The organism is Chryseobacterium kimseyorum (genome assembly GCF_025971945.1).
GTDB classification, from domain to species: domain Bacteria; phylum Bacteroidota; class Bacteroidia; order Flavobacteriales; family Weeksellaceae; genus Chryseobacterium; species Chryseobacterium kimseyorum.
In genome coordinates, this window is the sequence record NZ_JAPDHW010000020.1 from 1 (window position 1) to 50,882 (window position 50,882).

Sequence of the window (50,882 nt, forward strand, 5' to 3'; positions counted from 1 at the left end):
GCATTAATTATATCTCCTTTTTTATTAGCAAAATATCTAATAGGAATATTTTCAATTATTAAAAGTTCCCTTATTTTTTTCAATAATATTTCATCATTACCTCTTTCAAAATAAAATAACGTAGTTAAAGTCTCTTTTAATACTTTATCTTTCAGAACTTTTTCTTTAAAGAATGTATTTACATTATCAAACAAAAATTCGGCTCTTTCAATATCGGTATTCTTTAAGGGCGTTATTCCGGTATTATATCTTTTAAAGATCTCTTTCTTTATATCATCTTCAATAATATCATTTATTCCTTGCCGAGTATTAAAGCTAAATTCAATTATTCTCAACCTAGTCTCGTAAAACAAATCCCTAAATTTTAAATCGAGATTCTCAAAATTTTTATTGATGAATTCTTTTGAGTCTAGTTTTTTCAATCCACTCTTTTTGAGTTTGAAATCATTCGATAAAAAACGTAATATTGTTTCATATCTTTGTCTACCATCGATTATTTCTACTTTTGATACATTTCTAAAATATATTAGAGGTGGAATTTCTGTTCCTAAAAGAATACTTTCTATAAAATAGGTTGCTTTTTCATCATCCCACACATAATTTCTTTGATATGAAGGTTTATAGTTAGTGTTTTTTAAACGGTCTTCATTATTAAAAAGACTTTCTATTGAAACTACTTTGGCATCAATTTTAATTTTATTTTCAAAGATTTCTTTAATATTTGTCATAGAGTCTTATATTGTTAATGATAATGCAATTTATAAAATAAAGTTAAATTCTTATTTATTTAAATAACAAAAAAGATAATTAGAAATAACATCTTGCAGATATCTTGCAATGGAATAAAAAAAGACACTCACGTCTTTGTAAGTGTCTGATTTTCAGTGGTCCCACCTGGGCTCGAACCAGGGACCACCTGATTATGAGTCAGGTGCTCTAACCAACTGAGCTATAGGACCTCAAAATTTGGTTAAATTTTGTGTTTGCAAAAATAGTAAAATTTCTATCATTACAAAATTTTTTATCGCTTTTCTTGGCAAAGTTCTACCAGTACGCCATTTGTAGATTTAGGATGAAGAAAGACAACTAATTTGTTATCAGCACCTTCTTTGGGTTCTTCGGAGATAAACTGAAAGCCCTCTTTTTTTAATCTTTCAACCTCCTCTATGATATCCTCCACCCCAAATGCCAGGTGATGAATTCCCTCTCCTTTTTTTTCAATGAATTTAGCGATCGGGCTCTCTGTGTTGCTCGCCTCCAATAATTCAATTTTGCTCTCGCCTGTTCCATAAAAAGATGTGGTAACACCTTCCCGCTCTACACTTTCCTGCTTATAAGATTCTTTTCCCAAAAGCTTCGCGAACAGATCATCAGAAATACCCAACGATTTTACAGCGATACCAATATGTTCTAATTTCATAAATAATTCAATATAATTAAACTGTAATTTAATTGTTATTCAATAATCAAATCCACAATTCAAACAAATGTAGTAAATTTGCACAAATTATGGAAAGTAACAGACAAAGAAAAGTAGCACAGATTATACAGGAAGATTTCGCAGAATTGTTCCGCAAACAGTCGGCAGAAAGCAAGCAGAGCTTTTTGGTATCGGTTTCTGATGTAAAGATTTCACCGGATTTAGGGGTTGCTAAAATTTATTTAAGCATCTTCCCGCAGGAATTCAGAACTTCAATTATGAAAGAAATCGAGACGAATAAAGCGCAGTACAGAAATTTCCTTGGTCAGAAAATGGCAAAGCAGGTACGCGTCATCCCTCAGCTTAGTTTTTACCTGGATACGGCACTGGATGATGTGGAGAAACTTGAAAAAGAACTGAGAGGCGAAGGCGACAATCCTGTATTGTAAACCATCTTGAAGAACATCGCATTTTATATAGCTTCACGCTACCTTTTGTCAAAAAAAGGGAGTACAGCTGTTACGTTTATTACGTGGCTGGCGGTGGGCGCTATGACCGTAGCTGTCGCTGCAATGTTTGTCATCATCTCTGTTTTTTCGGGCCTTGAGGTTTTTAATCAGAATCTTATCTCAAATCTGCATGCTGATTTAACGGTAAAAAGTAGTTCCGGAAAAACTATTACTGATCTGAAAAAGATCAGCAATATTCTGAAAACGAATAAAGAAATCCTTCACTTCTCCAGAGTTATCGAAGAGAAAGTCTATCTTAATTACAATGGAAAAGGCGATATTGCCTATCTTCGGGGTGTAGATTCCGCCTACACGAAGGTTAACCCGATCGATTCGACTGTTTTTTACGGAAAATACCCAACCTTCGAATACTCCAATGAGGTCATCATGGAGAATTCTTTGGATAACAGACTTTCTATTCCAGTAGATTCCGTGAAAGATTTCGCTACCGTTTTTATGCCTAAATCGGGAACAGGAATCATCAACAAGGAGGAAGATATTTACAATAAAAAAAATATTTTGGTCACCGGTGTTTTTCCAGGGAACGATCAGCTTAATAATTACATTTTTGCACCTATTGAGTTATCCGAAGAGTTGCTACAGCTTCCGAAGAACTCCGCCTATCAGATTGTTATTAAGCTTAAAAATCCTGAACACGCTGACAGAATCAAAAAAGATCTGCTTTCATCTATTGGTAAAAGTGTTGACATTAAAACAAAACAGGAGGAGAATGCCGCTTTCTGGAAAATGATTAATACAGAAAAGCTTTTTATCTATTTAATTTTTGCGCTCGTAATTTTCATTACCACTTTCAATCTGGCCGGAGCGATTATCATCCTTCAGCTCGATAAAAAACTACAGGCAAAATCATTAATTTCGCTCGGATTTCCACTAAGTCATCTGCGAAAAACCTACTTCTACACAGGAATTCTGATTGTCGTTTTAGGTGTAATTTCCGGTTTAATTCTGGGAAGTGTACTTTGTTTTTTCCAGTTGTACACTGAATTTTTCAAAGCGGTAGAGAATGTACCTTTCCCCGTAAAAATAGTTGCTAAAAATTATCTTATTGTTGCCGCCACCGCCTCTTTATTTGGCATTTCTATTTCGTGGTTCTTCTCAAAAATAAGCAAAGACTACATTACTAAAAGTTAACATATTCCGGTTAACATTTTACGTAAATTTGCCTTCAAATTATTAAATAATGAAGCGAATATTACATTCTCTAGTATTAAGTATTTTTTTCATCAATACTTTTGCGCAGATTCCCACCGGCTATTACAGCACAGCAACTGGAACGGGAGCAACTCTGAAAAGCCAGCTGAACCTGATCATTACAGCCGGCCATCAGGACATGAGTTACCAAGGACTTTGGACTGCATACCAAACTACAGATCGGGATTATTTCTACGAAAATGACGGTTCTATTCTGGATATCTATTCTGAAAGACCAAACGCTGGAGATCCTTATAACTTTACAATCACTACAAACCAATGCGGATCTAATGGCTATGCCAACGAAGGAGACTGCTACAACAGAGAACACATTGTGCCTCAAAGTTTGTTCAACGAGGCTTCGCCAATGAGAAATGACATCCATTTTATCAGAGCAACGGATGGCAAAGTAAACGGAGAAAGATCAAATTATCCTTTTGGGATGGTTGGTAATGCATCTTATACCTCATTAAACGGTTCCAAAGTAGGAGCTTCAGTTTCTCAGGGATATTCAGGTACTGTTTTCGAACCCATTGACGCTTTCAAGGGTGATGTTGCAAGAATGATCTTCTACTTCGTTACCAGATACGAAACTCAATTATCCGGCTTTTTGTCAGGAAATATACTTGGAGGATCTGCTTTCCCGGGACTGCAGACCTGGGAATTAAATCAATTATTGACATGGCACGCTGCTGATCCGGTATCTCCGGAAGAAATCGCGAGAAACAATGCATCATTTTCGTTTCAGCAAAACAGAAACCCTTTCATCGACAATCCTGCTTATGTAGGATTAATCTGGGGAACTCCTGTAATAGACAATCAGGCTCCAACGGCTCCAACGAATCTTGTAGCAAACAACCCGACCATCAATTCAATAGCCCTAGCCTGGACTGCAGCGACCGACAACACTGCTGTTGCTGTTTACGACATCTATGCCAACGGTCTTTTAAAAACATCTGTTACAGGAACTACAGCTACGGTTTCCGGTTTAACGCCAGCTACCACTTACTCTTTCTACATCATCGCTAAAGACGGCTCTGGAAATTCTTCTCCGCAAAGTAATACTGCCACACAAACTACCCTTTCTGCTCCTGTAGGCGGAAGTTGCGGAACAGAAGACTTTTCGGGTATTCCGGGATCAGGAACAAGTTATGGTTTAAGAACTTGGACAAACAACAATATCACCTGGACTGCCACCGATGCGAGAGTTGACGAAACAATTACAGGTAAAGCAATCACGATTAGAAATGGTAATCTCAGCAGTACTGCTATTTCAGGCGGAATCCAAAGTCTAACGGTTACTACGCAGCTGAAATATTCCGGAACTGCTAACAATCTTAATTTAGAAATTAACGGCGTTGTTGTTGGAACCGTACCGTACAGCTCTGCAGTAACGACTACAACTATTAATAATATTAATGTTTCCGGTAATTTCACAGTTAAACTGATCAATCCTGTTTCTTCGAACAGAGTTGCGATTGATGATCTTAGCTGGTCATGTTTTGGTACTTTGGCTGTGAATGATCTTTCTAAAGAGAAATCATTCAGTATTTACCCAAATCCGGTGAAAAATCATGAACTGTTTGTAAAGGGCGAAAACCTAAACAAGATTCTGAAAGCTGAAATCTACGATCTGTCAGGGAAGTTGATTCAGCCAATAGCCAATCCATTTAAAACTTCAAACAAAATCAATCTTCACAAAATCAGCAAGGGTGTTTATATTCTGAAAACAGATAACACTTCTTCCAAATTCATGATAGATTAATTAAACAAAATATAATTTAACTTAAAGACCGATTTTCTCGGTCTTTTTTTTATTTTTGATCTATGGATTTCAATAAAAAACTCGGTCTCATCGGGAGAAACATTTCGTATTCTTTTTCTAAAAAATTCTTTGAAGAAAAATTTCAAAAGCAGATGCTTGATCATTTTTCATATGAGATTTTTGATCTTCAGGAAATTGATGAGGTGGAAAATTTATTTAAAGATTCTGAACTCCTGGGTTTCAACGTCACCATCCCCTACAAAGAAAAAATTATTGATTATCTGGATGATGTAAGCGACGAAGCCAGAGCTATTGGTGCCGTTAACTGTGTTTTGATTCATGAAGGAAAAAAAACTGGATATAACACCGATGCTTTTGGTTTTGAGAAAACACTGAAAATTCACAGAAAGCCTCACCAGAATACTGCACTGATTTTAGGAAGTGGCGGTGCCGCAAAAGCCGTTCAGTATGTTTTAACCCAAAGTGGAATTTCCACAAAAACAGTTTCGAGAAAATCTGAACTTAATTTTGAAAATTTAGATAAAGAAACAGTAGATCAGCACAAAATCATTGTGCAGTGCACCCCAGTGGGAACGTTTCCAAATACTGATGAATGCCTCAATTTTCCATTTGACGGACTCTCAAAAGATCACCTAGTGATTGACTTAATTTATAATCCGAACTACTCAAAATTCATACTCAAATCTGCTGAAAATGAAGCTAAAACAGTTAATGGCTATTACATGCTGGAACAGCAGGCAGAAAAAGCCTGGGAAATTTGGAATTTTAAAAAAAAATAACATAAATTAGTACTTTATTTGGCTTTTTGCTATATTTAGAAACTAAACGCCACTCACATAAAAGATTTGCTATGACTACAGAAAACAACCTTTCTGAAAACGAAGAAAACAAAATTTCTACAGAGGAAACTCAACAGGAAACATCTGAAATTACAGTTTCTTCTGAAGATACTGCACATGAGGAAGACAGTGAACATACTGAAGAACATGTAGATACAGATATTTCTCTCGCAGATGCCCTGAAGGAAATGGAAACAATCATCAATTCTAGCAATGCAGGAGAGAATTTCAAAAGATTCACTCTGTTGAAAGAAAAGGCAAATCATGCTATTCATGATGAGATTGAAGACAAAAAACATGAATACACCGACGCGGGAAATGCAGCTGAAAATTTCAGTTATGAACATCCTGCACAGTCTAAACTTTCTGCACTGATTCATATCTACAAAGAAAAACACGACGCTTTCCAAAAAGGGCAGGAAGAAGAGCAGAAAAAAAATCTTGATCACCGTCAGGAACTGATTGACAGACTGAAAAATCTTTATACCAATTCTGAGCCTGGAACCAACCTTTTCAAATCGATCCGTGAAATCAAAGAAGAGTGGTCAAAAGCAGGACAGGTTGCAAAATCTGAATTTAAAATCCTCAATAATAATTATTTCCACCACCTGAATCAGTTTTATCAGATGCTGGATTTAAATAAAGAATTTCTTGAGCAGGAATACAGCCACAATCTGGAAAAGAGACAGCACATCATTGCCCGCGCAAAAGAACTTGAAAATGAACCTGTTGTTCAGAAAGCACTCAATGAACTGCAGTATCTTCACAAACTTTGGAAAGAGGAAGCTGAACCGGTAGCTGAAGAATTCCGTGAAAAAACCTGGGATGAGTTTAAAGAAATCTCCAACAAAATTCACGAGAGAAAATCTGAACTTTCGGCAGCCATTGAAACTGAGCAGAATGCCAATTTCGAGAAGAAAAACGAAATTATCGCTGAGATTAAAAAATTATCTGAGCCAAAAGATACTCCTAACCACAATTACTGGCAGAACTCTATCAAAAGAGTTGAAGATCTCCGTTCTGAATTCTTAAAAACAGGAAGTGTTCCGCGAAAATTATCCAATAATAACTGGAATGATTTTAAATCGACACTGAGAAGCTTTAATACTACAAAAAACAATTACTACAAATCATTAAAAGGTTCCCAACAGGAAAATTTAGATGAAAAATTAAAGCTGATCCAGACTGCAAAAGACAATATGCTTTCAGAAGATTGGGATATTGCTGTTGCACTTTTCAAAAAACTCCAGGAAGACTGGAAAAAAATCGGTCACGTTCCAAAAAGTATGACCAACAAAATCTGGGATGAATTCCGTGAAGCATGCAACACCTTTTTTAACAATTACAGAGAAAAAAGCAGCGCTTCTACAGATAACTGGAAGGAAAATTATAAGCAGAAAAAAGAAATTCTTGAAGAGCTTAAAACCATTTCTGATGAAGAGGGAAGCATCGAGAAAATTGAAAACATTAAAACTGCATGGAACAATATTGGAAAAGTACCAAGAGATAAAATCGGAATCAATTCTGAATTCAATAAGACTTTAAGAGAGAAATTAAAGCTGAATAAAATTAATGAGCTTGAATTGAAAGAAGAAGGTCTATCTGAAAACCAGTTAACAGACAAAGCAAGAAAAATCAAGAGCCAGATTTCTGATCTTGAAGGCGAAATCGTAAAACTGGAAAACAATCTTGCTTTCTTCAAGAACCCTTCGCGAGAGAATCCTATGCTTGCAGATACTTACAATACCATTGACAGTAAAAAAGGCCACTTGGAAACTCTGAAGCAGAATCTTCACAATATTATTTCAGGAGACTAAAATATTTAATACAATTATACCAGGCGAAGCAAAGAAATTTGTCTTCGCTTTTTTCATATTATGCAGGACGAATTTTATATAAAAAGATGCATTGAGCTGGCTAAAAAAGCTACGGGAGATACTTATCCCAATCCTTTGGTGGGAAGCGTGATTGTTCATAATGGGAAAATCATTGGTGAAGGCTACCATCATAAAGCAGGAGAAAACCATGCTGAAATCAATGCCATCAATTCAGCCGAAGACAAAAGTCTGTTTGCGGAATCTACCATCTACGTTTCACTTGAGCCTTGTGCCCACTTTGGAAAAACTCCGCCCTGCGCTTTAAAAATTGTAGAGTCAGGGTTTAAAAAAGTCGTCATCGGTGCTATGGATTCTCACGACAAAGTGAATGGAAAAGGAAAAAAAATCATTCAGGAGGCCGGAATAGAAGTAATTTCCGGTGTTTTAGAAAAAGAATGTATTGATTTAAATAAAAGATTCTTTACTTATCACGAAAAGAAACGGCCATTTATCGTTCTGAAATGGGCACAGTCGGGCAACGGATTTATAGACAGAGATTTTAAACCAACCCAAATAAGCAATTCATTAACGAAACAGTATGTACACGAATTAAGAAATAACGAACACGCTATTTTAATAGGAACAATGACTGCTTTGCGTGATAATCCGAGTCTGACTACCAGAGAAATGACCGGCAGAAATCCTGTGAGAATTTTGATTGATATCGATTTAAAAGTTCCGATGGATTATCACATTTACAACAACGAAGCAGAAACTCTGGTGTTCAACTCTTTAAAAGATTCGGATGAAGACAATATCAGATTCATCAAAACAGGAAGAGCCGGCTTTATTGAAAATTTGATTAAAAAACTGTATGAATTACAAATCCAGTCGGTAATTGTAGAAGGTGGAAATGTAGTTTTACAGCAGTTTATTGATTCCGATTTATGGGACGAGACCATTGTTATTAAAAATGAAAATCTCCGGATTGACAACGGAACGAGGGCACCAAAATTTCAACATAAACCTTTTGAAATTAAACAATTCAGAGACAATGTAATGGAGTTTCATAAAAATTCAAATCAGATTTTTAAGAAATGATACACGAATACAAAACCATCGAAAAACCAGTTGAAAACACGCTTCTGAAAGAAAAAGGCAGCAAGTTTATCGGCTTTGCGTTTCCGGTGAATAATGAAACTGAATTAAAAAACGCTTTAGACAAAGTAAGAGCAGAACATCCCAAAGCAACGCACCACTGCTACGCATTCCGAATGGGCTTACATGGAGAAAACTACCGCGCCAACGATGACGGAGAGCCATCAGGAAGCGCTGGTTTACCCATCTACAATCAACTTTTAGCTAATGAAATTACTAATGTTTTAGTCATCACCGTTCGTTATTATGGAGGAACAAAACTGGGTGTTTCCGGTTTGGTGAAAGCATATAAGGAATCTGCTAAAATCACTTTGGAAGAGGCTGAAATTATTACTATAGAGCTAGAAACTGAGATTGAAATCCGGTTCAGTTTTAATCAGCAGAATGTAATTTTCACGTTACTTTCAAAATTTGATGCAAAAGTTTTACATTTTGATGCCGATGAAAACTGCATCCTAACCGCTTCCCTGAAAACAGCACAAAAAGAAAGCATCTCAGAAAAACTTTCTGAGATGCAACATATTTCGTTTGATTTTAAAGACTGAATTCTAATCTCTTCTGCCTCCCATTAGTAAAGAAGCAAAATAAAGAAGCTGAGCTAATGACCCCAGAGCAGCCACCAGGTAGGTTCTAGCCGCCCAGGTCAGACTGTCTTTTACGCCAACAAATTCTTCAGCTGTTACCGTTCCAGTGTCTTTAAGCCATTTCATCGCCCGGTTACTTGCGTCGTACTCTACCGGTAGCGTTATAAAAGCAAAAAGTGTCGTTAAGGCAAACATAATTACTCCGATTAGAAGTATGAGTTTATTTCCGCTCATTGCCATCACTACAATTCCTCCTATTAATACAAACTGCATTAAATTGGAACTGATGCTTACAACCGGAACTAATTTTGATCTCAACTGCAACATTGAATAACCTACTGCATGCTGTACAGCATGTCCGCATTCGTGAGCTGCAACCGCCGCTGCTGCCGCATTTCGCTGCATATAGACACCTTCTGAAAGATTTACTGTTTTGTCCTGCGGATTATAGTGATCTGTTAACTGTCCCGGAACTGAAATTACCTGCACATCATTAATTCCATTATCTCTCAACATTTTTTCTGCTACTTCTTTTCCTGAAAGTCCGTTTCTAAGATGTACGTTTGAGTAATACTCGAATTTAGATTTCAATCTTGAGGAAACCAGCCAGCTGATAAGCATCGAGATTCCTATAATAAGATAATAACCTGTCATTTTTTCTGAAATTTAATATATAATAATTCTATTACAGGATGTAATAACTGTGCCAAAGTATTCATAATTATTAATTATATTTGTGGTTGAAATTACCCCAAAATACTATGTCAGAAGTTTCAATTCTTGAAGTAAAAACACCTAACGAATTAAAACAATTTGTAAAATTCCCGATGGATTTGTACAAGAACAATCCTTATTATGTTCCGTCTTTTATTAAAGATGAATTGAATGTGTGGAATTCTCAGGAAAACCCAGCGTTGCAGTATTCCGAGGCAAAACAGTTTCTGGCATTTAAAAACAGTAAAATAGTTGGTAGAATCGCAGTAATCATCAACCATAAAGAAGAAAAGGAACTCGGCATCAGAAAAGTTCGTTTTGGATGGATCGATTTTATTGACGATAAAGAAGTTTCGAAGGCGTTAATTGATACTGCTATCAATTATGCCAGAGCGCATCAGATCGACAACATTGAAGGACCAATGGGCTTTACCAATCTTGACAAGGCGGGAATGCTGACTTTCGGATTTGAAAAAATCGCTACGATGATCGGAATTTACAACTATGAATATTACCCTCAGCATATTGAAAATCTCGGACTAGTAAAAGAAAAGGAATGGGTAGAATTTGAGATGAACTTCCCGAAAATTCTTCCTCCGAAAGTAGAAAAATTCAGCAAGCTGATCGCTGAAAAATACAACCTGAGAGTCTTGGATTTCCAAAGTAAAGAAGAGATTTTACCGTATGTGAAACCAATGTTTAAATTGCTCGACGAGACATATAAACATCTTTCCACCTATACTCCTATTTCCGAAGAACAGATAAAAACATATAAAGAGAAATTCTTCCCGATGATTGCTAAAAACTATGTGATCTGCGTAGTTGACGAGCATGATGAATTGGTTTCTTTTGCAGTGACGATGCCTTCTTATTCAAAAGCATTACAGAAAGCAAAGGGCAAACTTTTCCCGTTTGGCTGGTGGCATTTCATGCAGGCTCAGAAGAAAAATGACAGAGCCAATTTTTATCTGATTGGAATTCATCCGGAATATCAGAGACGCGGGGTAACGGCTATTATTTTTAAAGAGATCTTTGTGCGTTTCAACAATATGGGAATCGACTTCGCAGAAACCAATCCCGAACTGGAAGAAAATAAAAGCGTACAGGTTCTCTGGCAGGACTACAATCCTGTGAATCATAAAAGAAGAAGAACTTATTCGTTAAAATTCTGATATGAAAATACACCTTATCATTTTCGCAATATTAATTGCCGGATTTATCTCTTACAATCTCTTTTTAGAGTCTGAAGACGGACGTCTTAATACCATCATTAATATCCTGTACGCAAGTATACTTTTTGGTTACATATCCTTCATGGCGTTCACTCTCCTCAAAAAACTGAAGAAATAGATACTATTTTTATTGATTCTAAATTATCGGTTTTTCCCATTTTCATCAGACTTTTAAGTTGATTAATTTCATGCTTTATTGTTTATTGCCTAAATTTGCAACTTGAGATAATAATGTAAAAATGAATTTACCTGAAAGTTATATTCCAATACTTATACAAGCCGGTGTAGCCATTGGTTTTGTTGCCATTTCTTTGCTTGGCGCTCATTTTTTGGGTCCACAGCAGAAAAAAGGGAATTCTGTAAAGAACTCAAGCTGGGAATGTGGTATTCCTGTTGAAGGAAATGCAAGAACTCCATTCTCTATTAAATATTTCCTGACAGCAGTACTTTTTGTACTGTTTGATATCGAAATCGTATTCTTTTATCCATATGCAGTTAACTTCAGAGAATTCGGATTAGAAGGATTCTTTGCAGTACTAATGTTCGTTGCCATTTTCTTCCTAGCATTCTTCTATGTCTGGAAACGTGGGGCACTGGACTGGGATAAATAGTCATCATCATTTTAAATAAGAGATTTAGATAAACACAATCAGATTAAAGTTAACATTAACGGCAATTTGGAATCTAAATTAGAATATTAAAAATCAACAAAATGTCAGATCAAAAACCAATTATAAGAACAGATGCACCAGCTCCCGAAGGATTTGAAGGAGAAGGTTTTTTCGCAACAAAACTGAGCAGTGTGATCGGTATGGCAAGAAAGTTTTCACTTTGGCCATTGCCTTTTGCAACTTCTTGTTGTGGTATCGAATTTATGGCGACGCTTAACCCAACGTATGACGCATCACGTTTTGGTATGGAAAGAAACTCTTTCTCACCAAGACAGGCAGATATGCTGATGGTTTGCGGAACGATATCTAAAAAATTAGGCCCTGTTTTAAAAGAAGTATACACACAAATGGCTGAACCGAAATGGGTTGTTGCTGTTGGTGCTTGCGCTTCCAGCGGTGGTATTTTCGACAGCTACTCTGTTTTACAGGGAATTGACAAAATTATTCCTGTGGACGTTTATGTTCCTGGATGCCCGCCAAGACCGGAGCAGATTATTGAAGGAGTTATGCAGGTTCAAGCTTTGGCAGAAAGCGAAAGCATCAGAAGAAGAGATACTCCTGAATATCAGCATTTATTAGACTCTTATAATATTAGCAACTAAGAGAATGACGAACGAATTTGTATTAGAAGCCATTACAAGAGAGTTTCCTGAAACGGTAATTACCAGCTCAGAGCCTTACGGAATGCTGACAATTGAAGTTAAGAAAGAAGATATCAAAAAAGTCATTCATTATCTGAAAGACTCATCATTGGAAATCAATTTCCTTACCGACGTTTGTGGAATCCATTACCCGGAATTCCCAGATAAGGAAATCGGTGTGGTTTATCACTTACAGAATATGATGACCAACTTCAGATTACGTCTGAAGATTTTCATGACAAGAGAAAATATCGAGGTAGACTCTCTGACTGAACTGTATGCAGGAGCCAACTGGATGGAAAGAGAAACTTTTGATTTCTACGGAATTAAATTTAAAGGTCACCCGGATCTCAGACCTATTTTAAATATGGAAGATCTTGGATACCACCCTATGTTGAAAGAATATCGACTTGAAGACGGTACCAGAACCGACAAGGACGATGCAATGTTCGGAAGATAATATAGCCAATGGCGGATGGCAGCTAGCCAATAGCCAGAAGCAAATAGCTAAAAGCAAATATTATGAAAGATAACTCATTATCTAATATACTTAACCAACACGAAAGTAAAGAACAGATTGACGGGCAGTTATACACCCTGAATCTTGGTCCTACTCACCCTGCAACACACGGAATTTTCCAGAACGTGTTGACGATGGATGGAGAAAGAATTCTTCATGCTGAGCAGACCGTTGGTTATATCCACAGAGCTTTTGAGAAAATTTCTGAAAGAAGAAACTATTCTCAGATTACTACTCTTACAGACCGTATGAACTACTGTTCGGCTCCTATTAATAACTTAGGATGGCACATGACGGTTGAAAAACTCATCGGTATCAAAGTTCCAAAGCGTGTAGATTATATGCGCGTTATTTTAATGGAACTGGCAAGAATCGGTGATCATCTGATCTGTAACGGGGTAACCGGAATGGACGCAGGTGCTATTACAGGATTGACGTATATGTTCATCGAAAGAGAGCGTATTTACGATATGTACGAGCAGATTTGTGGAGCGAGGATGACAACAAACATGGGAAGAATCGGAGGTTTTGAAAGAGATTTCACTCCAAAATTCCATGAGTTGCTTAAAGATTTCCTAAAAACTTTCCCGGCAAGATTTGCAGAATTCGGTCAGTTGCTGGAGAGAAACAGAATCTTCATGGACAGAACCATTGGTGCTGGAGCAATTTCTGCAGAGAGAGCTTTAAGCTACGGGTTTACAGGTCCCAATTTACGTGCATCAGGTGTTGATTATGATGTAAGAGTTGCGGAACCTTATTCTTCTTACGAAGATTTTGACTTCATCATTCCTGTAGGAACTGCAGGCGATACTTACGACAGATTTATGGTTCGCCAACAGGAGATCTGGGAATCATTAAAAATAATTAACCAGGCTTACGATAACCTTCCTGAAGGACCTTTCCACGCAGATGTTCCTGACTTCTATCTTCCAGAAAAGGCAGATGTTTACCAGAAAATGGAAGCGTTAATCTACCATTTCAAAATTGTAATGGGAGAAACTGATGTTCCTAAAGGAGAAGTTTACCACGCAGTAGAAGGAGGAAACGGAGAATTAGGATTCTATTTGGTAAGCGACGGTGGTAGAACACCATACAGACTGCACTTCAGAAGACCATGTTTCATTTATTACCAGGCTTATCCTGAAATGATTACAGGTTCTGTGATTTCAGACGCCATCGTTACGATGTGTAGTATGAATATTATTGCGGGAGAATTAGACGCGTAAAATTGTATAAAGTATAATGTACTGATGTACAATGTACTTTAAAATATAAACAGTAAATAATTACCCAGTACTCTGTACTTTGTATATTTTACAACTGAATAGTTCCTAAAAGAACTTTTTAATTAAAATAAATTTAGAATTGAGCTTTTGAATCTCAAATTTCAAACCTCAAATCTCAAATCAGATAAAGATGAGCGAAACAATAGCTTTTAAACCGGAAAGTTTACAGCAGGTCCATAAAATCATGGCAAGATACCCTGAGGGAAGACAAAAATCTGCTCTTCTTCCTGTGCTTCACATTGCGCAGAAAGAATTCGGAGGTTGGTTAGACGTTCCTGTGATGGATTATGTTGCTGAATTATTGAGCATTAAGCCAATTGAAGTATATGAAGTTGCTACTTTCTATACCATGTTCAATATGAAACCGGTTGGTAAATATGTTTTGGAAGTTTGCAGAACGGGACCTTGTATGGTTTGCGGAAGCGAAAAAATATTAGACCACATCAGAACAAAACTGAACATAAAAGACGGTGAAACTACTGCCGACGGAATGTTTACCCTAAAGCCAGCTGAATGCCTTGGTGCATGTGGATACGCTCCAATGTTACAGTTAGGAAAGTTCTATCACGAAAATTTAACGATAGAAAAAGTAGACGAAATCCTTGATCTTTGCAGAGAAGGACAGGTTGACTTGGGCTAAATAAATTTTAAACAAATTAAAAGAAGCATAAAACTGTCACACTGAGCTTGTCGAAGTGTAAAGGCCAAAAGCCAGCAGCCAAATGCTAAAAGCATAATTAAAAATGAGTAAAAAACTTTTACTTAAAGACGCACACATAGAAGGCATCCGCTATTTTGAAACTTACCGTAAACAGGGAGGTTACACTGCAGCAGAAAAAGCCTTGAAAATGACACCCGAAGAAATTCTTGAAGAAGTAAAAGTTTCAGGTCTTCGTGGTCGTGGTGGTGCAGGTTTCCCAACAGGAATGAAGTGGAGCTTTCTGGCAAAACCGGAAGGTGTTCCGAGACACTTGGTAGTGAATGCTGATGAATCTGAACCGGGAACTTTCAAAGACAGATATTTAATGGAATTCCTTCCTCATCTTTTGATTGAGGGAATGTTGATTTCATCTTATACTTTAGGTTCAAATGTTTCTTATATCTACATCCGTGGTGAGTATTCATGGATTCCGGATATTTTGGAAGAAGCGATTGAAGAAGCTAAAGCTGCAGGATTTTTAGGTAAAAACATCTTAGGAACCGGTTTCGATTGTGAAATTTATGTTCAGAGAGGTGGCGGAGCTTATATCTGTGGTGAAGAAACGGCTTTACTTGAATCTCTTGAAGGAAAAAGAGGAAACCCAAGATTGAAACCACCTTTCCCGGCTGTAAAAGGACTTTGGGAGAGACCAACGGTTGTTAACAATGTTGAATCGATCGCAGCTATTGTTCCGATTATCGATATTACCGGTGCAGAATATGCAAAAATCGGTGTTGGAAGATCTACAGGTACAAAATTAATTTCTGCCTGCGGAAATATCAATAAACCGGGAGTTTATGAAATCGACATGACCATTACGGTTGAAGAATTTATTTATTCTGATGAATATTGTGGCGGAATTCCAAACGGTAAAAAGCTGAAAGCGTGTATTCCCGGAGGAAGTTCAGTTCCGATCGTTCCGGCAAACTTATTACTGAAAACCGTAAATGGTGAACCAAGATATATGAACTATGAATCTCTTGCTGACGGTGGTTTCGCTACCGGAACGATGATGGGTTCAGGAGGTTTCATCGTTTTGGATGAAGACCAGTGCGTTGTAGAACATACCATGACTTTGGCGAGATTTTATCACCATGAAAGTTGCGGACAGTGTACTCCTTGCCGTGAAGGAACGGGATGGATGCACAAAATTTTAAAGAAGATAGAAAAAGGAGAAGGAAAAATGGAAGACATCGATTTGCTTTGGGATATCCAGAGAAAAATCGAAGGAAACACCATTTGCCCATTGGGTGATGCGGCAGCATGGCCTGTAGCAGCAGCGATTCGTCACTTCAGAGATGAATTTGAGTGGCACGTGAAAAATCCTGAATTAAGTCAAACTCAAAACTACGGATTGGCCAATTATGCAGACCCTATCCCAGTTGCAGCAAGTAATTAATAGAGTCTCAAAGAATTGAAAAATATAATCGTTCTTTTATTATTAATCGGATTCAGTTCAGTTAATGTAAAAGGACAACAACAGGAGGAAAACAGCAGAGTTTTCAAAAAAGGAAGCTTCTTGGTGTTTTGGGGATGGAACAATGCAAAATATTCAAAATCAGATATTCACTTTAAGGGTGACGGTTATGATTTTCAGTTGGATAATGTAGTTGCAAATGACAGACAGACCAAATTTGACTGGGGAACCTATTTTAATCCGGGAAGCATAACAATTCCTCAGGTTAATTACAGGATTACCTATTTTCCGAAAGATAATTTAGGAATAACTTTAGGAATGGATCACATGAAGTATGTGATGGATCAAAACCAAACTGTAAATTTAAAAGGATATATCAATGATCCTAAATATGCAGGAATGGTGAACAATGGAACAGTAGACCTGAACAGTGGAGAATTTTTGACATTTGAACACACCGACGGTCTTAACTATATCAACATTGGAGCACAGAAATATCATAACGTTTTAAATAAAAAACATATTGCTATTTTAGCGAGCTACGGAGGTGGATTAGGTGCTTTACTACCAAAGTCTAACGTTCAGCTGATGGGAAATGAGAGAAGTGACAGATTCCATTTAGCAGGATTTGGAGTGGATGCCAGAGCTGCGGTGAGTGTGGTAATCATTAAGCATATTGTTCTTCAGGCAGAAGGAAAGCTTGGATACATCAATATGCCGGATATTAAAACAACACTGAACAATAAGCCGGATAAAGCCAATCAGGATTTTGTATATGCACAATTTAATGTAGGAATTGGATATACTTTTAATACGACAAAAAGATCAAAGTAATTTGATTTTAATTAATAAATAGAACTATTGCTTAGCGCATTATAAAGCGAAAGAATATGAGCGAAGAGGTTAAGAAATTTAAAATAACGATAGACGGACAGACTGCTGAAGTTTTGCCTGGAACTTCTATTTTGGAAGCAGCAAGACAAATCGGCGGAAAATCTGTACCACCAGCAATGTGCTATTACAGCAAACTGGAAGCCAGTGGAGGAAGATGTAGAACATGTTTGGTAGAGGTTTCTAAAGGTTCGGAAGCAGATCCGCGCCCTATGCCGAAATTGGTAGCAAGCTGCAGAACGAATGTGATGGACGGAATGGAAGTGAAAAACCTTTCTTCTGATAAAGCACAGGAAGGCCGTAAAGCAGTTACCGAATTCTTATTGGTGAATCACCCGTTAGACTGCCCGGTTTGTGATCAGGCTGGAGAATGTCATCTTCAGGATCTGGGTTACGAACACGGAAATCTTGAAACCAGAACTGAATTTAAGAGAAATACCTATGATGCAGACGACTTAGGTCCACATATCAAGTTGAATATGAACCGTTGTATCCTGTGTGCAAGATGCGTTTTGGCGGCAAACCAATTGACAGGTGAGCGTGAGCACGGAATTTTGTTCAGAGGAGATCATGCTGAAATTTCTACTTATCTAAATAAAGCTTTGGACAATGATTTTATCGGAAACGTAATTGACGTTTGTCCGGTTGGAGCATTGACAGACAGAACTGCACGTTTTGCAAGCAGAGTTTGGTTTACAAAACCAATGAACGCTTCATGTAAATGTGATAAATGTTCAGGTAAAGCTACCGTTTATATGAAAGGTGATGAGATCGTAAGAGTTACTGCCAGAAAAGATCAGTGGGGAGAAGTTGAAGAATTTATCTGCGACACTTGCCGTTTCGAAAGAAAAAGTCTTAGTGACTGGAACATTGAGGGCCCTAGAAATATCGACAGACATTCAGTTATTTCATTGAACCACTACGAAAAGCCTAAAGACGAATTGAGAGTTTTAGACAATCCGATGGCGAAAGAAATCAGCGAAAAAGACGAAAAATAAAAATTTGAAAATTTATTAATTTGAAAATTTGAAAATGAGTACAAATCTCAAACGTCAAATCTCAAATTTCAAACTATAAAAAATGGATTTACTTACATTTAAATTAATACTTGTACTGGCGCTTTTCCTGTTATCATTAACGATAGCGGCCTACTCTACCTGGGCAGAAAGAAAAGTGGCGGCAATCATGCAGGACAGAATCGGGCCAAACAGATCCGGACCATTCGGTTTACTGCAGCCTCTTGCAGATGGTGGAAAATTTTTCTTTAAAGAAGATTTTACGCCTCAAAATGCAGAAAGATTCCTTTTTGTACTGGGACCTGCATTAGTGATGTTTATTTCACTGATTACCGGGGCAGTAATTCCTTGGGGTAAAACATTGAATATTGGTGGTGAGTCTTTCGATTTACAGGTGGCTAATATTGATGTAGGTGTACTGTTCATTATCGGTATGGCTTCTATCGGAGTTTACGGAATTATGATCGGAGGCTGGGCTTCTAACAACAAGTATTCATTATTGGGTGCCATCCGTGCTTCTTCGCAGATGATTTCTTACGAATTGGCGATGGGTCTTGCATTGCTTTCCATCATTATGATGACTGGAAGTTTAGATTTAAAAGTAATTACCGAAACTCAGACTTCAGGGAAAATATGGGGTCTTTTTGAGATAGACGGATTAAACTGGAATATACTTTACCAGCCTTTAGCATTTTTAATTTTCTTTGTATCGGCGTTGGCAGAAACCAACCGTCACCCTTTCGATTTACCTGAGTGTGAATCTGAACTGGTAACAGGATATTCTACCGAATATTCTTCAATGAAGTTAGGATTGTATATGTTTGGTGAATATGTGAACATGTTTATTTCAAATGCATTTATCGTAGTTCTTTTCTTCGGAGGTTACAACTATCCGGGAATTGAGTGGGTAACACAAAACTGGGGAGAAAATGCTGCCGGAATTTTAAGCATCGTCGCATTCTTAACGAAAACGATTGTCGGAATTTTGATCTTTATGTGGATCAGATGGACACTTCCAAGATTCAGATATGACCAATTGATGCACTTAGGATGGAAAACTTTAATTCCATTGGCACTGGTGAACTTGATGATTACAGGAGCGGTAATTTTAGCGTTCGGTAATTAATTTGAAAATGAAATAATTTGAGAATTTGAAAATGGGAATTTGACATCAAACATCCCACTTACAAATTCTAACAGAAATATAAATTTGAAAAATGAGCTGATGAGAAAGCGGCGATGAGATAAGTTCCATCACCCAGCTTCCATCTTCCAACATTTAAACAATAAAAAATGAAATTAACCAACAGATCAAAAGTTGTTTCGAATAAAGAAATGACCCTTGCTGAAAAAATCTACCTTCCGGCGATTTTCAAAGGTATGGGGATTACTTTTAAGCATGCTGTGAGAACCGTTGTAAAACGTGCTCCGAATGTTTATTCTTATCCGGAAGTACAAAAACCGAGAGCAGATATCTGGAGAGGTCAGCACGTTCTGAAAAGGGATGAAGAGGGCAGAGAAAGATGTACAGCTTGTGGTTTGTGCGCGGTGGCATGTCCTGCTGAAGCGATTACAATGACCGCTTCTGAAAGAACTAGAGAAGAAAAAGATCTTTACAGAGAAGAAAAATATGCATCAGTATATGAAATCAATATGTTGAGATGTATTTTCTGCGGTATGTGTGAAGAGGCTTGTCCGAAATCTGCAATTTATCTGACAGACCGTTTGGTAGATGTAGAAACAAACAGAGGTTCTTTCATTTATGGAAAAGATAAATTGGTTGAAAAAATTAATGAAAGGATTGACATCACTGAAAGACAGTCCGAGAAACAAAAAAATGCGGTAAAATAATGGATCAGTTTTTATTTTTCTTGGTGGCGTTTTTAGCAGTGTCAAGTGCGGTTTACTTCGTATTTGCGAGAAATCCTCTCTACGCTATTCTGTCATTAATTGTTACAATGTTTTCAATCGCCGGAATGTACATTCTTCTAAATGCTCAATTCCTGGCCATCATACAGATTATCGTTTACGCAGGTGCGATCATGGTTTTATTCCTTTATATCTTAATGATGCTTAACCTTAATAAAGAAGACGAAAGTAAGAAGAACAATACTTTAAAGTTTGTCGGAGTTTTTACAGCAGGTCTTTTATTAATTGGGGTTTTGGGTGTTTTCAGAGGAGTTCAAAACAAGCACGTTGTTATTGAAGGCGTAGACAAAGGCGTTGGTCTTACAAAGAACCTGGGAAGACTTTTATTCAACGAATATGTTTTGCCGTTTGAGCTTGCTTCCATCCTGATTTTAGCAGGGATTGTAGGTGCGGTATTAATCGGTAAAAAAGATTTATAAATTATGGGAGAAGTAAATACTTTTATGCAAAGCGTCCCTTTGGAATATTTCATTATCCTTTCGTCAGTACTGTTCTGTCTTGGGGTTTTGGGAGTATTGCTGAGAAAAAACGCGATTGTAATTTTGGGTTGTGTGGAGCTTATGCTTAATTCTGTAAACCTTTTGTTGGCTGCATTTTCAGCGTACAACGGGAACAGTGACGGACAACTTTTAGTTTTCTTCATTATGGTGGTTGCCGCTGCAGAAGTTGCTGTAGGTTTGGCAATTATTGCGATGCTATATAGAAATACCCGTTCTGTGGATGTAAGTATATTTAATAAATTAAGAGGATAAAGAATGGAGAATTTAGTCTATGCAATAATACTTTTACCACTTTTAGGTTTTCTCATTAACGGTTTATTCGGAAAAAATCTTCCAAAAATAGTTGTTGGAAGCCTGGCTACAATTGCTGTTTTCGGATCTTTCTGTATTGCGGTAAGCTTATTTCTGAATTTCGATTCTGAAAGCCAGCCCGTAATCGTAAAAGCTTTTGAATGGTTCAGAGTCAACGGAATTCAAATTAACTTCGGTTTCCAGATCGATCAGCTGTCATTAATGATGGTGATGATTATTACAGGAATCGGATCTTTGATTCACCTCTACTCTATCGGATATATGAGTCATGATAAAGGTTTCTATAAGTTTTTTACTTATTTAAATCTGTTTATCTTCTCGATGTTACTTTTGGTAATGGGAAGCAACTACCTAATCTTATTCATCGGATGGGAAGGTGTAGGTTTGTGTTCTTACTTATTGATCGGTTTCTGGTACACGAACGAAGAATATGGGAAAGCGGCAAGAAAAGCTTTCATCATGAACAGAATTGGTGACCTTGCTTTGTTGATCGGAATCTTTATGATTGCATCTCAGACAAATGCAGTTGATTATTTAACTGTTGCTCAAAACTCAGGGAAATTTGAACTGGATGGAACAATCATCATCTTTATTACAGCGAGTTTATTTATTGGTGCTACCGGAAAATCTGCTCAGGTTCCTTTATATACATGGTTACCCGATGCGATGGCTGGTCCGACTCCGGTTTCTGCATTGATTCACGCGGCGACGATGGTAACGGCAGGTATTTATTTAGTGGTAAGATCAAACTTCTTATTTACTTTAGCTCCAACCGTACAGGACGGAATTTTATTAATCGGATTTTTAACCGCAGCATTGGCAGGTTTCTATGCATTACGTCAGAACGACATCAAAAAAGTATTGGCATATTCTACAGTTTCACAGCTTGGTTTCATGTTCATCGCTTTAGGTTTGGGAGCTTACACAACTGCAATGTTCCACGTAATGACGCATGCTTTCTTTAAAGCTTTGTTATTCTTAGGTGCAGGTTCTGTCATTCACGCAATGAGCAACGAACAGGATATGCGTTTCATGGGAGGTTTGAAAAAATATATTCCAATCACACACGCAACTTTCCTGATCGGAACTTTAGCAATCTCAGGATTCCCTTTATTATCAGGGATGATTTCAAAAGACGAAATTTTAGTTGCAGCTTATGCTAAAAACCCTGTTTACTGGGTGATGCTATTCATCTTGGCGGCTGTTACTGCAACTTATATGTTCAGATTGTATTACCTGACTTTCCATGGAGATTTCAGAGGTACGGATGATCAAAAACATCATTTACACGAAAGTCCATTAAACATGACTTTACCGTTAATCGTTCTGGCTGTCCTTTCAGTTCTTGGAGGTTTCATTAACCTTCCTCACTTCATCGGTCACGGTCATTATGCTAAATTAATGGAATGGCTGAAACCGGTACTGACACAGGAAAGCTTTAAGCAAATGGAATCTACACTTACAGGCGTAGCAGAGAGCACAGAATTTATTCTTTTGGGAGCAACTGTTGCTATGTTCTTTGCAGTTTGGTTTATCGTAAAAAATACTTATGTAAATAAGAAAAAAAGAGCTATTGCTGAAGACGATTATACAGGATGGGAAAAACTTTCTGCTAAAAAACTGTACGTTGACGAACTTTACAATGCATTGATTGTAAAAACCGTTGAAGGACTGGGACGTGGCGGGAAAATGTTTGACAAAGGCGTACTGGATCGTTTTGTAGACTACATCGGGGAAGGCGCTGAAGACAGCGGAAGATCGATGAAGCGTATACAGAACGGAAATGTAGAAAACTACATTCTGATCATGTCTTTAGCTGTGGGAATTATACTGATTGTTAACTTTATATTACAATAATGTCTTATTTACTATTAACATTATTACTTTTACCTCTAGTAGGTTCGGGATTGGTCTTTGCATGGAGGAATACTTCCAGTAAATACCTGGCATTAGGAATTGCTTTGATTCAAATGCTGCTTACATTTTACGTTGTTTCGGATTTTGATTTTAATCCAACCGTAGACAGCGTATTGCAGTACGAGATCAACTATCCTTGGTCACAGTTTATAAAAAGTAACCTTCATTTCGGAATTGACGGAATGAGCTTGTTACTTTTATTGTTGACCAATATTTTGATGCCCATCATTATTTTATCATCTTTTAATGAAAATGTAAGCTATAAAAATTCTTTCTACGGTCTGATTTTGCTGATGCAGTTCGGATTGGTGGGTGTTTTCACTGCTTTAGACGGATTGTTGTTCTACATTTTCTGGGAAGTAACTTTGATTCCGATCTGGTTTATCGCCGCACTTTGGGGTCAGGAAAACAAAAGACTGGAGTTCACTACAAAATTCTTCGTGTATACTTTCGTAGGATCTTTGTTTATGTTGGCTGGTTTAATCTACGTTTACACGCATTCAGCATCATTTGCTTTAACAGATTTGTATAACGCAGACCTTGGTGAAACTCAACAGATTGTTGTTTTCTGGTTTATCTTCTTTGCATTTGCAGTAAAACTTCCGGTTTTCCCATTCCACACTTGGCAACCGGATACTTATACCTACTCTCCTACTCAGGGATCGATGTTGTTATCAGGGATTATGCTTAAAATGGCAATATATGGTGTACTTCGTTATTTGATTCCGATCACACCGACAGCAATCTTCGGGATTTCCGGACAGATTGTTATTATTCTGGCGATTGTAGGAATTGTCCACGGAGCGTTAATCGCAATCATACAGACCGATATGAAGAGAATCATTGCGTATTCATCTTTCTCTCACGTTGGATTGATGGTGGCAGGAATTTTCTCTTCTGCAGTTCTTACTTTAAGAGGTACATTTACCATTGAAGGAGCTGAAGGAGCTTTGGTACAGACATTTGCTCACGGTATTAACGTGGCAGGTTTATTCTTCTGTGCTGATATTTTATACAAAAGATTTAAATCTAGAGACATCAGACAGATGGGAGGTTTGGCGAAAGTTGCTCCGAAGTTTGCCGTTTTGTTTTTAATAATCATATTAGGTTCAATGGGCGTTCCGTTGACGAATGGTTTCATCGGAGAATTTATTTTGATCAAATCGATCTTCGACTTTAATGTACTGGCTTCAGTAATTGCAGGTCTTACCGTTATTCTTTGTGCAGTATATTTATTGAGATTCTACGGAAAAGCAATGTTCGGACCGGGAGATGATGCGGTTTTAAGTACAGCTAAAGATTTATCAGCAGTAGAATTCTCGGTATTGGCAAGTATTGCAGTATTTGTAATTGTTCTGGGAGTTTTTCCTCAGCCGGTCATTGATATGGTAAGTAGTTCACTGAAGTTTATTTATACTTCAATGATTAATTAACATTAAAAGATTTTAAATAGTAAAAGATTAAAGAATTAAGAGGTTAAAAGTAAAATAGCAAAGAAAAAGTTCAACTTCAAACACTGAACTGAAAACTTTAAACTAAAAACTTTAAACCTTCTCATCTCAAATATAAATTATGAGTGTTTTAATTATTGTTTTCCTAACTGCAGTTGCTGCGTTATTTTCGGGAGTTTTTGAGCAAGGAAAATTCGCAAGATACATTGGGATTTTTGGATTAATTGTTGCCTTGTATGTGAGTTTCTTACCGGAGGCTTCATTCTTCGCGCAGTACAGACACATGTATGACTACACCGCAAACACTGCGTTGTTTACAAAAATATCTTTGGTAACAACTTTACTGCTGTTCTTTTTAGGAGGTTTTGCATTCAGCAATCACAGAAGCCACCAGTCAGAATTGTATGCCTTGATGCTTTTCGCTTTGAGTGGCGGAATCATCCTTTTCGGTTTCCAAAACCTAGTGACTTTATTCTTAGGGATTGAGATTCTTTCTATTCCGTTATACGTAATGGCGGGAGCAAACAAAACAGATTTAAGATCAAACGAAGCTTCTATTAAGTATTTCCTGATGGGTGCATTTGCGACAGGTTTTCTGTTGTTTGGTATCGCATTTATCTACGGAAGTACAGGAACTTTCGATTTATACAGAATTCAGGAATTCACCATTACGAATCCTAACAATATCATGTTAATTTTAGGAGTGATTCTAATGCTTTGTGCAATGTCATTCAAAGTAGCTTTGGCACCTTTCCACATGTGGAGTCCGGATGTATATGCAGGTTCACCTTCACTGATTACGGCTTTCATGGCAAGTGTGGTGAAAATCTCAGGTTTCTTTGCTTTATTCAGATTAATGACCATAGGATTCTCCGGCGTAACTGCTGAATGGATTAACATTCTTGGAGTTTTCTTAATCATCACTTTGGTTCTTGCCAACGTTATGGGACTTGCACAGACCAATGCAAAAAGAATGTTGGCCTACTCTTCAGTATCTCACGCAGGATATATCGGTTTAGTGTTCTTCGGAATGAATGCGCTTTCTACCTATACATTAGCATTTTACTTATTCGCATATTCACTGTCTACAGTAGGAGTTTTTATGTGTTTAATCTGGGTAGAAAAAATCAAAAGAGAAACCTCCTTCGGAGCTTTCAAAGGATTGGCGAAAACAGAACCTTTATTGGCTGTTGTAGCAACGATCTCTTTATTATCAATGGCGGGAATTCCTTTGACGGCAGGATTTATGGGTAAATTCTCATTATTTGCTCAGGCCTTAACGAAGGATGACAATACTTTCTTAATAATCGTTGCGGTTTTAGGTTCGGCAATTTCTATTGCTTATTATTTAAGACTGATTATTGCCATGTTCTTCTTTAAGGAAACCACTTTCAAAACTTCAGAAAAAGTAACGGTAACCTACAATATTGTTGCGGTAGTAATTATTGCTTCATTAGTGGTACTGGGCGTTTTCCCTGATTTGTTTGCTAAGCAGTTCGGACTGTAAAAATTCAATTCAAAAAATATACTTAACCTTTCAATTTATTTTGGGAGGTTTTTTTGTGTTAAAATTTAAATTTTAACATCACTTGTCGTAGAACTACTACAAATTTTCTGCAAAATCTTTTTTAACTTTAATGTGATGAAAATAACAAACACCAATGATTCCGCAAAATTTTATCAGGCACAAAGTTCGTCCCGACGACACCCTGACTTCGCTCGCTCAAAGAATCAACATCTCTGAGAATGATCTGAAAGAATTCCACAATCAAAACTGTGGCAAGATGAATAAGCTTTGGGTAACCAACTTAAAGGGAATTGAATTTGTAATGATTCCTACTCATTTTATCACTGAAGAAGAGCAGGAAAATCAGAACCGTAAAATGCTGCCTTCTGAAAATTACTTTCAAAATTTTCACCCCAATCGATATTCTGTTGAAGAAAATTTTGAGCATCCCGGAAAACAGGAATCAAAATTTAACTACATCGTCAACCTCAACATTCAGCAAAAGCAAAGAAATTTCATAGCAGACATTGAGTTAAAAAACTATACAAAAAACGGCAACGTTCCGGATGATAAAATCTCTTCTCTATCTTTGGAGTGTATGAAAAGTATCTACCCTATTTCACTTGAACTTTCAGAAAACGGGACCATTCATTCGTGTTTTGCACATCAAAAAATAATAGAAAAATTTAAGTCAAAAAGAAATGACATTGAAGATTTTCATATTGGAGAAATTTCTAAAAATTATCTCGAAACTTTTGAACATAATATTTCTGATGAAAGTTATTTTCTAAGACAGATACAATCCAATATTCTGTATCAAATATTGTTTCCCAACCTGAACTGGTTCCATAAAAAAACTGTTTGGAAAGATAAATTTACAGTCTACCCCAATTCATTCCCTCTGGAATTTGAATGTAAAACAGAACATGAATTTAAAGATGAAAAATATATCCAGACAACTATTTCCGGAAGTCTCTCAGAAAACTGCAGTTTGAGAGAACTTCTTAAAGGAATGCGAATCGAAGACGAAAGTATAGAAGATCATGTCCAGGTAGAGATTGAGATAAATTACTCTTCTGATAAAATTTCAAAACAGTTGCTTAAAGTCAAATCCTCTGTTAAAATATGGTTTCAGGACGAATTATTTCAGGAACACCGTTTACAACTAACACAAAATTGAAATGAAAAGCTACACTACAAAACCTAATGACTCATTTGCGAACATTGCGGAAAAATTTAAGATTAAAAACGAAAATTACCTGAAGACATTTCATAATCTTCATTGCTTAATGGGAGAAACTATTCAGGACGAAATTCCAGCAGGCACGAAAATTTTAATTCCCGAAGATCCCCAGTATTTAGTGGAGGATACGCGGTCAGACTCAGATATGATCACCGCAAATGAAGTATATGCTCAGAATGACTATGATGATCACGAGAAACATTTATCCGAAGATGAAGATTCCGAAGATGAGAAAGAGGTTTTTAAGGAGACAAATGACAAAGATGAACAGAATGTAGACAACAGCATTATTGAGGAAGAAAGCAGTTCCAGCGATCACGATGGAAAATACTTTGTGATCCAAAAAGGGATGTGTCAATGCAATCAGGGTTTTAAATTTCCAAAATTCAAAGTAACCAGTCATCAAAAACATTATTGGAATGATGCGGACGGTCTAACAGATTATCTCGCCGTAACTGAAGATGATCTCACACTTGATCCAATTGCAATGCCCTTCGGAAACTGCAAACTCAAACCCAGCTCCAGTGGCTATCTCCCCTGCTCCTACGCACCAGCCGGAAAATGGATGAAAACCTATGACAAAGTTAAAGTTATGGGCAAATGCTGCGTCACGGAAATATCCGAATTAATGTGCAGCACTGGAGGAAAAATTACCATTTTTAAACATGGTCAACAGAGTGAGATAGGTAAAAGCAATCTCGACAAAGCTGATTCGCAAGAGCAGCATATGTATAATCCTTTGGTGGATTTTGAGGAGTTTAAGGAGGAGATAGATAATAATAACGAACCACATGCTTGGTAGAAATAAATTTAAAAGTCATGGCAAAAAAAGGAGTTTATAAAATATTGGGAAATACAAATCCGAAAGTTGGAGAAAAAGTATTCTATATTGTTGATCAATGGTATCCAGCTACACCACTATTAGATAGGAACCTCGCGAACGTTACTTGGGAATTGTTTATAAAAACAGATAATGGTTTTAGCTCTACAAACATAAAGAAGAAGGGCATCAATCATTTCACTTTTGGAAAAAATGCCTACAAATACATATTTAAAATCGAAGGTTATCTTCATATGCCCGAGGGACATTCTCCAATGTCTCTTATTGTACTACCACAAAAAAATGAAAAGAAAGTTGCAGTGGAAAAAGATATAAATAATGTTATACTTACTTATGAAGACGGTACCAAAATAAATAAAACATTAAGTTATCGAGATCGTTTGAAGGCCACAGCAATTTGTGAAGGACTAGAAGGTGAGAAGATACTTTTCAAATTATGGGAAGACGATGAAGCTAAAATTGGACACAATATTAAAAATCAATTCGTCACTAAGTCATCTCCCATTCAAGTTAATAAATTTGGAAAAGCTCAATGGAGTTTTTCCCTTAACCCAACATTTATCTCTTTAGCAAATAGGAAAGAAGATGACAAAAGCAAGCATGAATATTATGTGACAGCAGAATTTAATGGGAAGATTTTAGAAGACAGTCAAAATGTAAATGTAACGAACACTGAACTTAATATTGAAAAAACAAACCCTTTACTTCGGCATCCAAAACAACAGCAAAAAGCAGTTTCAATTCCAAAACCAAAAAAAGAAAGTCCAAAAGCGTCAACAAAACCTAGTTCAGCTAAAAACCAGCCTGATAAAAAAGGAAAAATCAAAAGCATAAAATTGGTCGATTTACATGGAAAATCTTTTGCAGAAAATCCTAAATTTGGTGATGTCATAAAACTTATAATAGAAGCAGAAAATGTTGTCGGTGAAAAATACAGGCTTAAACTATGGGAGCATGACAACAGCGGAAAAAATGATTTATTATATAATGTAGAACATACATTTAAGGCAAACAAACAAGAGGTCTACATCAGATTAACTGACGAATATCAAGAGATAGGAGAAATAGGAAATAATTCTGAAAAACCAGACAGTGGTGAATATTGGACAGGAAGACATCAGGAAATTTTTGCAGAAGTAATTTGTTTAGGTATTGAGGCAAAATCTTCAAAGATTGATGTTGACTTGAAAGAAGAAGCGAAGAAACAGGCTAATGCAAAAAGTACAGCAGTAGTGGAGGAAAAGAAACATGATAATAAAACTATTGAAAATACAGATGTAGATGATAGTTGTGGAATAAACTATAGAAATAAAATTAATTGTGTAAAATTTGGGAAAAAAAATCCAAAATATGGTCCTGTGTTCTGGGGACTATTAAAACTTGCCAATTATGCTCAATGGAATATTTTATTAAATACAAATAAAATTACTGATGAGGAGAAAAATATTATCATAGGAATGTCGGAAAATGAAGGAAATCTAGATTCAGTTCAGTCCTACGATTCAGAAATAGTGACTGTTGGAGCGATGCAAAAAACAATTAATCCCGCAGGTTACGGTGAGTTTCCAATACAAATGCAAGAGTTTAAGGAGGAATATCCTGACAGATTTAAAAAGCTTTTTGAAAATTGTAGTTGGGATGTGAAAAAAGAAATTACAAAGGTTGGCAGAAAAGAAATAGTTAAGTGGAGAGCATATTACCAAGATATTACGGGAAGTGAATTAAAAACTAAAATACGAGATGGTTTCAACGCACAGAATTATAAAAAGAAAGTACAATGTATTCCTATAGAACCATTAATAAATGCGGCAAAGGATCCTTATTTTCAAGCAAAGCAAATTGAAGATTTTATTTTAAGGTTAAGAAACAAGGTTCTCCCAATAATTCCTCAAGGCTATGAATACAAAATAAGTGATTATCTAAAATCAAAGCTTGGGAAAGCGACTGCTTTAGATCAACATATTAATCGACCAGCATATGTCAAAGAAGATTTTGGAAAAGCATTAACTTATTTCTTTAAAGAGAACCCTTCCATCTCAAAAAACCCCGCTAACTGGGGAATTAAACATTCTGAATACGAAAAATTAATTATTGATTATTATGGGAAAAAGAGACGAGGGACAAAAATGCCAATAAGATACAATAACATGAAAAACAGTTCATTTTTAAAATAATTCACACATAAGCAACATGAAACCTATACTGATAATCGCATTAATAAGTGGATTTTTAAGTTGTAAAAAAACAAATCCATCATTAAATTCTCATTCTAATAAAAATTCTTATAAAATTATGGTGCCCAAAAGGGATACACTAATTAAGTTTAGTCAGAATTTACATTTATATTTTGGCACCTTTGATTATTCCAAAAACCTTTGGAAAGATCCTGTTTTTATTAGCAATACAAAAGACACTACTGTAATAAAAAATTGGGATTTAGATTGGGGAAGTGAGCTTGATATAAGATTTTCACCAAATAAAAAATACTTAGTTTTAGATGCAATTATAATTGGAGATCTAAGCGATGGAGGTAAAGAAGATTTATATGAAAATTACACATGTCAGCTTATCAGTACTACGAAAACTGCAATATTGGACTCCTTTCAAGAAAATTGTGATGGGCAATGGAACACGAACAATGAGTGGGTGGTTAATGGTGAAGTCGTATTTATCGGTAGTGACAAGTAATTTTACTTAAAATGATTTGCCAGTATCACAATTGATACATTATTTATTGACAAAACTATCTATAATCTTTATTAATCACATTTGAAACTTGCAACTAATGAGGAATCTTCAATAACTTAATTCTGCAGTAAAAGAGTGATCATATTTTTTGGCCTCATACAGATGACATTACATTTATGTATTTATAATTTTCAAAAAATATTAAGACATGTGGCACATATCCACTCGCTACCACAAGAACTCTTTCGCGTGATTATATATTAATATTCTTTATTTAAAAATTTTTTATTTTTTAGAACATAGAAATGAGTAGAAATTACAAATCTAAAGGAGAAATCCTACAAAAAGGATTTGATGAGAATAAAACTATTATCTTACATTTTGGCATTTAAGTAAAAACAATTATTTTAAAGAAGGTGAAGAAGTAAAATACAATGATGTAATTGGTTTAACAGGTGTTTCTGGTTGGAATGGTACTAACTTTACAACAAGAAATCCTCACCAACATTTTGAAGTTTCAAATGTTGGTTCAGCTCCAGGATTAAATGGTAAATGCAATCCTTCCGTTTATTTTAATTTCAAAACAGAAGAAGAACTCTCTAAAACCGAAATAGATTATCAAAATAAATTAAAAGAGAAAGAATGGAACTAATAAAAAAAATATTGCTTTGCTTGTTTTTATCATTTCTAATATCATGTGACGGACAAAATAAAAAAACAAGTAATGAAAGAAAAGTAAATCAAACGAACAGTATACAAAAAGAAAATGAAACTTTTATACTACAAGAACAGCTTTCAAAAAATAAAGATAATTTTAAGTATTTTTTTCCTGAATTCGTTTATCAGTTGATACCTACAGAAAGTTCACTTTTTGATTTATCAATTAATGAAAATGTTTATAAAACAGATTTGCTTTTAGATAGTGCGTCAATAAATATTTGGGACTTGAAAAAATCAAAAAACCCGAGCAATGCTATACTTCTACTGTACCAGGTACTGTTTTGAGATGCTTTTCTTACTGCATAATTAATTGGACGTGCTTTTCGGTTCTGCCTCCAAATCATTAACCCCTGAATAATATGCACTAAAAAACCAATAATCAAAACGATTTCTATCGTCCTAATAATAGGATTGGTGCCCATAAAATGAGCACCAATATTAAAAGTCTTTCCCCTGTCGTTGAAAAAGATTAAAGCATTGACAGCACAGTGTACAATCAAAAAACTGATCAGAAATAAACCTGTTGTCGCCATCACCACTTTTCTCCCGATGGAACTTGTAAAAAAACCTATGAAACCAGCCATAATTTTATCATTGGTTTTGCGGATCTGCAATCCATTCCTCATATTTTATGCTGCTCTCAAAAACTGCCTTTTCCGGAACTAAAGTATCATTCTCTAAGACCGCTCCGAAATAGGGTGCATCTTTTTCGATTGTAATTTCCGACGGACGATTCATGACAGAAAGATAATGTTTAACCCAACGGTTCATCGGCATTTTTTCAGGACCGGCGATTTCGGCAATACCACAAATAGGATCCTTACTTACAGTTTTTGCCAAGAATTTCGCCACTTCGGAGCTTGCAATAGGCTGCACCAATGCATCAGTAACAAAGATTCCACCATCTTTTATGCTGGAAGCGGCAACACCACCTGCAAATTCAAAAAACTGCGTTGCATGTACTATAGAATAAGGAATAGATGACTTCCCTATCAATTCTTCCTGCGCCTGTTTTGCTCTGAAATAACCACTCTCTCCCAGTTTCTGAGTACCTACAACAGATAGAGCAATATGATGTTTTACCCGGGCTTTTTGCTCAGCTTCCAAAAGATTGGAGGTAGAAGTTCTGAAGAAATTCATAACATCATCATCGGCAAAAGAAGGTGAATTAGAAACGTCCACTACCACATCTGCATTTTCCAAAGCTGAATCCAAACCTTCTCCTGTGATGGTATTGATTCCTGTGTTGGGTGATGCTACAATGACTTCGTGCTGATCTTTTAAAAGATTGGCTAATTGAGATCCGATAAGACCGGTACCTCCGATAATTACTATTTTCATTGTTCTGATTTTTATTAGAGCAAAGGTCAGTAACTTCGATTTGAAAAAACTTAAACTGGTTTAAGAACGAAAATCTTCACTGTAAACCTTAAACTCATCCAGTGAAATTCCTATGTAAGATGCCAGCACCTCATTTGGAAATCGTATCACCAAGTCTGGATAGGTTGTGAAAAAATAAGCATGAAAATCTTTTTTTGAAGTCATGGGAAAAGTTTTCTGTTTCTGTAAAGAAGCAGCATAAGCACGCATGTGTATTTTGTTAAAATAAATTCCCATAAACGGATAGTCGACTAACAGCTGGTCAAAATTTTCTCTGGTAATCATTAAAACTTCAGTCTCTTCCATCGTTTCAATTCCAAAGCCGGCAGGATCTGTTCCTAAAAAAGCATTGTATTCCGTTACCCACCAGTCTTCGATCGCAAAATGAATCGTGTTTTTACTTCCCTGACGATCTTTAAAATAGAGATGTAAAGATCCTCTGATCACGAAATAAAATTGTTCTACGGAATCTCCTTCATCAACCACAATATGATCTTTCGGGAAATGTATTTGCTTGAAATACGGAATAACTTTATGGATTTCCTCCTCAAATGAAGGAATTATTTTTACAAGATGATGATATAACTGATTTTTCATATTCTATTAAAAGCTAAAAATATACATATTTTTTTATAATCAATAAAGCATTTATCCAACCGAAAAAGTCATATTAAATCTTGTAATCACTCTTTTTAGATATTGTTTTTTTATCTACTTTTACTTAATACTTTATAAAAGATCTATGAGAAAATTAGTACTTGCAGGAATTATAACTTTTGGAGGATTTCTAACCGCAAATGCACAGTGTAAAACGGTCACGTCACTGACGGAAAATTTTGATACCTGGAAAGAAATCAATAAATGTTGGACTGCTGAGCAGGGAAAAGCGATGCTTTATGCTACTGAAAAAAAAGTTACCTTTTATTCAATGACCAGTCCGGGAGAGAAAATGTATTTGGTAACTCCGAAAATTAAAGCTGGGAACTATACGTTAACCTTTGATATTTCAGACAACGGTGGAGAAACTACTCTTGAACTTTTAACCATTAACAATTCGGCAGATAAAAAATCGTACGTTTCTTTTGCCAAACCTTCGAAAATAGTTGGTGGTAAAAAAACAGTCAATATTTCTCTTAAAAAAGATTCACATATTGGTATGAAAGTAATGCTGAATGGTGTTCATCAGGCAGTTTATTTAGACAATTTATCTTTAAAACCTAAGAAATAAATTTCGATTCTGTATGATTTATACAGAAATGGAACAATATAAAAACCACTGTCATTGAGCAGTGGTTTTTTCTGTTTTAGAAATATTACTTTAGAATAATTCATTTTTTAAAAAACCTTTTTTCTTACCTTTACCTTCTCAATTTTTTCACATTTTGGCAAATCTTCATAAGAAAGAAAGTCCGTTTCAGGTTTTTATCTCGTTCAAAAAATATTTGGATATACTGGAGCATATCCGGTACAATGACCGCTTGGAATATCGCGCCAACTATGCAGAATCTTTAATTGAAAAAACTAAAAATTTCAAAGAATTACGCGACGGCTTTCAGGATCTTTCGGTATTTGAAAAACATAAAGATCTTATCAGACTTCTTTTGGCTGACCTCTTCCCGACAGGTTTAACCAAAAATGAAATTAAAGCTGCCGGAATTCCGCTCACTAATCTCACTTTCAATTACACCGAAAGATTTCAGAACATTTTAACGGATGCCGGAAAAGATTTCGAAATAGAATTCAGAGATATCAGTGATGACGAATATTATGTATTTTGCTGCTGCCTCATTCTGCAGACATATCTGAAAAGAGATATTAGAGTCAATACACCATTTTATTATGACATTCCCGATAAGAAGGGAATTATGAAGCATTATAAAATCACCGTTAACTCAGATTTCAGTTATGTGTATCCTGCAGCAGAAACGAAAATTCCGGAGGATGCTGTGATCGATATGCTTCTCGAAAACATGGATGATATTCAGCTGTGGAAAAAATACTTTCCTTCAGAATCCTGGATTTTAAACGGTTTCAGTATCATTTCTCTTGTCGACTGCACCACAGAAGTTGCTTTATCTGATCTGAAATCTACGCTTATTAAAATTGATCTTGAAAACCCTTCACCGGATGAAAACCTGAAAGAAATTTTCAAATCTTATTTCGATGTTGCCGAGTTGAATTTTGGGTTAATGCTTTTTAATAATAAGAATAAAAGGCTTGAAAAGTTGCCCATCTACGACAGTGTTTTCACCAATTATCTTTTAGATTTTTGGCTCAATACATTTGATGAAGACATTCGTAAAACTGCTTTTGAAAATATCACTTACAACTCGAAGCCAATCGTTATTTCTGATGTGGATAAAATAGATGACGAGATTAAAAAACTCCCTTCATTTAATATCCTGAAAGATCATCAGATCAACAGCTTTATGGTTATTCCTATTATGAAAGACGGCGAACTGCTGGCAATCATGGAATTTACTTCACCAATCGCCAACAGTTTAAACGGTTTAAAACTGAAAAAACTCGAGTTTGTTGCAGACATGATTATTTTCTCTCTGACCAGATTTTCTTATGAAAGAAACAATCAGATTGAAGCTATTATTCAGCGTGAATATACCACGATTCACGACAGTGTAATCTGGAAATTCAGAAATGAAGCAGAGCGTTACTTTAATGCCTATTTATCTAAAAAAATATATACTTTAAAAGAGATTTCATTTAAAAATCTTACGCCATTATTCAGTTTTTCAGATATCCGTTCCTCATCAGACAAACGTTTCAATCTGATGCTGGAAGATCTGAATCAGCAAATAGACGTCCTTCACGATGTCATGACTTTCCTTAACTCCTCAAATTCCGAAAAATATTTACTGGCACTGGATGTCTTTGAAAATGAAATCAATAACGAAATAAAAGCCGATACCGAACAGCGTTTTCAGCGAATTTTAAGAGAAGAAATTCATCCTTATCTTCAAGGTCAGCTTGAAGTGAAAAGCGACGAAATTATTAAAAATAACATTCAAAATTATTTCAGTCAGGTTTTTGTGCAGAATGATCTTTTTTATGCTAACCGAAAAAATCTCGATGATTCTATCATGCTGGTGAATAGAAAACTGGCGGATATTTTAGATCAGAAACAGGTGATTGCGCAGGAAATTTTCCCACATTATTTTGAGAGGTTTAAATCTGATGGCGTTGAACACAATCTCTACATCGGTCCGAATATCGCACCTGAGTTGCCGTACTCTGCAAAAGTTGTTCACGAGTTGAGATATTGGCAGCTGGAAACGATCTGCACGATGGAACATGAATTTCATCTGTTCAAAAAAGATCTACCGATTTCGATGGATATCGCCTCTTTAATTTTCGTTTATAATGAAAAAATAGATATCCGTTTCCGAATGGATGAGAAGCGTTTTGATGTTGACGGTGCTTTTAATTCCAATTTTGAAATCATTAAGAAAAGACTTGAAAAAGCCCACGTTAAAGATTCCACAGAAAGAATTACCTGCCCGGGAAAAATTACCATTGTCTATTTTGGCATGGAAAATCAGCGCGAGTATCTTCAGTATATCAGCAGGCTTCAAAAACTGGATATTCTGAAATCTGATGTCGAATTTTTAAGAGTTGAAGATCTTCAGGGAATTACCGGATTGCTGGCGTTGAGGGTTTCTTTTAATTAATTTTCATCACTAAAGCGTTAGAAATGCATACGCAAACGCTAATACAGAAGAAATTATTCCTGTCATAAATATGGTGTAGGTGATGGAAAGTAATTTATATTTTCTGTCTAAAACTTTCCCAAGGAAATACAAGTCTTTCACCATTGAATCATAGATGTAATCTCTGTCTTTAATTAAATCGTGCATCGAATTGAGATAATTTCCGAATTCCATCTGATGAAAATTTCCAAAAAACAGAAGATTCACCTTGCGGTCTGCAATATCCTGATTGGTAAAAGTAGTTTTGGTAACATTCGGTTTTGTAGAAAGAATAGCAAAAATAATTGTTAAAACACTAGAAATCAACAGAAAAAAAGTTGGTATAATTAAGTGAGCATTTTTCGGTGTATCTAATTTTGGAACCAGTACCGACAAACAAACCGAAATAATAATCGCATTTACAGAGAGCAGAATATTTGCTTTACTGTCCGCAATATCACTTAACCTTGTGTGATTATTTAAGGTCACTCTGAAAAGCGTGTCTACACTTCTATCTGACTTTGAGTCTTTATCTTTTTTTGAGTCTGAATTATCCTTTTTGGGCTTTTCTTCTTTTTCAAGCTTCTTTTCCAATTTTTTTACGTTTTTCAATTTCAGGGGTTCCCAGTTCTGTTTCGCATAATCGGTAAAATACTGATGTTTATTTTTAAGAAAATCTACATTCATCACGTTCCATTCGTCATTAGAAAAGCACATTCCACCGGTGAGTTCCCACTCTTTACGCAAAGCCTCTGCAGAATCATTATAAAACGGACTCGCGAAGTGACTGAAATCAGCATCTTTCATAATTTCCTCTAAAAAATTCTGAGGCTGATGGTATTTTTCGGTAGAAAGAATCAGTTTGGCAACCTCATCAATATACTCGCGCGAAGCATTCTCGTGAAGAAGAAATTCAGTTACGATTTCGACTCCTTTTTTCTCATGACCTTCTGCGTTACAATCGGTAAAGCCTACATCGTGAAACCAAAGTGCCAGCAAGATTTTTTCTCTGTCTGCATCAGAAACTTCAGAGTGGCTGATGATTTCCTCAGCCTTGTTCACAGCATATGTGGTATGTATAAAATTATGGTAAAAATATACAGAAGATAACTTATCTTTGAATAAGTTTTCTACATAATCTTTGGCTTTGTTTAAAACGCTCATCCTGAATTTTTCTTAATGTAAATGTATGAATTTATCCTTTAAATTTGATCGAAAAATATTCTCTGCGAGTGCGAGAATCATACTTCTTTCCGGATTTCTATTTTCTTGTGCAACCTATAACGTACAAAAAGGAAAAAACTTGCATGAAATTCAAAATTCTGACCCAAAAATTGAAAATGATTTCAAAATCTTCCTCGTGGGAGATGCCGGAAATGCAGATGAGCCACAGGCACAGCACACTTTAGATTTCATTAAAAACAAATTGGATTCTGCAGATAAAAACTCAATGCTTCTGTTTTTGGGAGACAACATTTATCCGTTGGGTATGCCGAAAGAAAGCGACAAAGGATATCCTCTGGCAAAACAAAAAATGGAAAACCAATTGGCGATTACTAAAAATTTCAAAGGTAAAACATTGGTTATTCCGGGGAATCATGATTGGTATCACGGTTTGGAGGGTTTAAAGGCACAGGAAGAATTTGTAAAATCATATTTGAATGACAAAAAAGCTTTCTTACCTAAAAACTCATGCCCGATTGAAGATATTAATTTAACGAAAGATATCAAACTGATCGTTATCGATTCTGAATGGGCATTAGTCAATTGGGACAAATATCCTGGAATCAATAAAGGCTGCGACATCAAGACAACAGCAGATTTTTACGCTGAATTTAAAGATTTAATTACAAAAAATCAGGATAAGAGAATAATTGTGGCAATGCATCATCCTGTGATCAGTTCCGGTACACATGCCGGTTTTACTTCTGCAAAGGCGCATCTTTTTCCTTTTGGCAGTAAAGTTCCGCTTCCCGGACTTGCAAGTGTGGCTAATTTGTTGAGAAGTACTTCAGGCGTAAGCATGGAAGATTTAAGCAATAATCATTACACAGATTTCGCCAACAGAATAAAAAGCATCATTCAGGATAAAGAAAATGTAATTCTCGTTTCCGGTCACGATCACAATTTGCAATATCACACCAACAGAAATATCAAGCAGATTATTAGCGGGGCAGCTTCAAAAACTGAACCTTCCACGATTCTTGAAAATACAGGTTTTTCTTATGGTGGAAGTGGCTTTGTTATCTTAAACCTTAGAAAAGATCAAAGTTCAGATGTTGAATATTTTTCGACTAAAAACAATAAACTTAAAAGGCTGACTCAGATTGCAGTTTTAAAAAAACCTGAAGTATTTCAAAATAATTATCCGGATACTTTGCCGGCAACTGTAACGTCAACCATTTATTCTGAAAGACAGACGAAAGCAGGAAAATTCTACACATGGCTTTGGGGAAATCACTACAGAAAATACTATGCACTTCCCATTGAAGCCAAAACTAAAAATCTCTCAGACATGGACCCTGGATACTCTCCTGTTCGAGAGGGCGGTGGAAACCAATCGAACAGCTTACGTTTGAGAACAAGTGACGGACAGGAATATGTAATGCGCGGAATCAAGAAAAGTGCAGTCCGATTTCTAAATGCGCAGGCTTTTAAGAAAAACAGCTTTGGAACTGAACTTAATAATACATTTCCTGAGAGGTTCTTACTCGATTTTTATACAACAAATCATCCGTTTACAGGTTTTGCTGTCAACAATATGATCGACAAGCTGGGAATTTTTCACAGCAATCCAGAATTGTATTACATTCCCAAACAGAAATCTTTAGGGCAGTATAATCAGAGTTATGGTGATGAAATGTATATGATTGAAGAACGTTTTTCATCAGATCCAAAAACTTTACAGTCACTAGATAATGCTTCAGACATTCTATCGACTTCAGATGTTCTGAAAAATATGAGAAAGGATGGAAAATATTCTGTAGATCGGGATCTATACATCAGAGCAAGAATTTTTGATATGCTGATCGGCGATTGGGACAGACACGAAGACCAATGGAAATGGGCGGAATATAAGGTGGGTGATCATGTAATTTATAAACCCATTCCGCGAGACAGAGATCAGGCATTCAGTAACTATGACGGCACGGCTTTCAAGGTCATTATGAATATTCCGGCAATCCGTCATATGAAAACGTTTAAAGACGATATCAAAAGTGTGCGTTGGATGAATATGGAGCCTTATCCTATGGATTTAATCTTCCTGAAAAATGCAAATGAGCAAGATTGGAAGACTCAGGCAAAATATATTCAGGAACATTTATCAGATACGGATATCGACCGTGCTTTTGATAATTTACCAAAGGAAGTTCAGGACGAAACGATAGCAGATATTCAGCGAAAACTGAAGTTGAGAAAAGGTAAACTGGAAGAATATGCTGTAAAGTATTCTGATGTTTTGCAGGAAAAAATTCCTCTGACAGGAACAGTGAACAAGGATAAATTTGTCATCACCAAGAAATTAAATTCAGTAGAAGTACAACAGTATCAGCTGGGTAAAAATAAAGGTGAGGAATTGGTATTTGAAAAGAGCTATGACGACTCTAAAACTAAAGAACTGTGGATCTACGGTTTGGAAGATGATGACATTTACGAAGTGTCGGGAGAAGGAAAATCGAAAATCAATATCCGCTTAATTGGAGGTTACAATCATGATACCTATAATGTAGATAACGGAAGTAAGGTGAAAATCTACGATTTTAAATCTTCAAAAAATACCTATAACGCAAAATCGGCAACCAAACATATCTCCAACGATTATGACGTGAATACGTACAACTGGAAGCACCCGAAATATAATTTCTTTGCAGGATATCCAATGGCCAATTTTAATCCGGATGACGGCGTTATTCTGGGAGTTGTAGCCAATTACACCGTCAATAATTTTATTCGTGATCCGTTTACCCAAAAACATAGTTTAAGCGCCAATTATTACACATCAACAGGCGGATTCAATGTAGGTTACAAAGGGATTTTCAAAAAAGCGATTGCCGGCTGGGATGCAGGAATTGATGCTACTTACACCACTCCATTTTTTGCAAGAACCTTCTTTGGTTTGGGGAACGAAACGGTGTATGAAAAAGATGAAGTTGAAAGAGATTACAACCGAGTTCGTATTTCTCAGTTTAAGTTTGCACCATCAATTTCAAATACAAGCTGGCTCAATATGAAACATCAGTTCCAGCTGAATTTTGAACATGCTAAAGTACAGTATAACCAAGACCGTTTTATAGCTGCTTCTACAGAGGTTAATCCTGAAGTCTTTAATGGACAACAATTTGCAGGAGCGAACTATACTTTTAGTTTTAAAAATTTAGACAACAAAGCCTTCCCGACTTTAGGTTTAGAAATGATTTTAAATGCAGGTTGGAAAGCCAATATTTCAGAATTCAATCAAAACTTCGCCAACTTTAACGGAACGGTGAATATCTTCCACAGAATTGATAAGCGGGGAAAATTTGTATTTGCCAATTCGAGTAATGCGATGATCATCAACAACAACAATTTTGAATTTTATCAGGCTGCAGCTATCGGCGGAAACAACGGAATGCGTGCTTACAGAAATGAAAGATTTGCCGGAAAATCATATTTCGCCAACAATTCTGAGATCCGTTGGAATTTTGGTCGTGTAAAAAACAATATCGTTCCTACCAATTTGGGAATTTTAGTTGGCTACGATTTGGGAAGAGTATGGAAAGACGGTGAACAATCTGATAAGTGGCATCAAGGCGTTGGTGCAGGATTTTGGATGAGCATTCTGGAAACGTTCTCTGCGAGAGTTGACTATTTTATCGGGGAAGATGGAGGAAGAATTTCAGGTGGCGTGGGATTGAGTTTTTAATGAAATTAGACTCTTCAAAGCGTGTAGCTGACAGAGCAAAGTTTGTCATTCTGAAAGAATCATTACAACATTAAATACACTGTAGAGATTCCTCCGGAATGACAAACTAAATATTTATTTCAAAGAAAACTGATATACATTCCCACCCGTTTTCTTATCCTTTTCATCGGCAATCAATAACGTTTTATCATCTACAAAAACAATGGCTTCTTTCTGTGAATTGTGATTTAAAGAGATTTTCTGAATTTTGGCTGAACTGAAATCATTCGCGGTAAATCCGGAAAGTATGTTGATGTTTTTATGATTCAGCAGAACAATTTCATTTTTAGAATTGATCGAAGCTGAAGTAATGGCAGCATCGCTGTACCCTCCTTCAAGTTTCAGTTTTCCAACCAATTTCGCTTCAAAATCGCCCTCTTTATTGGGAATTTGAAAAACCAGAAAAGTTCCGTCAAAACCTTTGCTTCTGTTTTTTGTGAACAGATAAAAACTACCGTCTTTTTCTACAAAAGCTTCACAGTCGTACAGTAAGTTTGATTTTTTTGGAGGAAATTCAGTCTGTCCTTCATAATGAAATTTTGTGGTCTGAACGACTTTTGTCGACTTCTGAGAATCAGTTTTTAAATCTAACTTTATTATAGAAAGATTCTGTCTGTCATTTTCATTATTCCCGAAATCTCCGATGTATATATTTCCTGAAGCATCTTTTGTAATATCTTCCCAATCGTTATTTTCAGCGTTTTCTACTAAAACATCGGTGATCAGTTCGCCTTGGCGGTTCAGTCCGTACACTACATTTTTATTTCCTGCATCTTCAATAGCCCAAATGGTTTTCTGATCCTGAGAAAGAGCAATACCGGATACTTCTTTCAGCTTTTTCGGCAGAGAAAATTCTGTTTTCAAATCGTTCTGTGCTTGGGTTACAGAATCCTGAGCTTTTGGATTACAGCTTAATAAGATGAAGGCGAATACAACAAGAATGCGCATAATTTTATTTTTTTAATTTTTTAAACTGAAAAAAAGAATACCTGATGTTTTTCTCCAGCTGATTGATGATCTGTTGATGGTGCAGAAGAAATCCGGCTCCCAATCCCATCAAGCTTCCGATAACCGTATCAAGCAGTCTCGCCTCCATAAGATCTTCAACATTATGATGAATGGGACTTCCTGCTTCTACCAAAAGTAAGGTGAGTGGCGTAAGAAAAATAACGGCCAAACCGTAATTTCTCACAATCATTAATTCTACTATGAATTGTAAAACTACAATAATTCCTATCATTATAATCTTTTCGGGATCAAAAAGTAAAATCAACCAGGCCAGACCAAGACCAATAAAAGTTCCGAAAATTCTGTGCATATTTCTTTGTCGCACATGCTCGAAATTCCGTCCCTGAATAATGGCGACGGTAGAAATAGAAATCCAGTAGGTATTTTGAAACTTTAGAACGTGGCCAACAATTAAAGTCAGCATCATGATTAAACCGATAATCGCACTTTCTACAAATTTGGTGTATCTTTTCTTTTTGAAAACTCTCCTTGGTACACTTACCACTTCACTTTTTTCCACAAAAACGGAATAGATAAAAGCCAGTGAACATGAGAGAATAGCTCCCATTGCCACCAACCCTACTCTCGTCGGAATCATTTCTAAATCAAACTGATAAGTACTCGCCATTGCAGCAAGCATAATGAAGAAAAAATTTCCCGGTGGCGGAATCTTAAAATATGAAGTGATAAAATGTGACAGAAAAGAAACAATCCCAAAGGACAGCGCTGCCATATAAATATTAAAACTAAAAAAAAGACTGACGGTAAAGGAAAAGATCATCCCAAAAGCACAGACCGCCAAATGAATCATTCGCTGACTGATGGGCGCTGTAGTATAATACAGAATCGTCAGTGCACCCAAACTTGAGAGACTTCCGTAATTTGGTTTTCCGGAAAACCAGCCCAACAAAAGTGGCGTACCAATGCACAAAGCCGCAAGAAACGGAAAATGCCATTTCCTTTCGGTTTTTTTTATTTCAATCAGATACTGAAATCGGTTTCGTGCTGGGTGACTGGTCTTCATTTAGTCAAATTGTTTTGCTTTTTCCCAGAGAATATCCATTTCTTCAAGCGACATTTCGCCCAATTTTAAATTTTCCTTTAAGGCTAAATTTTCCATTTTCTGGAATCTTGAAATGAACTTCAGATTGGTTCTTTCCAAAGCAGAATCCGGGTTTAAACCTGAAATTCTTGCATAGTTAATCAGTGAGAAAAACACATCTCCCAATTCCTGCTCTTTTTTCCCTGAATCAGTTTCGTCATGAAATTCCTGAATTTCTTCATCCACTTTTTTCCACGCATCTTCTGCATCATGAAATTCAAAACCAATTCCCTTCACTTTATCCTGAATTCTGTACGCTTTTACCATACTTGGCAATCCCTTCGGAACTCCGCCCAGAATAGATTTATTCCCTTCTTTCAGTTTAAGTTTTTCCCAGTTTTGTTTTACTTCTTCTTCGTCTTTCACTTCAGTATCACCATAAATATGAGGATGACGGAAAATCAGCTTTTCGTTTAAAGAATTGATGACATCGGCGATATCAAAACTCTCTTTCTCCGAACCTATTTTAGCATAAAAAACCAAATGCAGAAGCACGTCGCCTAGTTCTTTTTTAATTTCTATTAAATCTTCCTGCAAAAGCGCATCTGAAAGTTCATACGTTTCTTCCAATGTCAGATGACGAAGCGTCTGAAGCGTCTGTTTTTGATCCCAAGGACATTTTTCACGAAGGTCATCCATAATATCCAATAGTCTTCCGAAAGCTTCGAGTTTTTCCTGTCTGGTATTCATAATTTGAGTGTTGATTTCATGCAAATTTAAGGTAAATCTTTATTAGTTCTTTTGTCTTGAAATCAAAGATTCGACGAAATCAAACAAAAGAATCAGTCCCGAAGCCTCGGGAAAAGACTTGGAAAATTCCGCTAAAAATTAATAACCGATCCTACAATTCCCAAAACTCGTGCGAATTCTCAATCAATTCTTCAGTTCAAAATTGATTTCACGCTTCAAACAGTTGGAATTTTTTAACGGATTAACATTTAATTTTGACTCCGTCGAATCTTTGATTTCTTAACGCTCCATTTTTCCTAAGTCAATTTTTTTTAGCCTAAAAACAAAAAACCTCATCATTACTGATAAGGTTTTGTATAAATTCAGATAAATTGATTATCCCATTTTTCTGTGTGTACTTTTTGTAGCTGCCTTAGCTCCTGTACTTGCTTTTACTTTTGGAGTTGCAGGCTTATCTGCTTTTGGAGCTGCTTTCTTAGGAGCTGCCTTTTCTCCGGTGATATCACCTTCAGCGCTTTCTCCTTCTACAGTTTCCGTCTCAGCTTTTACGAAGCTTTCCGGAGTGATGTATCCTGCTTTGTGAAGAATGTTGTACCATTGAGCTAACTTTTTGATGTCAGAAAAATATACTCTTTCTGTATCATAATTTGGAAGAGATGCTCCCATAAACTCTTTCAACTCATCCTCAGAAGATTTGTGAGAAATCGTTTCTTTGTACTCATAGTTTTTAGCAATATTTTCAAAAACTTCGAACAAAGGAACTTCTTTATCGAATGTAAACATTGCGATATTATCCAACAAACTCACCTGGCTTGAGTTACCGATGCTTACTTTCTTTTTTGTTGTAACGTCTTCAATAATAAATCCGTTTTTCAATTGCGAAACTAATTTGTAAAGACCTGGTTTACCAGAAATCGAAATTATTTTTTCTAACAGCATAATCTTATTTTTTTTAAATTTTAGCAATTTGCTCAAGACAAACTGCAGTTTATTGTTTATTTATTTTCTATTTTTTTACTTCGGAAACCTCATTTTGTAGCTGATGGCTACGTCACCCTGAGAAATTTTCACCAATTTACCTTTGACCAGTTTTTTCTTTAGAGAACTCAAATGATCAGTAAATAACGTCCCTTCAATATGGTCATATTCATGCTGAATTACGCGGGCTCTAATATCGGAAAAAGTTTCTTTATGCTTAACAAAATTTTCGTCATAATATTCTATAACGATCGTACTTTTTCTCTTCACATCTTCTCTTACATCGGGAATCGAAAGACAGCCTTCATTAAACTTCCACTCTTCACCAGACTCTTCAAGAATCTGAGCATTGATGAATACTTTCTTGAAATCTTTCAGCTCCTCGGCAATATCTTCATAATCTTCATCTTCTGCCAACGGAGTTACATCTACGATAAAAATACGGATATCAAGACCAATCTGTGGCGCTGCAAGCCCAATACCATTGGCACTGTACATCGTCTCAAACATATTGTCGATGAGCTCCTGCAGACCAGGATAATCTTTATCTATATCTTTTCCTACTTTTCTCAAAACAGGATCTCCAAAGGCTCTAATTGGTAAAATCATCTTGTTCTTTGTTCTAAAAAATTCTGCAATATGATGGTTGCGCTTACTCTATCTATTAATCCTTTCTCCTGTCTCTGTTTTTTACTTTTCCCGCTTTGGGAGATAAAAAAAGAGGCCATTTTTGATGTAAATCTCTCATCCAAACGATGAACCTGAATGGCAGGAAATTCAATTTTGAAACTTTCTATAAATTTCAGAATATCAGTTTCCACTTCAGAAAGATTTCCCTTCAAATCTGTCGGCAGACCCACGACAATGTCTTCAACTTTGTTTTCGCTGAAATATTTCTTCAAAAATCCCATTAAAAACTTCGTTTCTACAGTCTGCAGTGCACTGGCGATAATCCTCATATCATCGGTTACTGCAAGGCCACAGCGAGCCTTTCCGTAGTCTATCGCAAGGATTTGTCCCATAAGTCTGCAAATTTAAGAAATTTTAATGATTTTATCCATAACGTAGTTTTTTTTATAAAATGATGTCACTTTCCACAATTTTTTTTTATAATTTTAATATTCCAAACTCAGAACTATGAAGAATCTCATCCTTGTAAGACATGCAAAAAGCGATTGGCCGGAAGAAATGGACGATTTTGACAGACCATTGGCAGACAAAGGTTTACAGGACGCATTGAAAATGTCTAAATTTCTTAAAAACCAAAATATCCTGATCGATCAGTTTGTGTCGAGTCCTGCGGTGAGAGCTCTAAGTACGTGTAAAGTTTTTAACCAAACTTATCGTTTAGATCTGACAACAAACGACAAACTTTATAATCCCTCAGAAAACAATTTCAATTCTGTCATTTATGATTTGGACGATCAGATAAATTCTGTCGCTCTGTTTTCTCACAACAACGGAATTTCAAATTTTGCCAATTATATAACTGACAACATTTTCCATTTTTCAACATGTGGTGTCGCAGGTTTTGAAATCGATTGCAATTCGTGGTCTGAATTTGACGGTGCGAAGAAAAAGTTTTTGTTTTATTATGAGCCTAATAAAATTTAAACATTTTTACACTTACTTTTTAATAATCTTCTTGGACGTTTTTTTATTGTCAGATTTGATAACTACCAAATACTGTCCTGATTTCAAATGATGAATATTAATAGATTTTGAGGGATTAGAGATTGAAAATACTAATCTTCCTGCTGTATCAAATATTTCCACACTTTGAATTTTATTTTCTGTAGAAATATCAAAAACATCTACTACCGGATTAGGATAAATTTTTACGTTATTAGTTACAGATTGATTTTCTGCTACACTAAGAACGTCATTGCAGGTTGAATTTACGATGCAAGATGAATTGTAGCCAGACGATGGATTAGAAACAATTGTATTTTGAATGGTTGAAATTTGGCTGGAATCACAACAGATATACTGCAGATTTGGGGTCACACTGAAATTCATAGTTTCAATAGCACCATTTTTTATATACAAAGAAGTTAAATCAGTATTTCCCCAAATATTAAGGTAATCCAATTGATTTTGATCTTCAAAATTTAATGTTGTAAAATAATTATTATGTAAATCTACCCAGGTTAGACTATGCAGTCCTGTTAAATCAATTGTAGTAAGAACACTACCGGAGATTTGGACGTATTCAAGATTATTGCATCCCAATACCTGAGCTGAGGCAAGAAGATCATTCATAGCACAATCGATCTCTTTCAAAGCAGAATGGTTTGATACATTCAGAGATGTAAGAGTCGTATTGTAAAATCTCACTTTCTCTAGGGCTGTACAAGTACTCAGATCAACAGTATCTAAATTAAAACTGTCTTCAATTTTTAATTCTAAAAGTCCGGTATTTCCCTGCAGATTTACTGTTTGAAGAACATTACCCACGTGGGTATAATATTTTAGCATCGGCATTTGATGCAAATCGACTGTCGTAATATCGTTTGAGTATATATTCAGGCTGGAAACATTTGTGAAATTTCTAATCCCTTCCACAGAGCTTACTCCTCCAAGCTCAATATTTAGATAACCGACCAATGAGGCTTCAATCAATGAAATTTCGCCATCATTATTAGAATCAATTTTAAAAAAATTACCGTTAAGATCTTTTGCTGTAGTTACATTAGGTCCTGCCCCAACAAGAACTGCTTTAAAAACAGGGTCCGGGAAAACAATATTTTGGCTATTCATTAACAGGAAAACCAAAATAAATACTGAAGTAAATATTTTTTTCATTAGATGTGTGTTTCAACAAAGATAAAAGAAAATTTACATTCAAAAACAATTCTAGATAAATATTCACCACAGTGATATAAAATATTTAATTTTTATACCATTAGGAATTTTCTTAATAAAAAAACGGGCTCAAAGCCCGTTTCTACTGATATTTTATAAAGTATGAGAGCCTGTTTAAAATTTCATGAAAATTATTTTCTTTTTAAATCTAAATCATCAAAATCAAAACTGAAATCTGTGATATCTGAAATCGCTTTCATCTTTGCCGATTCTGCCTTTCCGTTTTCATCGTAGCTGAAAATAATGTAAGCATCGGCATCGTAGCTTCGGTCATCCCATTTAACGATAAAAGAATTGTTTGAATAAGGAAGCAGTTCGCCTTTCAGTCTCGGAGAATTTTTACATGAAATTCTGTAGGTATTTCCCTGCTGAACAATTTCTACATCCCCAAACCAGACATCATTATATTTCCCGACAAACTGCTCGGCTGTAGGCTGAAGGTTTTTATCTTTTTTAAAGGCTTCTGATTTTGCGAACGCTTCTTTTTTCTGTTTTTCATATTCCGCGTTGGCTTTTGACATTCTGTCACCGTACGTCTTCAGCCAGTTTCTGTCGGCAACGCCTAAATATGAATCTTTCACAGTGTTTGTAATTGTGTTGAACGCTGCTCCAGACTGCTGGTTTGTCAACACAACGATTCCCAGTTTCATATCCGGAATTAAGGTAAACTGAGTTACCGTTCCAATTAAACCACCTGTATGCTGAACCTGTTTATGACCTTTTATATCGCTTAAGAACCAACCTAATCCATAACCGTAAAAACCTGTATCATAAGGATTCTTCATCGCTACCGGACTTGCAATCTGTAAATTCCAAAGCTGCTGAATCTGTTTGTCGGAAACTAATTTCTTTCCGTCTTTCGTTGTAAATCCGTTGAGAAGAAATTCTGCCCAGGTCGTCATATCCTTAATGTTACTCATAATTCCTCCCGCCGCATTTGCTGTTTCATTCCAGTCATGAGGTACAGCGATTACTTTTCCGTCTGCAGGCGCATGCGCGTCGATTTTATTGGCAACTGCTTTTGCTCTGTTATAACTTCCGAAACTAGCGTTCATTCCTACAGGTTTCATAATTCTCTGTTCAATAAATTCTGCCCACGTCAACCCGGAAACTCTGTGAATTACTTCTCCGGCAACAATAAACATGACATTATTATAATCTAATGTTGTTCTGAAAGGATTTTCAGGTTTTAAGTATCTTACATTATGAACGATATCATTCACCGTTAAACTTCCACCTTCCGGAAAGAACATTAAATCGCCCTGTCCCAAACCTAATCCTGCTCTGTGCGTCACTAAATCTCTGATGGTCACATTTTGCGAAACGTAGGCATCATTCATCTGAAATTCAGGCAGGTATTTTGACACTTTATCATCCCAGTTCAGCTTTCCTTCATCTGCCAAAATCGCAAGTGCCGTACAGGTAAACGCTTTTGAATTAGAAGCAATTCCAACGAGAGTTGTATCATCCATAGGCTGTTTCGACGTTAATGAACTTACTCCAAAACCTTTAGAGTAAATAATTTTCCCGTCTTTGATGACTCCCACAGACATTCCCGGAACTTCAAAGGTTTTTAAAGTATTTTGAATGAGTTCATCCAATTTCTTTTCTTCGACCTGAGCGAATGTGATAAAGGAGACGAGTACAAAGAATAGAGATAGCTTTTGCTTCATTTTTTTAATTTTTCCAAAGTTAATCAATTCGGGATTATTGAGTAAATTTGCGACTGATTGAAAACCGCAAAAGAGGCAAAAGATTTTTGCACTTAAGCTTTCAAAGTCTGTAAAACGATTTTGAAAGCTTTTTAAATAATTTCTTTTGATTTTCGAAGTAAAAAATGAAATTTTAATGACCAAAATCCTTCTCCTCTCCGATTCCCACTCTTACATTGATGACCGAATTTTAGATTATGCAAAACAGGCTGATGAGATTTGGCACTGCGGAGATTTCGGGAGTTTTGAAATCATTGAACAGCTTGAAAAAATAAAACCTTTAAAAGGGGTTTGGGGAAATATCGACGGCGCAAAAATCCGTTCAGAATTTCCTGAGGTCAACCGGTTTTTCTGCGAAAAAGTTGAAGTTCTGATGATTCACATCGGTGGTTATCCCGGAAAATACACGCCACTGGCTCAGAAAGAAATTTCAGTGAAAGCTCCGAAGTTGTTTATATCAGGACATTCTCATATTTTGAAGGCGATGTACGATCAGAAAAACAATCTGTTGCATTTAAATCCTGGAGCTTGTGGAAAACAGGGATGGCATAAAATGAGAACGATGATGCGGTTTGTAGTTGATGGAGAGGAAATAAAAGATCTGGAGGTAATTGAACTGGGAGCGAAAGTTTAATTTGAAAACACAAATATCACAAAGGATTTTCATTATTAACCCTAAAGAAATTTGTAAGGATTTATGATAAAATTTTTAATTGGTTGGAAAAGCTTTAAAAGTTATCTTACTAAATAAAATTCACTTTGTTTCTCGCAATGATAAATCGATGTAATGCAGGAATTCCCCTCCAGAGGAGAAGTGGTGGAAATTCTGAAGGGATTTTTGACGGGTGGTTTTAGCCCCGATGTTCTATGTTAATCTGCAAATTCTTTAAGTTAAAATTTTAAGGTTTTCTGATAATCTGCCTGATAAGCTATTTTGTTTTTCACTACACCGAAACAGATCCTTAAAAGCTTGTTGCAAA

General features: G+C 36.0%; 48 protein-coding genes and 1 tRNA gene. 33 read left to right on the forward strand and 16 right to left on the reverse strand.

Annotation, left to right across the window (positions count from 1 at the left end):
* The 3 genes from OMO38_RS18195 to mce form a co-directional block, all read right to left on the reverse strand.
* Nucleotides 1–728 (reverse strand): DUF262 domain-containing protein (locus OMO38_RS18195; RefSeq protein WP_264751608.1); only part of this gene is annotated, 728 nt, incomplete at its 3' end.
* A gap of 157 nt (nucleotides 729–885) precedes the next feature.
* Nucleotides 886–959, reverse strand: a tRNA-Ile gene (locus OMO38_RS18200).
* 62 nt (nucleotides 960–1,021) lie between these two features.
* Nucleotides 1,022–1,420 carry a methylmalonyl-CoA epimerase gene (gene mce, locus OMO38_RS18205; RefSeq protein ID WP_264751609.1) on the reverse strand — a complete coding sequence of 133 codons (399 nt, stop codon included), beginning with the start codon at nucleotides 1,418–1,420 and terminating at the stop codon, nucleotides 1,022–1,024.
* An 89-nt stretch (nucleotides 1,421–1,509) separates the two neighbouring features.
* On the opposite strand from mce, the gene rbfA reads away from it, so the two are divergent.
* The 7 genes from rbfA (at nucleotide 1,510) to OMO38_RS18240 (ending at nucleotide 9,286) form a co-directional block, all read left to right on the forward strand.
* Nucleotides 1,510–1,869 carry a 30S ribosome-binding factor RbfA gene (gene rbfA, locus OMO38_RS18210; RefSeq protein WP_264751610.1) on the forward strand — a complete coding sequence of 120 codons (360 nt, stop codon included), beginning with the start codon at nucleotides 1,510–1,512 and terminating at the stop codon, nucleotides 1,867–1,869.
* A gap of 6 nt (nucleotides 1,870–1,875) precedes the next feature.
* Nucleotides 1,876–3,081, forward strand: coding sequence for an ABC transporter permease (locus OMO38_RS18215; protein ID WP_264751611.1), 1,206 nt, complete (start codon nucleotides 1,876–1,878; stop codon nucleotides 3,079–3,081).
* Between the two features lie 49 nt (nucleotides 3,082–3,130).
* Nucleotides 3,131–4,906 (forward strand): endonuclease, encoded by a 1,776-nt coding sequence (locus OMO38_RS18220; RefSeq protein ID WP_264751612.1) that lies wholly within the window; start codon nucleotides 3,131–3,133, stop codon nucleotides 4,904–4,906.
* Between the two features lie 62 nt (nucleotides 4,907–4,968).
* On the forward strand, nucleotides 4,969–5,706 hold the full coding sequence (locus OMO38_RS18225) for a shikimate dehydrogenase family protein (protein WP_264751613.1): 738 nt from the start codon (nucleotides 4,969–4,971) through the stop codon (nucleotides 5,704–5,706).
* A gap of 71 nt (nucleotides 5,707–5,777) precedes the next feature.
* On the forward strand, nucleotides 5,778–7,583 hold the full coding sequence (locus OMO38_RS18230) for a DUF349 domain-containing protein (RefSeq protein ID WP_264751614.1): 1,806 nt from the start codon (nucleotides 5,778–5,780) through the stop codon (nucleotides 7,581–7,583).
* Between the two features lie 60 nt (nucleotides 7,584–7,643).
* Nucleotides 7,644–8,684, forward strand: coding sequence for a bifunctional diaminohydroxyphosphoribosylaminopyrimidine deaminase/5-amino-6-(5-phosphoribosylamino)uracil reductase RibD (gene ribD / locus OMO38_RS18235; RefSeq protein ID WP_264751615.1), 1,041 nt, complete (start codon nucleotides 7,644–7,646; stop codon nucleotides 8,682–8,684).
* Nucleotides 8,681–9,286, forward strand: a complete 606-nt coding sequence (locus tag OMO38_RS18240) for an IMPACT family protein (RefSeq protein ID WP_264751616.1) — start codon at nucleotides 8,681–8,683, stop codon at nucleotides 9,284–9,286. Before ribD ends, OMO38_RS18240 begins: the two co-directional genes overlap by 4 nt.
* Nucleotides 9,287–9,289: 3 nt before the next feature.
* Here OMO38_RS18240 and OMO38_RS18245 read toward each other — a convergent pair whose 3' ends face one another.
* On the reverse strand, nucleotides 9,290–9,979 hold the full coding sequence (locus OMO38_RS18245; protein ID WP_264751617.1) for a zinc metallopeptidase: 690 nt from the start codon (nucleotides 9,977–9,979) through the stop codon (nucleotides 9,290–9,292).
* 107 nt (nucleotides 9,980–10,086) lie between these two features.
* On the opposite strand from OMO38_RS18245, the gene OMO38_RS18250 reads away from it, so the two are divergent.
* The 21 genes from OMO38_RS18250 to OMO38_RS18350 all read left to right on the forward strand — a co-directional run bounded on the left by OMO38_RS18250 (nucleotide 10,087) and on the right by OMO38_RS18350 (nucleotide 30,801).
* Nucleotides 10,087–11,211, forward strand: a complete 1,125-nt coding sequence (locus tag OMO38_RS18250) for a GTP cyclohydrolase (RefSeq protein WP_264751618.1) — start codon at nucleotides 10,087–10,089, stop codon at nucleotides 11,209–11,211.
* Nucleotide 11,212: 1 nt separating this feature from the next.
* On the forward strand, nucleotides 11,213–11,389 hold the full coding sequence (locus OMO38_RS18255; protein ID WP_264751619.1) for a hypothetical protein: 177 nt from the start codon (nucleotides 11,213–11,215) through the stop codon (nucleotides 11,387–11,389).
* Between the two features lie 121 nt (nucleotides 11,390–11,510).
* Nucleotides 11,511–11,882 (forward strand): NADH-quinone oxidoreductase subunit A, encoded by a 372-nt coding sequence (locus OMO38_RS18260; RefSeq protein ID WP_263004757.1) that lies wholly within the window; start codon nucleotides 11,511–11,513, stop codon nucleotides 11,880–11,882.
* Nucleotides 11,883–11,983: 101 nt separating this feature from the next.
* Nucleotides 11,984–12,544, forward strand: coding sequence for an NADH-quinone oxidoreductase subunit B (locus OMO38_RS18265; protein ID WP_047447216.1), 561 nt, complete (start codon nucleotides 11,984–11,986; stop codon nucleotides 12,542–12,544).
* A gap of 4 nt (nucleotides 12,545–12,548) precedes the next feature.
* Nucleotides 12,549–13,043, forward strand: coding sequence for an NADH-quinone oxidoreductase subunit C (locus OMO38_RS18270; protein WP_264751620.1), 495 nt, complete (start codon nucleotides 12,549–12,551; stop codon nucleotides 13,041–13,043).
* A gap of 62 nt (nucleotides 13,044–13,105) precedes the next feature.
* Nucleotides 13,106–14,329, forward strand: coding sequence for an NADH dehydrogenase (quinone) subunit D (gene nuoD / locus OMO38_RS18275; RefSeq protein ID WP_229985861.1), 1,224 nt, complete (start codon nucleotides 13,106–13,108; stop codon nucleotides 14,327–14,329).
* Between the two features lie 190 nt (nucleotides 14,330–14,519).
* On the forward strand, nucleotides 14,520–15,029 hold the full coding sequence (locus OMO38_RS18280; protein WP_047447219.1) for an NADH-quinone oxidoreductase subunit NuoE family protein: 510 nt from the start codon (nucleotides 14,520–14,522) through the stop codon (nucleotides 15,027–15,029).
* Nucleotides 15,030–15,132: 103 nt separating this feature from the next.
* On the forward strand, nucleotides 15,133–16,488 hold the full coding sequence (gene nuoF, locus OMO38_RS18285) for an NADH-quinone oxidoreductase subunit NuoF (RefSeq protein WP_059125191.1): 1,356 nt from the start codon (nucleotides 15,133–15,135) through the stop codon (nucleotides 16,486–16,488).
* A gap of 15 nt (nucleotides 16,489–16,503) precedes the next feature.
* On the forward strand, nucleotides 16,504–17,340 hold the full coding sequence (locus OMO38_RS18290; RefSeq protein ID WP_264751621.1) for a hypothetical protein: 837 nt from the start codon (nucleotides 16,504–16,506) through the stop codon (nucleotides 17,338–17,340).
* 56 nt (nucleotides 17,341–17,396) lie between these two features.
* Complete coding sequence (locus OMO38_RS18295) at nucleotides 17,397–18,395, forward strand: NADH-quinone oxidoreductase subunit G (RefSeq protein WP_264751622.1); 999 nt, start codon at nucleotides 17,397–17,399, stop codon at nucleotides 18,393–18,395.
* A gap of 82 nt (nucleotides 18,396–18,477) precedes the next feature.
* Complete coding sequence (gene nuoH / locus OMO38_RS18300) at nucleotides 18,478–19,539, forward strand: NADH-quinone oxidoreductase subunit NuoH (protein WP_229985866.1); 1,062 nt, start codon at nucleotides 18,478–18,480, stop codon at nucleotides 19,537–19,539.
* Nucleotides 19,540–19,706: 167 nt separating this feature from the next.
* Nucleotides 19,707–20,264 (forward strand): NuoI/complex I 23 kDa subunit family protein, encoded by a 558-nt coding sequence (locus tag OMO38_RS18305; RefSeq protein ID WP_047447230.1) that lies wholly within the window; start codon nucleotides 19,707–19,709, stop codon nucleotides 20,262–20,264.
* Nucleotides 20,264–20,761 (forward strand): NADH-quinone oxidoreductase subunit J family protein, encoded by a 498-nt coding sequence (locus OMO38_RS18310; RefSeq protein WP_264751623.1) that lies wholly within the window; start codon nucleotides 20,264–20,266, stop codon nucleotides 20,759–20,761. Before OMO38_RS18305 ends, OMO38_RS18310 begins: the two co-directional genes overlap by 1 nt.
* Nucleotides 20,762–20,764: 3 nt before the next feature.
* The gene (gene nuoK, locus OMO38_RS18315; protein WP_047447237.1) at nucleotides 20,765–21,094 is read left to right on the forward strand and encodes an NADH-quinone oxidoreductase subunit NuoK; all 330 of its coding nucleotides are present in this window, start codon (nucleotides 20,765–20,767) and stop codon (nucleotides 21,092–21,094) included.
* A gap of 3 nt (nucleotides 21,095–21,097) precedes the next feature.
* Nucleotides 21,098–23,011 carry an NADH-quinone oxidoreductase subunit L gene (gene nuoL, locus OMO38_RS18320; protein WP_264751624.1) on the forward strand — a complete coding sequence of 638 codons (1,914 nt, stop codon included), beginning with the start codon at nucleotides 21,098–21,100 and terminating at the stop codon, nucleotides 23,009–23,011.
* On the forward strand, nucleotides 23,011–24,504 hold the full coding sequence (locus OMO38_RS18325) for a complex I subunit 4 family protein (RefSeq protein ID WP_264751625.1): 1,494 nt from the start codon (nucleotides 23,011–23,013) through the stop codon (nucleotides 24,502–24,504). The genes nuoL and OMO38_RS18325 overlap by 1 nt, the downstream gene beginning before the upstream one ends.
* 139 nt (nucleotides 24,505–24,643) lie before the next feature.
* Nucleotides 24,644–26,029 carry an NADH-quinone oxidoreductase subunit N gene (locus OMO38_RS18330; protein ID WP_264751626.1) on the forward strand — a complete coding sequence of 462 codons (1,386 nt, stop codon included), beginning with the start codon at nucleotides 24,644–24,646 and terminating at the stop codon, nucleotides 26,027–26,029.
* Between the two features lie 154 nt (nucleotides 26,030–26,183).
* Complete coding sequence (locus OMO38_RS18335; RefSeq protein ID WP_264751627.1) at nucleotides 26,184–27,209, forward strand: LysM peptidoglycan-binding domain-containing protein; 1,026 nt, start codon at nucleotides 26,184–26,186, stop codon at nucleotides 27,207–27,209.
* Nucleotide 27,210: 1 nt separating this feature from the next.
* Complete coding sequence (locus OMO38_RS18340) at nucleotides 27,211–28,074, forward strand: DUF4280 domain-containing protein (protein WP_264751628.1); 864 nt, start codon at nucleotides 27,211–27,213, stop codon at nucleotides 28,072–28,074.
* Nucleotides 28,075–28,091: 17 nt separating this feature from the next.
* Nucleotides 28,092–30,287, forward strand: coding sequence for a hypothetical protein (locus OMO38_RS18345; protein WP_264751629.1), 2,196 nt, complete (start codon nucleotides 28,092–28,094; stop codon nucleotides 30,285–30,287).
* A 16-nt stretch (nucleotides 30,288–30,303) separates the two neighbouring features.
* The gene (locus OMO38_RS18350; RefSeq protein WP_264751630.1) at nucleotides 30,304–30,801 is read left to right on the forward strand and encodes a hypothetical protein; all 498 of its coding nucleotides are present in this window, start codon (nucleotides 30,304–30,306) and stop codon (nucleotides 30,799–30,801) included.
* Nucleotides 30,802–31,697: 896 nt separating this feature from the next.
* On the opposite strand, the gene OMO38_RS18355 is transcribed toward OMO38_RS18350, so the two are convergent.
* From OMO38_RS18355 to OMO38_RS18365, 3 genes are read right to left on the reverse strand one after another with little or no spacing between them, the layout of a single operon-like run.
* Nucleotides 31,698–32,147 (reverse strand): succinate dehydrogenase/fumarate reductase transmembrane subunit, encoded by a 450-nt coding sequence (locus OMO38_RS18355; RefSeq protein WP_264751631.1) that lies wholly within the window; start codon nucleotides 32,145–32,147, stop codon nucleotides 31,698–31,700.
* Nucleotides 32,113–32,862: an SDR family oxidoreductase gene (locus OMO38_RS18360; protein WP_264751632.1), complete on the reverse strand. Its 750-nt coding sequence runs from the start codon at nucleotides 32,860–32,862 to the stop codon at nucleotides 32,113–32,115. The genes OMO38_RS18355 and OMO38_RS18360 overlap by 35 nt, the downstream gene beginning before the upstream one ends.
* 60 nt (nucleotides 32,863–32,922) lie before the next feature.
* Nucleotides 32,923–33,498 (reverse strand): Crp/Fnr family transcriptional regulator, encoded by a 576-nt coding sequence (locus tag OMO38_RS18365; RefSeq protein ID WP_264751633.1) that lies wholly within the window; start codon nucleotides 33,496–33,498, stop codon nucleotides 32,923–32,925.
* Nucleotides 33,499–33,643: 145 nt separating this feature from the next.
* Here OMO38_RS18365 and OMO38_RS18370 point away from each other — a divergent pair, with 145 nt between their 5' ends.
* Together OMO38_RS18370 and OMO38_RS18375 are read left to right on the forward strand one after the other, a co-directional pair.
* Nucleotides 33,644–34,129: a hypothetical protein gene (locus tag OMO38_RS18370; protein ID WP_264751634.1), complete on the forward strand. Its 486-nt coding sequence runs from the start codon at nucleotides 33,644–33,646 to the stop codon at nucleotides 34,127–34,129.
* Between the two features lie 154 nt (nucleotides 34,130–34,283).
* Nucleotides 34,284–36,587, forward strand: coding sequence for a GAF domain-containing protein (locus OMO38_RS18375; protein ID WP_264751635.1), 2,304 nt, complete (start codon nucleotides 34,284–34,286; stop codon nucleotides 36,585–36,587).
* A 9-nt stretch (nucleotides 36,588–36,596) separates the two neighbouring features.
* On the opposite strand, the gene OMO38_RS18380 is transcribed toward OMO38_RS18375, so the two are convergent.
* Entirely contained in the window at nucleotides 36,597–37,769 is a 1,173-nt protein-coding gene (locus tag OMO38_RS18380; protein WP_264751636.1) for a Pycsar system effector family protein, read from the reverse strand.
* Nucleotides 37,770–37,794: 25 nt separating this feature from the next.
* Here OMO38_RS18380 and OMO38_RS18385 point away from each other — a divergent pair, with 25 nt between their 5' ends.
* On the forward strand, nucleotides 37,795–41,508 hold the full coding sequence (locus OMO38_RS18385; RefSeq protein WP_264751637.1) for a metallophosphoesterase: 3,714 nt from the start codon (nucleotides 37,795–37,797) through the stop codon (nucleotides 41,506–41,508).
* A gap of 114 nt (nucleotides 41,509–41,622) precedes the next feature.
* On the opposite strand, the gene OMO38_RS18390 is transcribed toward OMO38_RS18385, so the two are convergent.
* From OMO38_RS18390 to ruvX, 6 genes are all read right to left on the reverse strand, one after another.
* Complete coding sequence (locus OMO38_RS18390; RefSeq protein WP_264751638.1) at nucleotides 41,623–42,495, reverse strand: hypothetical protein; 873 nt, start codon at nucleotides 42,493–42,495, stop codon at nucleotides 41,623–41,625.
* 4 nt (nucleotides 42,496–42,499) lie between these two features.
* A complete protein-coding gene (locus OMO38_RS18395; RefSeq protein ID WP_264751639.1) occupies nucleotides 42,500–43,579 on the reverse strand; it encodes an FUSC family protein in 1,080 nt (359 codons plus the stop codon).
* Nucleotides 43,580–44,347: a nucleoside triphosphate pyrophosphohydrolase gene (gene mazG, locus OMO38_RS18400; protein ID WP_264751640.1), complete on the reverse strand. Its 768-nt coding sequence runs from the start codon at nucleotides 44,345–44,347 to the stop codon at nucleotides 43,580–43,582. It lies immediately after the preceding gene.
* Between the two features lie 375 nt (nucleotides 44,348–44,722).
* Nucleotides 44,723–45,286: a DUF5606 family protein gene (locus OMO38_RS18405; protein WP_264751641.1), complete on the reverse strand. Its 564-nt coding sequence runs from the start codon at nucleotides 45,284–45,286 to the stop codon at nucleotides 44,723–44,725.
* A 75-nt stretch (nucleotides 45,287–45,361) separates the two neighbouring features.
* On the reverse strand, nucleotides 45,362–45,934 hold the full coding sequence (def, locus tag OMO38_RS18410; RefSeq protein ID WP_264751642.1) for a peptide deformylase: 573 nt from the start codon (nucleotides 45,932–45,934) through the stop codon (nucleotides 45,362–45,364).
* Nucleotides 45,931–46,347, reverse strand: a complete 417-nt coding sequence (ruvX, locus tag OMO38_RS18415; protein ID WP_264751643.1) for a Holliday junction resolvase RuvX — start codon at nucleotides 46,345–46,347, stop codon at nucleotides 45,931–45,933. The genes def and ruvX overlap by 4 nt, the downstream gene beginning before the upstream one ends.
* 115 nt (nucleotides 46,348–46,462) lie before the next feature.
* Here ruvX and OMO38_RS18420 point away from each other — a divergent pair, with 115 nt between their 5' ends.
* On the forward strand, nucleotides 46,463–46,939 hold the full coding sequence (locus OMO38_RS18420) for a SixA phosphatase family protein (RefSeq protein ID WP_264751644.1): 477 nt from the start codon (nucleotides 46,463–46,465) through the stop codon (nucleotides 46,937–46,939).
* 12 nt (nucleotides 46,940–46,951) lie between these two features.
* Here the strand turns inward: OMO38_RS18420 and OMO38_RS18425 are convergent, their stop codons facing one another.
* Both OMO38_RS18425 and OMO38_RS18430 read right to left on the reverse strand, forming a co-directional pair.
* Complete coding sequence (locus OMO38_RS18425; protein ID WP_264751645.1) at nucleotides 46,952–48,130, reverse strand: T9SS type A sorting domain-containing protein; 1,179 nt, start codon at nucleotides 48,128–48,130, stop codon at nucleotides 46,952–46,954.
* Between the two features lie 191 nt (nucleotides 48,131–48,321).
* On the reverse strand, nucleotides 48,322–49,863 hold the full coding sequence (locus tag OMO38_RS18430; protein ID WP_264751646.1) for a serine hydrolase: 1,542 nt from the start codon (nucleotides 49,861–49,863) through the stop codon (nucleotides 48,322–48,324).
* A gap of 175 nt (nucleotides 49,864–50,038) precedes the next feature.
* Between OMO38_RS18430 and OMO38_RS18435 the strand changes: the two genes are divergently transcribed.
* A complete protein-coding gene (locus OMO38_RS18435; protein WP_264751647.1) occupies nucleotides 50,039–50,536 on the forward strand; it encodes a metallophosphoesterase family protein in 498 nt (165 codons plus the stop codon).
* Nucleotides 50,537–50,882 lie beyond the last annotated feature (346 nt).

Excerpts from the sequence above, each read along its gene's own strand:
- mce (WP_264751609.1), bottom strand. The coding sequence starts at position 1,420 with ATGAAATTAGAACATATTGGTATCGCTGTAAAATCGTTGGGTATTTCT.
- rbfA (WP_264751610.1), top strand. The coding sequence starts at position 1,510 with ATGGAAAGTAACAGACAAAGAAAAGTAGCACAGATTATACAGGAAGAT.
- OMO38_RS18220 (WP_264751612.1), top strand. The coding sequence starts at position 3,131 with ATGAAGCGAATATTACATTCTCTAGTATTAAGTATTTTTTTCATCAAT.
- OMO38_RS18225 (WP_264751613.1), top strand. The coding sequence starts at position 4,969 with ATGGATTTCAATAAAAAACTCGGTCTCATCGGGAGAAACATTTCGTAT.
- OMO38_RS18230 (WP_264751614.1), top strand. The coding sequence starts at position 5,778 with ATGACTACAGAAAACAACCTTTCTGAAAACGAAGAAAACAAAATTTCT.
- ribD (WP_264751615.1), top strand. The coding sequence starts at position 7,644 with ATGCAGGACGAATTTTATATAAAAAGATGCATTGAGCTGGCTAAAAAA.
- OMO38_RS18240 (WP_264751616.1), top strand. The coding sequence starts at position 8,681 with ATGATACACGAATACAAAACCATCGAAAAACCAGTTGAAAACACGCTT.
- OMO38_RS18245 (WP_264751617.1), bottom strand. The coding sequence starts at position 9,979 with ATGACAGGTTATTATCTTATTATAGGAATCTCGATGCTTATCAGCTGG.
- OMO38_RS18250 (WP_264751618.1), top strand. The coding sequence starts at position 10,087 with ATGTCAGAAGTTTCAATTCTTGAAGTAAAAACACCTAACGAATTAAAA.
- OMO38_RS18255 (WP_264751619.1), top strand. The coding sequence starts at position 11,213 with ATGAAAATACACCTTATCATTTTCGCAATATTAATTGCCGGATTTATC.
- OMO38_RS18260 (WP_263004757.1), top strand. The coding sequence starts at position 11,511 with ATGAATTTACCTGAAAGTTATATTCCAATACTTATACAAGCCGGTGTA.
- OMO38_RS18265 (WP_047447216.1), top strand. The coding sequence starts at position 11,984 with ATGTCAGATCAAAAACCAATTATAAGAACAGATGCACCAGCTCCCGAA.
- OMO38_RS18270 (WP_264751620.1), top strand. The coding sequence starts at position 12,549 with ATGACGAACGAATTTGTATTAGAAGCCATTACAAGAGAGTTTCCTGAA.
- nuoD (WP_229985861.1), top strand. The coding sequence starts at position 13,106 with ATGAAAGATAACTCATTATCTAATATACTTAACCAACACGAAAGTAAA.
- OMO38_RS18280 (WP_047447219.1), top strand. The coding sequence starts at position 14,520 with ATGAGCGAAACAATAGCTTTTAAACCGGAAAGTTTACAGCAGGTCCAT.
- nuoF (WP_059125191.1), top strand. The coding sequence starts at position 15,133 with ATGAGTAAAAAACTTTTACTTAAAGACGCACACATAGAAGGCATCCGC.
- OMO38_RS18295 (WP_264751622.1), top strand. The coding sequence starts at position 17,397 with ATGAGCGAAGAGGTTAAGAAATTTAAAATAACGATAGACGGACAGACT.
- nuoH (WP_229985866.1), top strand. The coding sequence starts at position 18,478 with ATGGATTTACTTACATTTAAATTAATACTTGTACTGGCGCTTTTCCTG.
- OMO38_RS18305 (WP_047447230.1), top strand. The coding sequence starts at position 19,707 with ATGAAATTAACCAACAGATCAAAAGTTGTTTCGAATAAAGAAATGACC.
- OMO38_RS18310 (WP_264751623.1), top strand. The coding sequence starts at position 20,264 with ATGGATCAGTTTTTATTTTTCTTGGTGGCGTTTTTAGCAGTGTCAAGT.
- nuoK (WP_047447237.1), top strand. The coding sequence starts at position 20,765 with ATGGGAGAAGTAAATACTTTTATGCAAAGCGTCCCTTTGGAATATTTC.
- nuoL (WP_264751624.1), top strand. The coding sequence starts at position 21,098 with ATGGAGAATTTAGTCTATGCAATAATACTTTTACCACTTTTAGGTTTT.
- OMO38_RS18325 (WP_264751625.1), top strand. The coding sequence starts at position 23,011 with ATGTCTTATTTACTATTAACATTATTACTTTTACCTCTAGTAGGTTCG.
- OMO38_RS18330 (WP_264751626.1), top strand. The coding sequence starts at position 24,644 with ATGAGTGTTTTAATTATTGTTTTCCTAACTGCAGTTGCTGCGTTATTT.
- OMO38_RS18335 (WP_264751627.1), top strand. The coding sequence starts at position 26,184 with ATGATTCCGCAAAATTTTATCAGGCACAAAGTTCGTCCCGACGACACC.
- OMO38_RS18340 (WP_264751628.1), top strand. The coding sequence starts at position 27,211 with ATGAAAAGCTACACTACAAAACCTAATGACTCATTTGCGAACATTGCG.
- OMO38_RS18345 (WP_264751629.1), top strand. The coding sequence starts at position 28,092 with ATGGCAAAAAAAGGAGTTTATAAAATATTGGGAAATACAAATCCGAAA.
- OMO38_RS18350 (WP_264751630.1), top strand. The coding sequence starts at position 30,304 with ATGAAACCTATACTGATAATCGCATTAATAAGTGGATTTTTAAGTTGT.
- OMO38_RS18355 (WP_264751631.1), bottom strand. The coding sequence starts at position 32,147 with ATGAGGAATGGATTGCAGATCCGCAAAACCAATGATAAAATTATGGCT.
- OMO38_RS18360 (WP_264751632.1), bottom strand. The coding sequence starts at position 32,862 with ATGAAAATAGTAATTATCGGAGGTACCGGTCTTATCGGATCTCAATTA.
- OMO38_RS18365 (WP_264751633.1), bottom strand. The coding sequence starts at position 33,498 with ATGAAAAATCAGTTATATCATCATCTTGTAAAAATAATTCCTTCATTT.
- OMO38_RS18370 (WP_264751634.1), top strand. The coding sequence starts at position 33,644 with ATGAGAAAATTAGTACTTGCAGGAATTATAACTTTTGGAGGATTTCTA.
- OMO38_RS18380 (WP_264751636.1), bottom strand. The coding sequence starts at position 37,769 with ATGAGCGTTTTAAACAAAGCCAAAGATTATGTAGAAAACTTATTCAAA.
- OMO38_RS18385 (WP_264751637.1), top strand. The coding sequence starts at position 37,795 with ATGAATTTATCCTTTAAATTTGATCGAAAAATATTCTCTGCGAGTGCG.
- OMO38_RS18390 (WP_264751638.1), bottom strand. The coding sequence starts at position 42,495 with ATGCGCATTCTTGTTGTATTCGCCTTCATCTTATTAAGCTGTAATCCA.
- OMO38_RS18395 (WP_264751639.1), bottom strand. The coding sequence starts at position 43,579 with ATGAAGACCAGTCACCCAGCACGAAACCGATTTCAGTATCTGATTGAA.
- mazG (WP_264751640.1), bottom strand. The coding sequence starts at position 44,347 with ATGAATACCAGACAGGAAAAACTCGAAGCTTTCGGAAGACTATTGGAT.
- OMO38_RS18405 (WP_264751641.1), bottom strand. The coding sequence starts at position 45,286 with ATGCTGTTAGAAAAAATAATTTCGATTTCTGGTAAACCAGGTCTTTAC.
- def (WP_264751642.1), bottom strand. The coding sequence starts at position 45,934 with ATGATTTTACCAATTAGAGCCTTTGGAGATCCTGTTTTGAGAAAAGTA.
- ruvX (WP_264751643.1), bottom strand. The coding sequence starts at position 46,347 with ATGGGACAAATCCTTGCGATAGACTACGGAAAGGCTCGCTGTGGCCTT.
- OMO38_RS18420 (WP_264751644.1), top strand. The coding sequence starts at position 46,463 with ATGAAGAATCTCATCCTTGTAAGACATGCAAAAAGCGATTGGCCGGAA.
- OMO38_RS18425 (WP_264751645.1), bottom strand. The coding sequence starts at position 48,130 with ATGAAAAAAATATTTACTTCAGTATTTATTTTGGTTTTCCTGTTAATG.
- OMO38_RS18430 (WP_264751646.1), bottom strand. The coding sequence starts at position 49,863 with ATGAAGCAAAAGCTATCTCTATTCTTTGTACTCGTCTCCTTTATCACA.
- OMO38_RS18435 (WP_264751647.1), top strand. The coding sequence starts at position 50,039 with ATGACCAAAATCCTTCTCCTCTCCGATTCCCACTCTTACATTGATGAC.